A 53722-nucleotide genomic window follows, 5' to 3' on the forward strand; every position below is an offset into this window, starting at 1 on the left:
AATCTCTTGCTTTTCCCTGCCAAGCATCTCCCATTGCAGATAACCGGGATTCAAGCAGCATTTTGGAGCTTCTGACCTCTTCTGCGGCCGCACTGTACTTGTTTGCCAGCTCAATGACTTTATATGAGTCCAACTTTTGTCCCCTGCCTTTTCTAAATTCACGCACAATTGGATGTTTTATATAAATGATTATAAATAATTCGGCATGTATCCGAATCGTACAAAAGAACCTTTTCATAAGAACTGGAAGGGCGTATATTCACTTAAAATTCACAGTTGATGAGACTTTAAGATTACAAAAAAGGAAAAAAAACCAAATCTTACGGACGGAAGGTAAATGAGAAATTTCCCACTCTATGGGAAAAAACACTAAAATTGATCAAATGACCTAAGTGCGCCAAACGTGTTACGGGACGGGCTCTCCCATGGTATAAATGAAATTGTAAACGTTATCAAGGAGGTCGTCATATGAAGAAAAAATCATTCTCAATTGTAATAGCGGGCGGAGGAAGCACTTTCACTCCAGGGATCGTACTCATGCTCTTGGACCATTTGGAGGAGTTTCCGATCAGAAAGCTGAAGCTGTATGATAATGATAAGGAGAGACAGGATCGCATTGCAGGCGCCTGTGATGTTTTTATCAGAGAAAAAGCGCCGGATATTGAATTTGCAGCGACGACTGACCCGGAAGAAGCTTTTACAGATGTCGATTTTGTTATGGCGCACATCCGGGTAGGGAAATACGCAATGCGCGCGCTGGATGAACAAATTCCGTTAAGGTACGGAGTTGTCGGCCAGGAGACATGCGGGCCGGGCGGGATCGCGTACGGGATGCGTTCGATCGGCGGTGTGCTTGAAATATTAGATTACATGGAAAAATACTCGCCTGATGCGTGGATGCTCAATTATTCCAACCCTGCGGCCATTGTAGCTGAAGCTACGAGACGCCTTAGACCGAATTCTAAAATTCTCAATATCTGTGATATGCCGGTTGGAATCGAAGACCGGATGGCGCAAATTCTTGGCTTGTCCTCAAGAAAAGAAATGAAGGTCCGCTATTACGGATTGAATCACTTCGGCTGGTGGACGTCGATTCAGGATCAAGAGGGCAACGATTTAATGCCGAAGCTGAAGGAGCATGTATCTCAATACGGTTATATTCCGAAAACAGAGGCTGAAGCGGTGGAGGCAAGCTGGAATGACACGTTCGCCAAAGCGCGTGACGTGCAGGCCGCAGATCCTGACACACTGCCAAATACGTATTTGCAATATTATTTGTTCCCAGATGATATGGTGAAAAAATCAAATCCGAATCATACGCGGGCGAATGAAGTCATGGAAGGGCGCGAAGCTTTTATTTTCAGCCAATGTGACATGATCACACGTGAACAGTCCTCGGAAAACAGCGAAATTAAAATCGATGACCACGCATCGTATATCGTTGATCTTGCCCGGGCGATTGCCTACAACACAGGTGAAAGAATGCTGTTGATCGTTGAAAATAATGGCGCAATTGCGAACTTTGACCCCACTGCGATGGTTGAGGTGCCATGCATCGTCGGCTCAAATGGGCCTGAACCGATTACCGTCGGCACCATTCCGCAATTCCAGAAAGGGCTCATGGAGCAGCAGGTATCCGTTGAAAAGCTGACTGTTGAAGCGTGGGCGGAGAAATCCTTCCAAAAGCTGTGGCAGGCGCTGATCCTGTCAAAAACAGTGCCGAACGCGCGTGTGGCAAGACTCATTCTTGAGGATTTAGTGGAGGCCAACAAAGACTTCTGGCCTGAGCTTGATCAAAGCCCAACCCGCATATCATAAATGAAATTCCCCCATTTTCGAATCTGTAATTGTATATAATAGAAAGAAAATGGGGGGATCTGATATGCAGCTCGAAGAACTGATCAATCAGCACTACAGCAAATTGAATGACAATGACTTTCATATTTTAAAATATATATTGAATCATAAGCACACATGCTATCACCTTGGAATCGACGCGCTGGCCAAAGCTTGCAGTGTATCGCGTTCCTCAATTTTGCGACTTGCCCAAAAGCTCGGTTTCAGCGGCTACAGTGAATTTCGCGTCTTTTTAAAGTGGGAAGATCAGCCGGAAGAAGGCGAGAGTATGAGTTTTGAAAAGCTGCTTGATGATATTGAAGCAAATTTGAAGTTCTTACGGACAAAGGACATGACGGACATGTGCCAGCTGATTGATGAAGCGGACCGCATTTTCGTCTATGGTTCTGGAAATGCGCAAAAGATATGCGCCCGCGACCTGCAAAGAATGTTTATTCCGCGCCATCGCTATCTTATTTTGATTGAAGACACGAATGAATTTAATCTGATGCGCGGGGATTTTAAAGTGAACGATCTGTTTATCATCATTTCTCTTTCCGGAGAAACACCGGAGCTGATTCCTCAGGCAAGAATGCTTTCTGCAAAGGGTATTCCCTTTATTTCCATTACGAATTTAAAAAACAATGTCCTCGCCCAGCTGACTCCGCATAATCTTTATGCGACAAGCAAACCTGTGACATTAAGCGATAAAACGGAAATTGTCGCTTTTGCACCGTTTTTTCTCGTTGGCGAAGCATTGTTCCGCGCATATGTTGATTACAAAGAGGCAGAAAAAAATGACAATGAGTAGCAGGGGGTTTTGGTATGATGCAAAAAATTCAGCGCTTTGGAAGCGCGATGTTTGTGCCTGTTTTATTATTCGCGTTCGCCGGCATTATCGTCGGTATCAGCACGCTCTTTAAAAATAAAACCCTCATGGGATCGCTCGCCGATCCTGACGGTTTTTGGTATCAGTGCTGGTATATCATTGAGCAGGGCGGCTGGACTGTCTTTAACCAAATGCCGCTCTTATTCGCCATCGGTATCCCGGTTGCTTTGGCGAAGAAAGCTCAGGCACGCGCTTGTTTGGAAGCGCTTACTGTTTACCTGACCTTCAATTATTTTGTCAGCTCGATATTGACGGTATGGGGAGGAGCATTTGGTGTCGACATGAATCAAGAGGTCGGCGGAACGAGCGGATTAACAATGATTGCGGGCATAAAAACGCTCGATACCAACATTATCGGAGCCATCTTTATTTCTTCGATTGTCGTCTTTTTGCATAACCGCTATTTTGATAAAAAACTGCCCGATTTTCTCGGCATCTTTCAGGGTTCAACGTATATCGTGATGATTTCCTTCTTTATTATGATCCCGATTGCCCTGGCAGTGTCTTATATATGGCCGATGGTTCAATCTGGAATTGGCTCGCTTCAAAGCTTCCTGGTTGCTTCCGGGGCGGTGGGCGTTTGGATATACACGTTTTTGGAACGGATTTTAATTCCGACTGGCCTTCATCATTTTATTTACACGCCGTTTATTTATGGCCCGGCTGTAGCGGAAGGCGGGATCGTCACGTATTGGGCACAGCATCTCGGCGAATATTCGCAAAGCGCCAAACCGCTGAAGGAACTCTTCCCGCAAGGCGGATTCGCGCTTCACGGGAACTCGAAAATCTTCGGTATTCCGGGTATCGCTCTTGCTTTTTATGTGACAGCCAAAAAGGAAAAGAAAAAACTCGTCGCAGGGCTGCTGATTCCTGTCACACTGACAGCGATTGTCGCGGGAATTACAGAGCCGATTGAGTTTACTTTCTTATTCATTTCACCATTCTTATTTGCGGTTCACGCCGTGCTTGCCGCCACAATGTCGACAGTTATGTATATGGCCGGCGTCGTCGGAAACATGGGAGGCGGACTGATCGAAGCGGTGACCTTGAACTGGATTCCGCTCTTTGGCAGCCACGGCATGACATATGTATATCAAATTTTGATCGGACTCTCGTTTACAGCTATTTATTTTTTCGTCTTCAGATTTTTAATCCTCAAATTCAATATCGCTACACCAGGACGGGAAAAGGATGAACAGCAGGAAACAAAGCTGTATTCCAAAAAGGAATACAGAGAACGAAAAAACAAGGATGAAACGGCCTCCGCTGCTGAAACGGCGGATGACACCGCTTTTCTGTATATTGAAGCGCTGGGCGGAAAAGACAACGTCACTGAAGTCACAAACTGCGCCACCCGTCTCAGAGTCAGTGTCAAGGACGAAACAAAGGTTGAACCCGACAGCGTATTCCGGGCGCTTGGCGCACATGGCATCGTCAGAAACGGGAAGGCGTTTCAGGTGATTATCGGATTAAGCGTGCCGCAGATGCGGGAGCGTGTGGAAAAAATATTGAATCAATAAAGACAGCCCTCCTTTTCGGGAGGGTTTTCGTTTGCCGTCAAAAAGACCGCCATAGTAAAGTAAAGAAAGAGACAATCGAGTAAAAAGGGGTTTGGAGGCTTTTACATGCAAAAGGCTTTGTCGTTTTTAAAACCATATTCATTGCTGGCGGGAATTGCGCTGATTCTTATGCTGACGGAGCTTGTAGTTGAACTGATGCAGCCTTTATTGATTGCGAAAATCATCGACGATGGGATATTGAAGCAAGATCTGCGGCATGTATGGAAATGGGGCGCGGTTATGATCGGGCTGACCGTGCTATCCTTTGCGGCGGGGATGCTGAATTCCTTTTATGCCGCCCATGTCAGCCAAAGCTTTTCCTATGATACGAGAAAAGGGCTTTTTCAAAAAATCCAGTCCTTCTCCTATTCTACATTTGGACAGTTTTCATCCTCTTCTTATATTACAAGGCTGACAAACGACGTCACACAGGTTCAAAATATGATTTTTATGAGTTTGCGGTTTATGCTGCGGGCTCCTTTAATGATTGCAGGCGGCATTGTGCTGTCGCTTGCCGTTAATGTGAAGCTCGGCTTTTTTCTGCTTGTGGCGATTCCGATCCTGATCTTGTTTTTGCTATGGGTATTAAAGAAAGGCGGGGCGCTGTTCCGCTCAGTGCAGAAACGGCTTGATCAAGTGAACACCATCATGCAGGAAAACTTAACCGCAATCAAGCTGATCAAAGCGCTGCTTCGCGGCAGCCACGAGGTCAAAAAATTTATCAAAGCCAACACAAGGCTGATGGAAAAAACGGTTTCTGCCTTTCAGCTTGTGGAATTCACGATGCCTGTATTGATGCTTTTGATGAATCTCTGCATCCTGTTGATTTTGTGGGCGGGGGCCTACAGTATCACGAGCGGAAGCACTCAGGTCGGCGATGTTGTTGCGATTATCAACTATGCCACACGAATTACGGGCGCGCTTTCGATGTTTCCGTTTTTGATTATGATTTTCACAAGGGCGAAGGCTTCAGGAGATAGAATCGGCGAGGTGCTTGAAACAGAAGGCGACGAGCGGGAGGAGGGCATCATATCTGATCGTTTGGCGGGACGGATTGAGTTTCAGCATGTATCCTTCCGCTATCCTGAAATGGACAGGGAAGCGCTCAGAAATGTCTCATTTTCAACAAAGCCAAGAGAAACGATCGCGATTCTCGGTGCGACAGGCTCGGGCAAATCCACGCTTTTTCAGCTCATCCCACGGCTTTATCAGCCGGATGCAGGCCGCATTTACATAGATGAAAAGCCGGTTCAAGATTTTCCGGCTGAAGGGCTGCGCAGGCAAATTGGATATGTACCGCAGGAGGTTCTCTTGTTTTCGGGCACAGTCAAAGAAAATATCGCTTGGGGCAAAGAAAATGCTTCACTAAATGAAATAATGGATGCGGCCAAACACGCGCAAATTCATGAAACGATTTTGAAGCTCCCAAATGGATATGACACAGTTTTGGGGCAAAGAGGCGTCAATCTGTCCGGCGGCCAGAAACAGCGGATTTCCATTGCGCGGGCACTGATTCGAAAACCGGCTATCCTTCTATTAGATGACAGCACAAGCGCGCTTGATCTGCAAACGGAGGCGAAGCTGCTTGAAGCAATCAGCACATACGAGTGCACAACATTGATCATTACGCAAAAAATGACCACAGCAATGAAAGCTGATCAGATTTTGCTGCTTGAGGACGGCGAACTGATTGAAAAAGGCACTCACAGTGAGCTGCTTTCTGAATCTCAGTTATACAAGCGCATTTACGAGTCACAATTCGGAAGGGAGGGGAGCGAGTCATGCTAAAAGACATCCGCAAGCCTTTCCAATATCCCAAACTGCCAATTGACAAAAAAGAAAGCGCGAAAAAGCGGGCGAAAGCAAAGGATACAAAGGGTACACTGAGACGAATCTGGTCTTACTTGGCTGAACGAAAAGGACTTCTCGTACTTGTCATGCTGATGGTTGTCATCAGCGCGATATTCGGGCTCCTTGGCCCCTTTGTGATCGGAAAGGCCATTGACCATTTTATCGTTGGGAAAACGGTCAATGGCTTGATTCCTGTTTTGCTTCTTCTGCTCGCTATCTATATCATTCAGTCCCTATCGCTCTGGTTTCAAAACTATTGGATGATTACGATCTCGCAGGGCACGGTTTTCAGAATGAGAAGCGAATTGTTCACCCATCTGCATGAGCTGCCGATTCCGTTTTTTGATAAACAGCGGCACGGCGAGCTGATGAGCCGGGTGACGAATGACATCGAAAATGTCAGTTCTACCTTAAATACGTCAGTCATTCAAATTTTGTCAAGCGTGATCACCTTTGTCGGGACCGTTGCGGTGATGCTGTACATGAGCCCGCTCCTTACATTGATTACGCTGACCATTATTCCGGTAATGGCAGCGAGCCTGAAATGGATCACCAACCGAACGGGAAAGCTGTTTAAAGAACAGCAGAAAAATCTTGGTGATCTGAATGGGTATATTGAGGAATCTGTTTCCGGCGCAAAGGTCATCAAAGCCTATTCGCGTGAGAAGCAGATTACTGCTGAATTTCTCGAAAAAAACGCTGCTCTCAAGACGTCGGGCTTTTGGGCGCAGACGATTTCAGGGTTTATCCCGAAAGTCATGAACTCTTTGAATAACTTAAGCTTTACAATGATTGCGGCAATTGGCGGTCTGTTCGCGCTGAAAGGCTGGATCTCGATCGGCTCAATCGTCGTCTTTGCCGAGTATTCAAGACAATTTACACGTCCTTTAAACGATCTGGCCAACCAGTTTAATACAATGCTGTCCGCAATTGCCGGCGCTGAACGGGTATTTGACGTGCTTGATGAAAAAGAAGAGCGCGAGGATGAAAAGAACGCCGTGCATCAGCCTATCCAAACAGGAAGCATTGAATTTCGGGATGTGTCCTTCGGTTACGATAAAGGGCGACATACACTGAAGCATTTACAGTTTACCGTGCCTGCCGGGCAGTCCATTGCGTTTGTCGGGCCGACGGGAGCGGGAAAGACGACCGTCACCAACCTACTCGCCCGTTTTTACGAGCCTGACGAAGGAAAAATTTTAATCGACGGTACAGATATTAAAACCCTTACTAGAGCAAGCCTGAGAAAAAACATGGGATTTGTTCTTCAGGATTCGTTTTTGTTTCAAGGAACGATCAGAGAAAATATTCGCTACGGCAGGCTTGATGCTTCTGATCAGGAAGTAGAAGCAGCTGCAAAAACAGCAAATGCCCATAGTTTTATTGAAAGGCTGCCAAAAGGGTACGACACCGTGCTGACGCAAAACGGCTCGGGCATCAGTCAAGGACAGAAACAGTTGATTTCTATAGCGCGAGCGGTGCTTGCCGATCCGGTTCTTCTCATTTTGGATGAAGCAACAAGCAACATTGATACCGTAACGGAAGTCAACATTCAAGAAGCGCTTGCCCGTTTAATGGAAGGAAGAACAAGCGTCATCATTGCCCACAGGCTGAATACCATTCAAAGAGCGGATCAGATTGTGGTGCTGAAAGACGGCGAAATGATTGAAAAGGGCAGCCATGATGATCTGATCCGGCAAAAAGGATTTTACAGCAACTTATATGAAAGCCAATTTAAGAAATAGACCTTTGTCCTGCACAGAGGTCTTTTTTGTTACAGTTTTATAGTACTTTTATGTCATTTTCGTAAAATGTAACAAAATTACTTGACGTAAACAAGTTATGTATATATACTAGCTTACATTAAGTAAGTGATAACATTTATCAAGGAGGATCAAATGAATAAATCATTTGAAATTGGCACATTACTTTTAAGGGTTATTACAGGTATTATCTTTTTTGTCCACGGTTTGTCTAAGTTTCAGGGAATGGAGGGCACCATCCAATTTTTCGGCAGCATAGGCCTTCCAAGCTTTATGGCGTATGTCATCGCAGCGATTGAACTCATTGGCGGAGTGCTTGTCTTCTTCGGATTGGCTACACGTATTGTCGGTGTACTATTCGCGCTTACACTGATCGGCGCCATCATCACAGTTAAGCTGAAAGCGCCATTCATGGGCAATGCAGAATTTGATTACCTTCTGCTTTTGACATCCATCCACCTGGCGCTTACTGGAAGCCGATTCCTGGCACTGGACCCATTAGTGTTTAAAGGAAAAAAGAACACAAACGTATCAGCATAAGAAAAGAGGCATACAGCATGACCAGCATTCATGAGGATACACACATTGGCTATGCCAAACTCACAATCCGCAGTTTGGAGCGTTCCCTTCAGTTCTACTGTAACGTCATCGGTTTTCAAGTTTTAAAAAAGACGGATCATCGAGCTGAATTAACGGCTGACGGGAAGCGCGTTCTGCTTATTCTTGAAGAAAATCCAAGCGCCGTCGTCTTGCCTGAACGGTCTGTGACGGGTCTTTATCACTTTGCGATTCTTCTTCCGGACAGGAAGGAACTTGGGATCGCGCTCGCCCGCCTGATTGAACACGGCATTGCCATCGGACATGGGGACCATGCTGTCAGCGAAGCGCTCTACCTGTCTGATCCTGATGGCAACGGCATTGAAATGTACGCTGACCGCCCCCGCAGCACGTGGCAGCGTGACCGGGAAGGGAACTACGTCATGACGACAACCGCTGTTGACATTGAGGGCCTTTTGGAAGAGGCAGGAGATGAACGGAAAACTGCGCTTCCCAACGATACAATCATCGGACACATTCATCTGCATGTCAGTGATTTGAATGAAGCAAAAGCGTTTTATACAGATGTGCTTGGCTTTGACATTGTCGGAAACTATGCGGGCATGTCCGCTCTCTTCGTTTCAGCCGGAGGCTACCACCATCATATCGGCTTAAACATTTGGGCGGGAAGAAATGCGCCGCCCAAACCGACAAACGCCAGCGGACTAGACTATTACACGGTTGTCCTGCCTCATCAAGAGGAACTGGATCAAGTGGCTGACCGAGTCAAACGCGCCGGATATTCGATCGAAGAAACGGAAAACAGCTTCCGCGTGAAAGATCCTGTTTCCGGGGCCCATATTCTATTTGTGAATTGACTGCAATCCCCTTGCCGAAAAAACGGCAGGGGGATTTTTTATTTTCCAGAAACTCCTGTCAAAAATGCCCTGAGGAAGGTATGATAAGAAGGGAATTGGGTATCGGGAGTGATGAGCGTGAAGGCTCTTTTTTTTACGAGAATGTTCACCTTGATGGTGAGTTGTTTAATGTATTTGTCCATTGTCAAAGAGGATAACTGGTTTGGATATGTATTTATCGCAGCAGGTGCTTCCGTGTATGCAGCCAATCATGTTTTACTGACAAAAGAGACAAATGCCTTCTGGTTTTGTCTGATTGATATTGCGGTCGGCTTTTCGTTCGGATTTATCTTTCCCGGCACAGGTTTGTTCATTATTATGCTTTGTCCGGTTGCGGTCGCCTTTTTTCTGCGGGGGTTTTCTAAAAGAACAGCCTGGTCTGTCTTATGTCTTTGCTCTATTTTGTTTTTGGTCGTCCTCATCCGTACATATGCGATGTTCGGCAATGAATTTGTCATTGATCATTTGACCAGCATGACATTCGTTGTTTTTTGCGGTGTCGTCGGCAAATTAATCCGCAAGCTGTTGGATGCGCAGGAAACGGCAAAACAGCAGTACCGGGAACTGACAGAATCCCACTTGGCGCTGTCTGCTGCCCACGAGGAGCTGCATTTATATGCGAAGCAGGTTGAAGAGCTGACCGCCATTTATGAGCGGAACAGAATGGCAAGGGAAATCCATGATACAGTCGGACACAAAATGACAGCGCTCCTCGTTCAGCTGCAGCTTTTGCGTGAATGGCAAAAAAGAGACAGCCAAAAAGCGGATGAGACAGTCGGTGTCTGTGAAACGCTCGCTCGTGAAGCGCTTGATGATGTCCGCTTATCAGTACGCACCCTGCAAACGGAAAACGATCCTTCGCTAATCGAATCGCTGAAACAGCTGACAGAAGACTTTTACAAAAATGCAGGAGTCACAACCGAATTTGCGGTTAGCGGTGATCCTGCAATCATCCCGCTGTCTCTTCATCCGACCCTGATCAGAACGGTGCAGGAAGCACTGACCAATGCCAAACGGCACGGCGGCGCCACAGCCTGTTCGATACAGCTTGCCTGCACAACGGACAGCGTAAGCCTTGTCATTAAGGATGACGGCAAAGGAAATCCAGAAGCGGCACTTGGCTTTGGTCTCTTGAATATGAAAAAGCGGGCAGCGGAGCATGGCGGAATGATCCGCTTTGAGAGCGAACGGGATCAAGGGTTTACTGTAATCGCCGAATTTTCACTGGCTAATAAAAAATGGAGCTTCGGGCCCGCGCAGCAAAAGGAGAATTTATCATGATTAAGATCATCATTACCGACGATCAGGATATCGTCAGAGAAGGGCTGGCATCCCTGCTTCAGCTCCGAGAAGAGCTCGATGTGATCGCAACGGCGCGAAACGGACAGGAAGCCTTCGAAAAGGCGAAAGAGCTGGAGCCGGATATCGTGTTAATGGACATCCGCATGCCAATCTCCAATGGTGTCGAAGGAACAAAATTGATTACAAGCTCTTTGCCTGGCGTAAAGGTTTTGATGCTGACAACCTTCAAGGACTCAGAGCTGATTGCTGAAGCGCTTGAAGAAGGAGCGAGCGGATACCTGCTGAAGGACATGTCGGCAGATACGATTGTAAAAGCGGTCATGACTGTTCATTCTGGCGGAATGGTGCTTCCTCCGGAACTGACTGCTCAAATGCTGAATGAATGGAAGCGTGAAAAACAGCTGAAAGGAATAAGCGAGATAGAAAAACCTAAGGAGCTGCTCGACTTGACCGAGCGCGAAATCGAGGTTCTGGCTGAGCTGGGGTACGGGCTGAATAACAAAGAAATTGCTGAAAAGCTGTACATTACAGAAGGCACAGTCAAAAATCATGTTTCAAATATCATCAGCAAGCTGGCTGTCAGGGACAGAACCCAAGCCGCCATTTACTCGGTCAGATATGGTGTATCTGTCTTTTGACATATGACGTTTTGCATATGCATTTCTCTAAAAAGGCCTTTTACAGGCCTTTTTTTCATGCCTTACATTCTATCCGGCGCTACATGCCGCACGCCTTTCTTTTTTCTACAATGGCAATGGGATTAAAAAGGAGTGAAACAACGTGCTGCAAGCAGAAAACATCAAAAAGGCATATGGAAAAAAAACAATTGTGAAAGGCATTTCATTTTCCCTCCAAAAGGGGGAGTCATTCGGGCTGCTCGGGCCAAATGGTGCGGGAAAATCCACAACCATCTCGATGATTTCCGGCCTTGTGCCGCATGACAGCGGGAACATCACAGTCGGCGGCTGTGTCATCGGAAAAGAAACCGCCAAAGCGAAACAAAAAATCGGTGTTGTCCCGCAGGAAATTGCTTTATATCCGACGCTGACGGCTCATGAGAATCTTATGTTTTGGGGAAAAATGTACGGACTTACGCACGGTCAGGCCAAAAAAAGATCGGCAGAGGTTCTTGAATACGTCGGCCTGACTGAGCGTGCCAAAGATAAAATTGAAACATTCTCCGGAGGGATGAAGCGAAGAATCAACATCGGTGCGGCTTTAATGCATAAGCCCGAGCTGCTGATTATGGATGAACCGACTGTCGGTATTGACCCTCAGTCAAGAAATCATATTTTAGAAACGGTGAAACAGCTCAACGAATCGGGCATCACGGTGATCTATACGAGTCATTACATGGAAGAGGTTGAGTTTTTATGCGATCGGATCGGAATTATTGATCAGGGCGAAATGATTGCGATCGGTACAAAAACTGATTTGTGCAGCCGTCTTGGAGGCGATACCATCATTCAGTTCACAGTCAGCGGGATCGATGAAGCGTTTCTTTTTGCAATCCGTTCATTGGCTCATGTGAATGATGTAACAGTACATGATTCAGAGCTCAAGATTGAGATTGCTGCGGCTCATCATGAGAAAGTCGTCACCAGCCTGCTTGCTGAAGCCGCTGCCCATCATATAAACCTGCTGTCCCTCCAGGTGCAGGAACCGAATCTGGAACGCCTGTTTCTGAATCTGACTGGCCGCACGTTGCGGGATTAGGGGGGGACGGCTATGAAAAAAAGCATATGGATCGCATGGAAAGATGTCAAAATTAGAATCACAGACAGAAAAGGGTTTATGATGCTTATCCTAATGCCGCTGATCCTAACCTGTATTTTAGGAGCGGCGCTCGGATCAGTTGTTGACGGAGGCAGCGGGATTGATGAGATCAAAGTCGGCTACGTTCAACCAGATCAGTCAGATGCAGCGAACATGTTTACGAAAGATGTGCTCAAAAAAATGAAATCGATAAAGGCCACACAAGCAAACAGCGAAGACAAGATGAAGAAACTGCTTGATGAAAAGAAAATCGATGTAGGTATTGTCATTCCGAAACATTGGGAATCCGGCAAAACCTCAGCTGTAGTTTATGCCGCTCCTGATCAAACATTAAAAAGTTCCATCATCGAAACCGCTGCCAGCTCTTTTATAGACCAATATAAAGCGGTAAAAGAAGCCGCGTCAGCTTCAATGGATTACGTCAGCAAAACGGCAGCTGTCAAACAAGGAAAACTTGATCCTGCACAGTTTGCGGAAAAGCTGATAAAGACGCTTGAAAGAGAAACTGGTGACAAGCTTACTATTGCGGAAAAATCTGTCGGCAGCAAGGCAGTTACCAGTTTTCAATACTATTCGGCTGCAATGCTTTGCATGTTTATGCTGTTTCATATGACAGTCGGGGCGAAATCATTTTTACAGGAAAAGGATACGGAGACGCTTGCCAGAATGCTGATGACGCCCGCGCAAAAATCTGTCATTCTCTTCGGAAAGTGGCTTGGGACATATCTGTTTGCCATCATACAATTTTTCATATTTCTGATCGTCACAATCAATGTTTTTGGTGTGGACTGGGGCGGCAATCTGCTGTTTGTGAGTGTTCTCGGGCTTTCTTACGCCGCTGCTGTATCCGGCATTTCAATGCTGCTTGCGTCCTTCCTCAGCGATATGAAATCTGCGGATGCGATCGGCGGCTTCGGTATTCAATTGCTTGCAGTTCTCGGCGGGTCCATGCTGCCGCTGTACCAATTTCCGGACGTCTTGCAGTCTGTATCCAAAGCTGTGCCGAATCGCTGGGCGCTTGACGCCTTTCTTTCATTAATGGAAGGGGGAGGCTGGGCTGACCTTCAAAAGCCTGTGCTTCTTTTTGCGGGGATAGGGCTTTGCTCACTTGTAATTGGTATCAGACGGCTTCATACAAGATAAGGAGGTACACCAGGGTGAAAAAAATCATAGCCATTTGCGGCATTGAGCTTTCTCTCATTTTTAAGAAGCCGCAGAACTATTTAATCATGTTTGCTGCCCCGCTTTTGCTTACCTTTGTATTTGGGAGTATGCTCGGCGGAAATGATGAGAAAGTGCGGCTTGCAATCGTTGATCAGGACGACACGATTCTCTCACAGCACTATATTCGGCAGCTGAAGGCGCACGATAATATGTATACATTCGAAAGCATGTCTGAAAACAAAGCGTCAGAAAAGCTGAAACAAAAGAAAATTGTCGGGATCATCGTCATTTCCCACACGTTCCAGACACAGCTGGAAAAAGGCAAACATCCTGAGCTGATTTTCCGTCACGGCCCCGAGCTGTCGGAAGCGCCGATGGTCAAACAATATGCAGAAAGCACATTGGCAACGCTCAATATTCAGGTTACCGCGGCGAAAACGGCAGCTCAGACAGCGGGAGAGAGCTGGAAGGCGGCGTATAAAACAGTTTTCGCCAAAAAACATGAAGATTCAGCTCCGGCTGTAAAACGACAGACGCTCAGCGATAAAAAAGAGGGTGCGGAAGCGAGTGACACAGCTTCCAGAGCAGCAGGCTTTTCCATCCTATTTGTCATGCTGACCATGATGGGAGCGGCTGGAACCATTTTAGAAGCAAGAAAAAACGGCGTCTGGTCCAGATTGCTTACAGCCTCTGTCAGCCGAGTGGAAATCGGTGCTGGGTATGTGCTGTCCTTCTTTGTCATTAGCTGGATTCAATTTGGCATTTTGCTTCTTGCAACCCATTGGCTGTTTGGCATCAACTGGGGGAATCCGGCTGCGGTTATGGTGTTGGTCTCGCTTTTTCTGCTGACCGTTGTCGGCATTGGATTGATGATTGCGGCCAATGTCAGAACGCCAGAACAGCAGCTCGCGTTTGGAAACTTGTTCGTCATTGCAACGTGTATGGTGAGCGGAATGTATTGGCCGATCGACATTGAACCGAAATTTATGCAATCTATCGCTGAATTTCTTCCCCAAAAGTGGGCAATGAGCGGGCTGACTGAGATTATTGCTAACGGTGCCCGCGTCACAGATATTCTCGGGATCTGCGGCATTTTGCTTGCATTTGCGGCGATCACTTTCGCAGCGGGGCTGAAAGCGCTCCGAGCCTAAAAAAATCATCTGTCCCTCGGACAGATGATTTTTGCAATTATTTTGTTTCTTTTTCTGGCAGCTGCAGTCTCCGTTCCATATGCTGTTTTACGGATGGCCACTCACTGTCGATGATGCTGTAAAATACCGAATTTCGGAATGTTCCGTCTTTTCTGACCATTTGGTTTCGCAATATGCCTTCTTTAACTGCTCCCAGCCGTTCAATCGCCTTTTGTGATCTGATATTCCGCTCATCCGTTTTGAATTGCACCCGAATCGTGTTCAACTGTTCAAAGCAATACTGTAACAGCAAATATTTGCATTCAGAGTTGACCGAGGTGCCCCAGACAGAAGGATGAAACCATGTCCATCCGATCTCAAGGCTCCTTGAAGCAGATGACATATACAAAAATCGCGTCGTGCCGACGATTTTACCAGTTTCACGATGAATAATCACGAAAGGAAATTCTGTTCCGGATTCTTTCGTTTGCAGGGCTTCCTCGACAAAAGCTTCCATATCATGCAGCGTTGTAATGGTTTTCGGTAAATGGGCCCAAATGTTTTCATCTTTTGCAGCCTCATATAAACCTTGAATATGGCTCTTATCCATCGGTACCACTCGGATCAGTTCCCCTGTTAATTCACGCAATGTCACATTCATTGTCCGTCCCCCGTATTAAGTATTGGAGCGGCCTGAGGCCGCTCCCGGTTAATCCTTATCGATCATAGCTAAAATCGATTCCAGCCAAGAAACGTAATTTTTCTCTCTCTCCAGCGCTTTCGTCAGCACGAGGTAGTGGCCGAAGTCCGGTGAAGAAAACGACATCGGCTCTGCTGAAGCCATAAGCTTTTCATAGCTTTCCTGCAGGTCAGACAGCTTGGCCTTGCGTTTTAGAAGCTGGTCTGTAAACAATTCTGAAGCCTCCTGCCGTGATAGAGAAGAAATAAAGTATGCCTTCAGCATAAATTCATCCTTCACCGTCTCCGGTATCGGCTGATGGCGGATCAGCCAGTCATGCAGTTCCTGCTTTCCGCTGTTTGTCAGGGTGTACATCTTTTTCTCCAGCTTTGTGCCCTGAATCGTTGTCCGGAATGTGATAAATCCTTCATCCGTCAGCTTTTTGAGCTCAGGATAAATCTGGCTATGCTTGGCGCTCCAAAATTGGCCAAGCTCCTCTTTAAAATAACTCGTAATGTCGTATCCACTCAATTCGCCTTTTCGCAAAAGCCCTAATATGGCGTATTTTAATACTCTCATGCTATCCTCCGTGTCTATGGCTGTTTCGAAAAACAGATGAGCCGGTGCTCAACTGTGATTCTAACTGCCTATTCCCCTTATTATAGAAAAGGGAGGAGGGGAACACAACCGAGCCACTTGGGAAATGAAAATAAAAGGTATGTCAGACGTATCCGATTCATCTCCATTGATGTGATAAAAGAGATTTGCATTTAATTTTTAGAAAAATATAAACGATATTGTTTTTTTATGTATAATGGGGAATCCTCTCTTAATATGAGCCGCAATATCTATATCTCCATAAAACAACCTGCTGTCTCCGTTACAGCGGGTTTTTTCGTCTGAGAAAGCCATAGGGTCTTATGACCTTAGTCTATCATGCATACGTCACTATATGACATCAGGCACTTTTTCAAATAGAACAGACATGTTAAGGTACAACCATCGATTTCTGTCAATTTGAAATAAAAGGAGCGCTGTCATGCAAATTAAAGAAATTTTTATGATCCGCTGCATTTCGTGCTTAAGTGTCGTCCTGCTCCATATCATTTCAATGGTCCTGATGCTTCAGGCAGAAGCTCTTGCAGATGTTTCTCACACTGTTGATTCTTTCCGTACCCTCCTGATGTTCAGCACGCCCGCTTTTATTTTCATCTCTGAATTTTTACTGGCGCGTTCTTATCCTGACGGGGTGCCGGAAGGTTTTTTAAAGAAGCGGGGAAAAGTGATTTTTGTTCCTTTTTTATTTATCGCGGCCATTGATGCCCTGCTGATGACCAGTGCGATGGGGGGAGAGATAACCTTTCTCGCGTTTGTGCAAAAGTATCTGGCGAATGTATTCCTAGGAAACTTTATCGGGTACTTCATTCTCGTCATCTTTCAGTTTTACATTCTGCATATGATGTTTCATGAGTATTTGAAAAAAGCATCTCTGAAATGGGTGCTGTCTATCTCATTTGTGGTGACAGCCGCTTATTTAAGCTATTTCTCCGCAGTCAGCCCGGCTCCTGCTTCTGAAGAGGGCGGGTCATTTCCGTTCTTCTGGGTTCCGTTCGCAGGCTGGCTTTTCTACTTTTGTCTAGCCTACTATTGCGGAAAAGAGTACAAGCGTTTCTTAGCGCTGCTGAACCAATACCGCTGGGTCGTATACGGTTGCGCAATTGCTTCTGGTGCGCTGGTTGTCACTGTTTCTTATGTCGGCGAAATCGGCATGATCAGCTCGAAGCGGCCTGATATCATGCTGTATTCGACAAGCATGATTTTCCTGTGCTTTCACTTGTTTTCTAAAATGAAGCATGTGCCGAAAATCATGATGTTTATCAGCAACTATTCCTTTTCGATTTATCTGCTCCATGCCTATTTTATGATGATAGGCTACGTGTTGCTTTTGAATATGCCCGAAATTCCCGCCGTACCGGCTGTTCTCCTGTTGTTTGCCGTGTGTACAGTCGGCCCGATTCTGACCTCGTGGGCGCTGAATAAGTTCAAATACGGTTATTTATTTGTGGGGAAGGTTTATCAGCCAAAACAGAAGAAGGTAATAGTCGAAGTGCGTGATCACGCAGGGTAAAAAACAAGCGGCAGGGGGCTCCTGCCGCGTTTTTTTATTTCTCATCCGCTTGCAGAACTGTTTTTAAATATAGTTTTGCAGACTCAGCAAGTCCAGATACATCAGCCTTTTCTTCATCGAAATACAGGGCGTTTTGAATGATGCCGTCATTCATATTGAGGAAAAACTTGGCGATAGTCGCAAGAGGCTGAACCGGCTGAAACTCTCCCTGATCGATCCCTTTTTGCAATAGCTTTGAAAACCTTTCCACAAAAAGATCATACCGCTTCTCCAAGTACTGCCGTCGCTCTTCATTCCGCCAAGCTGTCACTAAATATTCAAATTGCACCGGCGCCAGCGTATCTGCTACATCACGCAGACCCTCAGTCAGTTCGTCCAAATAGATTGAAATGGCGGCCCAAACACTTTGGTGTTCAGCTGATTTATCAAGCTTTCGGAGTCCTTCATCCAGCCCTGTTTCAATAATGCGGCGAAACATCTCCTCAGTGCTTGAAAAATAAAGATAGACACCGCCTCGGCTGAAACCTGATTCTTCCACAACGTCCTTCATTGTCGTTAATTCGAATCCTTTTCGTTTAAAAACCGTTTTGGCAGCCTCTAAAATCTCTGCCTGCCGTTTATCCTTGTGCTCCTTTGTTACTTTCGGTGACAAGATATCGCCTGCTTTCTGAAACTTTCTTACCTATAAGTGTAATCAACCCAATCATGATCAGCAAGCAGCCACAGACAAGAAAAGCAAGTGAAACACCGATCCATTCCGCCAGCACGCCCCCGCCCGCCATGCCGAGGATGGAGGCGAGGGTTGTCGCGCTTTGAATGGCGCCGAACACCCTGCCGCTGTAATCGACAGGCACTGTTGTTTGCACGAGAATTTGAAATGGAATATGGACGAGGCCGAAAGCCGCCCCCATGATGAAAAAAGCAAATATAAAAAGAGCCATGCCGGCAATTCCCATACCGGTTAGAAATGGTGCACTCCCAGTCGCTAGTCCAAGAAGAAGGGTTCCAGTTGAGAAATAAAGCAAATAAGAAGTGATCTGCCGTCTGCCGGCAATGACCGCCGTAAGGAGCATTCCGGCGCCGCTTACGGCCATGCACCAGCCTGCAAGCTCGGGCGGAGCTCCTGAAAAGGAGCGGATAAGAATAATCGCTTGGGAATCACCAATCTGCAAAACAAAGAGAACGACACAAGCTGTGAGTAAGCCTGTTAAAAGCAGCGGCATCCGTTTCAAAAACTGAAGGCCTTCCTTGATAGAAGTAAGTGCTGATGTTTTTTCTTGAGGTGTATTGGCTTTTTGTAAAAAAGCATCTCTGGGGAGGAAAAACAAAATGACAGCGGAAAGAAAGAAGGCGCCGGCGTTTATATAAAAAACAGAATGTATCGAGAAAGCAGCGATCAGCGTGCCGCCGAGGGCAGGGCCGAAGATTTTTGAACTGTTATCAATGATGCTGCTGACGGAAACAGCCTGCTGGAGGTGTGCTTCCGGCGCCAATTCCTTAAGCTTTCCGTTTTTAGCAGGTGAAAAAAGTGAAGAAAAACAGCTCTGAACGCATAGCAATACGTAAAGCTGCCAAAGCTCACTGACATAAACGCTGCTGATAACGGTGAGGGCACGGCCGATTTCAGACAGAAACATAATCGTTTTTCTGTCAAAACGGTCGGCGAGTAGGCCCGATACAGGTCCAAGTACAATGACAGGCAAAGCAAATGACATCATTAAAAACGACATATCTAATGGTGAAGCATCCAGCTGAAAAGCGGCTAACGTTAGCACGGCCAAAATGTGAAGCCAGTCTCCAAGTGAAGAAATGGTTTGTGAGGCTAACAGTGTCATCAGCCCTTTTTGAGTGCGAAACAACGGTTTTTCCATGATTCATCCTCCTAAATAATAAAAATGACACTAGTGTCGTTTTTATTGTATGGGAAAAAGACGCAAGACACAATCTTTTTCTTGTAAAATAAAGGAGAAGAGTGAAAAGAAGGGGGAACATGCATGACAACAGACAACCTAAGCTACCCAATAGGAGAATACAAGCCGAGGGAATCCATATCGAAGGAGCAAAAAGATGAATGGATACAAGCCCTTGAAAAAGTGCCTGCCCAACTGAAGCAAGCCGTAGAAGGCATGACGGACAGCCAGCTTGACACACCGTACCGGGACGGTGGATGGACCGTTCGGCAAGTTGTTCATCATCTGGCTGACAGTCATATGAACAGCTATATTCGTTTTAAATTAAGCTTGACGGAAGAGACGCCGGCTATCCGTCCGTATGATGAAAAAGCATGGTCGGAGTTAAAAGACTCGAAAACGGCAGATCCGAGCGGTTCACTCGCCCTTTTGCAGGAGCTTCACGGAAGATGGACGGCTCTGCTCCGCACTCTGACGGATCAGCAATTTCAGCGCGGGTTTTATCACCCTGATACAAAGGAGGTTATTACCCTGGAGAACGCGCTCGGCCTGTATGTCTGGCACTCACATCACCATACCGCTCATATTACAGAGCTTTCCAAACGGATGGGGTGGTCTTAACGCTTTTGCCGGCGGAAAGCTGGAATACTGATAGCGGCAATCACTAGCAGTGAGATCACAGCAGCCGCTGCATATAAATGGTCATAGCCGCTGGCGACACTCGCATGAATGGCATCGCTTATCGCGGCTTTGACTTCAGGAACGGGAATGCGTTCAACTTGTTCTTGTAAAGTAGAAACATCAGAACTGTCGATCTCCGGAATCATCTGCCTCGCCTTTTCTGAATGCCCGCTGTCCGATAAGCGGCTCTTGATTTCATCACCGATTTGGTCGAACCCGGCTGTGATAAAACCTGCGTAAAGAGTAGGCGCCAAGGTCAGTCCAATTTGTCTTACTAATGAAAGCGTGCCAAGCGCTGTGCCCTTATTTGTTTTAGCCGCCTCTGATACAAGGACGTTCAGCGGAGCCCCTAAGAGAAAGCCAAAACCGATCCCAGCCACCACACTTGAAATCACAAACTCCCATTTTTCCGTCACCCAAAGCGGAAATAAAGCAAACCCCGCACATGAGATGATTCCCGAAAGAATAACGGTTTTTACAGGACCTTTTTTGTCGGTAAGCGCTCCGCCAAGCCAAGCGCCGATTCCGGAAGCCAACGCAAGAGGTGTCATCCAATAGCCTGCTTTTGCGGCAGGGACTCCTAAATACTGCTCGACATATGACGGGATAAAAATGACTGCCGCCAAGAGTCCCCCGGATAACAAACCGATGATAAGCGTGCGCTGAAACATGTTGTTTCGCAGCAGAGAATACGCTAAAATCGGATCGCCCCCGCGCATTTCAACTCTCTTTTCATACGTGATAAGCGCTGCAAAACAAAGAATGCCAAAAATAATACATCCATAAACCTCCGGATGTCCCAAGCTGTTTAAGAGATTTGCCCCGTCAAGGTTCGTCATGCCGTACATCACGGCTAAAATCGACAGGGACAGAAGAAAGATGCCAGCCGTATCGAGGCGTTTAGCCTCAGGCGCTTTTGTTTCCGCAATAAAACATGCGCCGAAAACAACCAATAGCACGGCAATCGGCAAATTAATCAAAAACAGCCAATGCCAAGACCCGGTCCAATCAAGCAGAAAGCTTCCGATATTTGGACCGAGCACAGCGGCCATGCCGTTCATTGCGCCAAGCAGCCCAAGCGCCTTTCCCTGCTTTTCCTTTGGAAGCGTAGCGAGAATGTGCGAGCTTCCGATGATGAAAATCCCGCCGCCGCCAAGCGCCTGAATCAGCCGCGATATCAGAAAGAGCGGGAAGCTTTGGCTCAAAGCAACAAGCAAAGAACCAAGTCCGAACAGGCAAACCTCAATGAGAAAGAGTTTTTTTCTGCCGTAGCGGTCGGAAAGCTTTCCGACGATTGGCACACTGACGCTAAGACCGAGCGTATAAAGGGTGATGCCCCATGATCCCCAAGAAGGAGAAACAGCAAACGACTCGTTTATCGTTGTTAAAGCAGCCGAAATAATTCCGTTATCTAAAGCAGCCATAAACACGCCAATCGTAAACAGGCTGATTGCCCACTCTTGGCTTTTCTGCTTTGTTAATGCTTCAGACATATTCATCACTCCTATTTAGTTCACTCAAAATATATTATTCATTTTAAGTGAACTAAATGTCAAATAAAAAAAGCCTGTTTCCGCAGTTTGCGGATGACAGACTTGCAGATCTATTCTTTTTTCGCTTTCTCTAATGCTCTTGAAAGGATAGACAGCCCTTCGGAAACAGCCTGCTTTTCTTCAGGGGACAGCAGCTCCAATGAACGCTTCAATTTCAGGTGGCCTTTTTCATACAAACCCCGGAAAATATTTTTTGCATTCTCTGTCAACTGAACAACCACTGAGCGGCGGTCCTCTTCAGAATGTGAGCGTTTGACAAATCCTGATTTTTCAAGCCGGTCAAGCAGCCCTGTTGTATTAGACAGGGAAGCTCCCATTTTTTCAGCAATGTCACTCACTTTCAGTGTTCCATGGTTGTTTAATAGCATCAGCACTTTCATTTGCGGCATACTCATATCCAGCTTCATCCATTCGGACACATCACCGAGCCCGGCAGAAGTTAAGACTTTCATATAGAGCACCCATATTTCCCGCTCCTCCGATGAAAGAATGTTTTCGTTTAGTACCGTTGTATCATGTAAATTATATTCCATTTCATCACTTCCTCATCATTCACTCCTCTTATCATATTACTCGATTTCTACTCCTGAAAGAAAGTGAGCAGAAACTGCATGCGGGACTTTGTCCGAGAAATAACGGTAGTGTATAATGAGTTGGAGATTATTGGGGGAGAGATTCGAACTAGAATATGATTGGAGAGACCATTGCTGATTAAAAAGAATGCTTTATCAATATTAAAAATCGTTTTTCCTATTGCTGTTTTGCTATTTGTTATTTATCAATCAAAAAAAGAACTGACAAATCTGTCTTTCAAACGTACGCTCATGGTCATCAACGGGCTGGAACGAACAGACTTATTCATACTTGTGTTTGTCGGCTTGCTGGCTGTAGCGGCCATGTCTCTGTATGATTACGTCCTGAAATACTCACTGCGCCTATCGATCACAAACGGAAAAGTATTCAGGGTTTCCTGGATCGCCAATTCATTTAATAATGTGCTGGGATTCGGCGGTTTAGCCGGAGTCGGGTTAAGAATGATGTTTTATAAGGAGCATACGAAAGACCATAAGGCTCTCGTGAAAGGAATCGCCTGGCTCACATCCTCTATGCTGCTCGGATTATCTGTTTTCAGCATTTTCGTCGTTGCACGAGTGCTGCCGGTGGATGAAGTCATTCATGAAAAGCCTTGGCTGTGGGCGGTCGTTATCGGTTTTGCGCTGATATTGCCGCTATCCTTGGCAGTGTCCAAAATAAAAGACCGCAAAGCTGGGGACGAAGAAAATGCGGATAAAGTGAAAAATCCGATTTTCGCATATATTGGAGCTTCCGTTGTTGAATGGCTCATGGCCGGGATCGTCATCTATTTTGCTTTGTTCGCTATGGGCGTTCATGCTGATATCAGGTATGTGTTCGGAGTGTTCGTCATTGCGGCGATCGGCGGGATGATCAGCCTCGTGCCGGGCGGCTTTGGTTCGTTTGACCTTTTGTTTTTGCTGGGGATGGAGCAGCTTGGCTATCATCAGGAGGCCATCGTTACTTCTATTGTGTTGTACAGGCTCGCCTATTCATTTATCCCATTCATTTTGGGACTATTCTTTGCCGCAGGCGACCTGACGGAAAATACAATGAAACGGCTCGAAACGAACCCGCGCATCGCACCGGCAATTGAGACGACAAACGTTCTGCTTGTTGTTCAGCGTGCGGTATTAGTGAGAATTCTGCAAGGCTCGCTTTCGCTTATTGTGTTCGTAGCAGGCCTGATTATCCTGGCCTCAGTTTCCTTGCCGATTGACAGGCTGACGGTTATACCGCACATTCCGCGCCCGGCTCTTTTGCTGTTTAACGGTCTGTCTTTAAGCTCAGCGCTCATTCTGCTGATATTGCCGATCGAGCTTTATAAACGGACAAAACGCTCCTATACGATGGCCATTACAGCACTTGTCGGCGGGTTTGTGTTCAGCTTTTTAAAAGGACTTAACATCAGTGCGATATTCATACTGCCGATGATTATCGTATTGCTTGTGCTATTGAAAAAACAATTTGTCCGCGAACAGGCATCTTATACACTGGGACAATTGATTTTCGCTGTAGCGCTGTTTACTGTGGCACTCTTTAACTACAATCTGATTGCGGGCTTTATTTGGGATCGGATGAAGAAGGTGCTGCGTCATGAATATTTCGTCCACAGCACCTCGCATATTACACATGCAACCATCATGGCAATCATCATTGTGCCGCTGTTCTTCTTTATATTTACAGTGGTCTATCATAAGAGAACGCGACCGATCGGAGAGAAAGCTGACCCTGAGCGTCTTGCTGCGTTTCTCAATGAAAAAGGCGGCAACGCGCTGAGCCATCTCGGCTTTCTTGGAGATAAGCGGTTTTATTTTTCAAGTGACGGGAATGCATTGCTTCTGTTTGGGAAAATCGCCAGAAGGCTGGTCGTGCTCGGCGACCCGTCTGGCCAAAGAGAATCATTCCCGCTCGTGCTGGAAGAGTTTCTGAACGAAGCGCATCAGAAGGGATTCAGTGTTTTGTTCTATCAAATTGAACGAGAGGACATGGCGCTGTATCACGATTTTGGCTACAACTTCTTTAAATTGGGCGAGGAAGCATATGTAGATTTACATACATTTACCTTGACTGGGAAGAAAAAAGCCGGCCTTCGGGCAATCAATAACCGCTTTGAGCGGGAGGAGTATACTTTCCATGTGGATCATCCCCCATTTTCTGATGCGTTTCTGGAGGAGCTGAAACAAATCTCAGACGAATGGCTAGGTTCGAAAAAGGAGAAGGGATTCTCGCTCGGATTTTTTGATCCTGCCTATTTACAGAAAGCGCCGATCGCCTATATGAAAAATGCAGAGGGAGAGATCGTTGCATTCGCAAATGTCATGCCGATGTACCAGGAAGGAGAGATATCGGTTGATCTGATGCGCTATCGCGGCGACGCTCCAAATGGCATTATGGACGCATTGTTCATCCGCATGTTTTTATGGGCAAAGGAAGAGGGCTGCACGTCATTTAATATGGGAATGGCACCCTTGTCCAATGTCGGCACTGCCTTTACATCCTTCTGGTCAGAAAGGTTTGCTGCTGTCATTTTTAACAATGTCAGATACATGTACAGCTTCAGCGGCCTAAGGGCCTTTAAAGAAAAATACAAACCGGAGTGGCGCGGGAAATACCTGGCGTATCGGAAAAACAGATCTCTTTCTGTCACCATGTTCCTCGTTACACGTCTGATTGGCAAAAGCAAAAAAGACTCCGTCTAACAAGACGGAGTCTTTTTTTATTTCGTTTTTAAGAAATTGGTTTCAATATCATCAAGCAGGTAGTTTGCGGCTTTAATTCCGCCTGCGGTTGTCCATACGACGTCATCGACTTCATGTGCGTTACCTGACTTCACGGCCTTTAGGTTTTTCCATAGTGAACTGCTTGTCCACTGATTGGCCCATTTTTCATTTTCCTTTGCATTATCGGCTTTATATGTGAAATAAAACAGCACATCGGCATCCATATCAGGAATGGACTCTTTACTGTCTGTTGAGAACGTAAATTGGTCCTTTTGCTTCTTGAACAGTTCTACTTGTTTTTCAGGGCGTTTGAAGCCAAGCTGGTCTAAAATAATTCCTGAGAATGAATCAGTATAATAGATTCTTGATTCACCGGATAAAAAGCGTACGACAGAAACTGTTTTGTTGGTCTGGTCGCCAAGCTTTTCTTTTAAATCGGCAGCGCGTTTATCAAAATCGGCAATGGCTTTCTTGCCTTTATCCGCCTTGTTCACCGCGTTGGCATATAAAGTCAGGTTATCCTTCCAATTCCCGGCCAAGGATTCAGCAAAAACAGTCGGTGCAATCGCATTTAGCTGATCATAAATTTTTTCCTGGCGTACTTTGTTTCCAATAATCAAATCAGGCTTTAATTCTGCGATGGCTTCCACATTCGGTTCTGTTTCAAGGCCGACGTTTTGAACACCTTTCATGTCATCCTTCAGATAGTCATACCACGGGTCGCCCTTCCATGACTTCACGGCGCCAACCGGCTTGATGCCAAGCGCTAAGAGCGCCTCTGTGCCTTCGTTTGTTAAAACAACAATCCGTTTTGGATTTGCGGGAATGTTGTCTGATGTTCCCATTGCATGTTTAACCGTTCTGGTTTTGCTGTTTGACTCCTCGCTGTTGCTTGAACTTTCTGAACTATTACAGGCAGAAAGTACGACAAGGGTCATTAAAAATACGAATAGCATGCTGATATGCTTTTTCATCTTTTTCCTCCCGATATTGAAATTCATTATCATTTAGATCATAATAAGCAGTGGTGAGAGTGTCAATCCCTAATTGAGGATTATTCTCAAAAACAAACAATACATAGTAAATCTGGGAGAATGAGATCATGATCTGCAAAAAGGCATCTTCAAAATGGATTACGTTATTATGTCTGATTTTCATTTTACTGGCAGCTGTCTGCGCAAGTGTTGTGTACGGTTATACAGGTACGTCATGGGGACAGGTCTATCAAGCGTTTCATTCCTTCAACGGTACAAATGAGCATGTCATCATCAAGGACGTCAGGCTTCCGCGTGCTTTGGTTGCCACAGTCGTCGGCGCCTCGCTTGCAGCCGCGGGAGCACTCATGCAGGCGCTCACAAAAAATCCGCTTGCGTCACCGGGAATTTTCGGAATAAACGCCGGTGCCGGCTTTTTTATTGTGGCCGGATCGTTTTTTCTGCATATTCAATCACCTCAGGCACTAGTATGGAGCTCGTTTCTCGGGGCAGCATTTACCGCTGCGATCGTCTACGCAGCAGGCTCGCTTGGGAGAGAAGGGCTGACACCAATCAAATTGACGCTGGCGGGCGCTGCCATGGCAGCCATGTTTTCTTCTCTGACGCAAGGCTTGCTGTCTGTCAACGAACTTGAGCTTGCCCAGGTGCTTTTTTGGCTGACTGGCTCTGTGCAGGGCAGGAGTCTGGATCTGCTGATGACGATGTTTCCATATGCAGCGGCAGCGCTGGTAATCTGCTTTTTTCTTGGCCAAAAAATAAATCTCCTTGTGATGGGAGAAGATGTGGCAAAAGGACTCGGCCAAAAAACGGGCCTGCTGAAATTCGTGATGGCGCTTTGTGTTGTCTTGCTAGCAGGATCTGCTGTCGCCATTGCCGGGCCGATTTCCTTTATCGGCATCATTATTCCGCATTTTTCCAGGTTCGTCGTCGGTAATGATTATCGCTGGGTTCTGCCGTTTTCCGCTGTTTTGGGTGCCATTCTGCTTGTTTCCGCGGACATCGGTGCGCGATATATCATTATGCCTCAGGAAGTTCCTGTCGGGGTCATGACCGCCATCATCGGAATGCCTGTGTTTGTGTACATCGCAAGAAGGGGGGCAAAGCTATGAAACTTCGTTTTGGAGTTACTGCGGCTGAAAAGAAAGCGTGGATCGTCTTTTTGGTTTTACTGGGATTAACAGCTGCTGTCCTCATCATAAGCGCCGGTCTTGGACAAAGGTTTATTCCTCCCTGGGATGTAGCAAAAACATTCTTTGGCGCAGGTTCCAAGCTGGATGAACTGATGATCATGTCGTTCCGCATGCCAAGAATTTTGACAGCTTTATGCGCCGGCGTTTGTTTGGCAGCGGCAGGCGCGATATTGCAGGGACTCGTCAGAAACCCTCTCGCATCTCCGGATATTATCGGAATAACGGGAGGAGCGGCAGTAGCTGTCGTACTTTTAATGATGTTCTTCTCAGACCGCAGCAGTTCACTGACGATCAGCCTGTCATGGCTTCCAGCGGCCGCATTTATCGGCGCCTCGGCTGTCGGTCTCATCGTCTATTTACTGGCATATAAAAATGGTGCCTCCACATTTCGGCTGGTGCTTATCGGAATCGGATTTTCTATGTCTGCGCAGGCGATGACGACCCTGCTGATGATCAAAGGTCCGATTTACCGGGCATCACAAGCCAATGTATATATCACTGGGTCAGTTTATGGGTCAAATTGGGAGCATGTAAAAATAGTTATTATCTTATCTGTCATTCTCTTATTCATTTGTTTTGTCGCGCTGAAAAATATGAATATACAGGTGCTGGGTGAAGATATTGCGGCGGGTGCGGGAAGCGCTGTGCAGCGAAATCGTTTTTTCTTGCTCCTTTTGAGTACGGCTCTTACGGGTTGTGCAGTTTCAGTTGCCGGCACAATCGGTTTTGTCGGGCTGATGGCGCCCCATATTGCAAGACGGCTTGTCGGCTCATCTTATGGCGCGCTGCTTCCGGCGTCGGCACTTATTGGGGCTCTGCTCGTCTTAACAGCTGATATTGTCGGCAGAACCTTATTTGCTCCGGTGGAAGTGCCAGCCGGCGTCTTTACAGCGGCTATCGGCGCCCCTTATTTTATTTATTTGCTCTATAAAACAAGAAACTCTTGATCGTTACGCCCATTTTCTTGAAGAAGAAAATGGGTTTTTTTATTAATAACTGAAGATTCGTAATTATTTTTGCTATACTGACAGAGACATTGATAAAGAAAGGGCGGCAGATGAATGAAAGAAGCAGAGGTATTAAAATATGAAGCATTTACAAGCAGTCCCGGAAAAGGAAACCCCGCAGGCGTCGTATTGCAGGGAGACGATTTTACTGAAAACGAGATGCAGATCATAGCCGAGCGTGCCGGGTATTCAGAAACCTCCTTTATCCGAAAAAGCGAGTCGGCCGATCTTGAACTCCGTTACTTTACCCCTGGACACGAAATGAATTTGTGCGGTCATGCTACAGTTGCTTCTCTTTACGCATTATGTGAGAAAGGGATGCTGGAGAGCGGTAAAACGTACAGCATCCAAACGAAAGCCGGAATCCTGCCTGTGAACATTTCTGAAAAAGATGGCCGCATTCATATTACGCTTGAACAGGCCTCCCCGCGATTCAAACCATTTACAGGCGATCGGGAAAAACTTGCGCACGCACTGGGAATCACCGAAGAAGATTTTCATGAAGATCTTCCGATTGTATTTGGCAGCACTGGCATATGGACAGCCATCGTACCGCTTAAATCATTAGAGGCTTCTAAAAAGATGGTGCCAGATAACAAACAATTTCCGGAAGTGTTAATTGATCTGCCAAAAGCTTCAGTCCATCCGTTTACCTTTGAAACCGTTCATCCTGACAGCGACCTGCACGGACGCCACTTTTCATCCCCGTATTCGGGAACAATTGAAGACCCAGTGACCGGCACAGCGTCAGGCGTGATGGGGGCTTATATGAAACATTATGGCAATGCCGAGCAGCATAAATTTATCATTGAACAAGGGCAGGAAATCGGAAAGGACGGAAAAGTCGAAATCGAAATGAATGAAGCGGACGGCCATGTGAAAGTGAAGATGACAGGAACGGCCGTTTACTCAGAAACGCGTATTTTTAACATCTAATACGGATGATGGTTTACAACAAGATGCACTTTCCGTTATCATTATGAAATGATAATCATTTTCAATTGGATAGGAAGGTGAAACGGTATGCCTCAAACCGAACAAATACATCAGCACTCAGAACTGCGGGACATCATACGCAGCAGAAGATCGATTCGAAAGTTTAAACAAGGGCCAGTACCTGCAGAAGTTATTCTTGACATGCTTGAAACGGCAAAATATGCGCCAAATCACAGAGTAACAGAGCCATGGAGATTTATTTACGTTTCCAGTGAGACAGGTAAAGCGAACCTCATCAATACATTTGCAGCGTTTTCTAAGAAATCCAAGCCGGATATGACAGAGGAAAAGCTTCAAAATTTCAAAAACACACTTGGGCGCGTTCCGGGTTTTCTGCTCGTCGTATTTCAGGAAGATGAAAACGAAAGAGCGCGAGACGATGATTTTGCGGCAACAAGCTCATTGATTCAAAACCTTCAGCTTCTTGCTTGGGAAAAAGGAATCGGCATGGTTTGGAAAAGCGGAAAAATCCTATACGACAAAGAAGTCCATCAGGCCTTTGGTTTACAGGATAATGAACGATTCGCCGCCATCATACAAACGGGTTATCCTGACGAGTCGCCGGAAGTGAAAAAACGCACACCGATCCGCGACCGGTTCACTGAAATGTAAAAAACCCCTTGTCTCAAACGGAGACAAGGGTTTTTTATTAACGAGATTTCTTTTTCGCTCTGTTGTCGGCTGCTTTCGCACGCTCTTGCGCTTCGCGGTCATTTGCATCAGCAAGCTCGCTTGAATATTCTTCGTAAACGCCGTCAGTTTCCCTTTTTAATGCATCGGGAACTTGTGGAAGCTTTTGTTTGTTTTTATCACGGTTTTTGTGGATATGATTTCTGCCCATATCAAATTCCCCCTAAAAAGTGATATCAAACAAAGATAGTATTTGGTTTTAAGGGGCTATGTATTCCTACTTCCGCTTAGCAGCTTTTTCCGCTTTTTTAAATTCGCCTGAATAAAGAACTTCCTGCATTTTCTTCAGGTTGGCGCCTTGCTGGTGCTTCTCCCTCTTTTTTTCCATAAAAAGGACCTCCTTCAACCATGTTATTCTTAAGGTTGACGCTTCCTGCTGTTTTTATACAGTCTTTCGGTCCGTTATCAGCTGTAAGAGTGCGAAGGCAAGATCCGAATATGTAAAACGAAATCCAGAGGTGATCGCTTTTTTAGGAAGAGCGCGCTGACCTTTCACAATCAAAAGACTCATCTCACCCAATGCTTTTGATAAAAAGAATTCCGGGACGGGGAGCCAGTGCGGGCGGTGCTTCACCCGTGCAATCGTTTTGCCGAATTGTTTCATTTCCACAGGATTGGGCGCGGTGACATTCATTGGGCCAGAGATGCCGGCGTTTTCCACCGCATATCGGATCATCTGGGCCGCGTCTTCAACATGAATCCATGACAGCCACTGTCTGCCTGTTCCGATCGTTCCGCCGGCCAGAAACTTATAGGGGAGAACCATAAGCGGGAGAGCGCCTTTTTCCCCAAGCATCACGCCAAATCTCGCATAAACCGTCCTGATGCCCATCGCCTCAATATTCTGTCCTTCCTTTTCCCACAGGTGCGCAGTATGGCTTAGAAAATCCTCATCTGACGTTGCAGAATCCTCTGTAAAGGTTTTCTCAAGGCTTGTGCCGTAAATACCCACGGCACTGGCTTGGATCAATGTCTTCGGCTTCTCCTTCTGTTTACGAATAAGCCGCTGCACTTCACGCGTCGCATTGATACGGCTGGAGAGAATGTCCTGCTTCGTTTTTTCTGTCCAGCGGCCAAAAATAGATTTTCCCGCAAGGTTTATCCAGACATCAATATGAGGAAGTTCCTGCTCCGGGGCGGCTCCTTCCGTCAGCCATTGGACATATGTCATATTTTTTTGTTCAGTTTCCCGTGCGTTTCTTGATAAAATATAAACATGGTGTCCTTGGCGGGTAAGAACGCCTGTCAGATGTTGGCCGAGAAAACCGGTGCCGCCCGTCATTGCGATATTCATGAACATCTCTCCTCATCGTTCTAATAAATATACTTTACCTCATTTTAATAAAAGAAAACTCGTTTCAGGCCTGAGAAGGGAGATTAAGATGCCGTTTATTACAAAAATATCAGCGCAAAAAAAGAATACGGAACGCTTCAATATTTTTCTGGATGATAAATACGCCTTCAGCGTGGACGCGGATGTGCTCGTGAAATATGAGCTCAAGAAGGGAAAAGAACTTGATGATCTTGACATCATTGAGATTCAATACGGCGATGAAGTGAAGAAAGGCTTCAACCGCGCGCTTGAATTTTTATCCTATCGAATGCGGTCAACGAAAGAGGTCGAGGACCACTTGAAGAAAAAAGAAACCTCGCCCCCCGTTATTGCGGAGGTCATCCATAAGCTCAACGATTACAAGTACTTAAACGACCAGGAATTTGCCGCAGCCTATGTCAGCACCCACAAAAAAACAAACGGAAAAGGACCTGATGTTTTGTTCAGAGAGCTGAGAGCGAAGGGAATTGATGACGATACAATTAAGGAGGCGCTAAGTTCTTTTTCCTTTGAAGATCAGACAAGAGAAGCGGTCAAGCATGTTGAAAAGCTTCTCAAAAAAGATAAAAAGCTTTCGACAAAAGAACTCAAACAGCGCGCCCAGATGCAGCTTCAGCGCAAGGGCTTCTCATTTGATGTCATCAGTGCGGCGCTAGAGCAGATTGAGTATGAAAATGATGAAGACACAGAGAAAGAAGCGCTGCGCATTCACGCGGAAAAAGCGCTTAGAAAATACCGCTATGACGGCTCCTATGAAAGCGCCATGAAGGTCAAACAATTTTTATTCCGCAAAGGATTCTCACTCGATTTAATCGAACAATTTCTGCACGAAGAGGAGTAGCTAAAAAAATGGAGAAACGATACAGTCAAATGACACCGCACGAACTCAATACTGAAATCGCATTACTTTCTGAAAAAGCAAGAAAAGCCGAACAGCATGGAATTATAAACGAACTGGCAGTGCTCGAACGGAAAATTACGATGGCAAAAGCATATTTGCTGAACCCGGAAGATTACTCACCGGGAGAAACGTACCGTGTTGAAGACACTGAGGACGAGTTTACCATCAGTTATTTAAATGGCGTTTTCGCATGGGGATACAGAACCTCTTCTCCTCAGCAAGAGGAAGCGCTGCCAATCTCAGTTTTGAAAGAAAAAGAATAAAGCGTAACAGGGAGGCTGATCATCAGCCTCTTTTTTTTGTGCAGCACATTTACACGATGTCTTAAAGAAAAAATCATTGAATTCACTTTAAAAATCTTTTAGTATGGAACTCGTTGTTTTTTAATATCAAAGGAGGCGATGACGTTGAGTATCAAAAACCCATCTGTAAAATTTATTATATTTGTTCTTATGATTTGTACATTTTCAATCGGTTATACAGAATACGCGGTGATGGGTATTTTGACGTCGATTGCCAATGACTTTCATATACAGGTTTCATCTGCAGGGCTTCTTGTCACGGCTTACGCGGCAAGCGTCTGTTTGACAGGACCGCTCGTCACCATCATTTCTGTCAAGCTCCCGAGAAAGCCTGTGCTTCTTGGGCTGATGGCGATTTTTATCCTTTCAAACCTGATGAGCGCACTGGCACCGAATTTTGCGGTACTGGCCGTCTCAAGAATTTTATCTGCGTCCATTCACGGCGCATTCTTCGCGATAGCCATGGTCTTCGCCAGTGAAATGGTTCCGCCGGAAAGGCGCGCTGCAGCCGCTGCTTCAATGAACGGCGGGCTGACAGTAGCTCTAATGCTGGGTGTTCCATTCGGTTCTTATCTCGGAGATGTCCTGAATTGGAGAGCGGTGTTTTCCATCATTACGGCACTTGGAGTCATCGGATTTTTAGGCCTTATGGCTGCCGTGCCAAACAGAAAACCAAAAGTGATCCCCATGCTTATGAATGAGTGGGGGGTTTTTAAGCACAAACAAGTGCTGTTTTCCTTCGCGATTACCATTTTAGGCTATTCCGGTGTCTTTATCGCCTACACCTTTATCGAACCGATCTTGAGACATTCAGCCGGATTCAGCACGGTTGGCATTACAGGCGCTCTCTTTGCGTATGGTTTGGGAGGCGTTGCAGGGAATTTCTTTGCGGGAAAAGTGCCGCTGCCTCTGCTGACTCGGACGATGATCGGCGTAATGATTGGTTTAATCGGTGTTCTGGCTGTATTTCCGTACATCGCCATTTACCCGGCTGCAGCTATTGTGGCCACGTTCCTATTCGGGGCATGCGCATTCGGCACGCCGCCTCTGCTGCAAACAAAGGTCATTTCCTCATCTGAGGGCGGCACAACCATTGCCGCAGCTGTCAGCGTATCAGCATTTAACCTTGCTAATGCCCTTGGTGCATGGATCGGCGGAATGATTTTAAGCGGAACTGGCTCTTATTCCTGGCTGTTTGCGGGCGGCGCGCTTATGACTGCATGCGGACTTGTGCTTTCTACCTTCGCACACTTATCAGAAAAGAAGAGCGTCTACGAATATCAAGTCAATAAAGGGTAAAAACAGCTGCAGTGTATGCAGCTGTTTTTCTTTACCGTTTGCCAGAGGCTCTCATTCTTTCTTGAGGATGCTGATTAATCGATCCATCAGCACGCTTTGAAGCATAGTCGTCCTTTGCTCTCGGTTCACCCTGAAATTTGTTTTCGTTTTCGTAAGGAAATCCTTTTTCTTTATTCCGGACCATGTCATATCCCCCTAGGTTCGAGATCAAAAAGTTGCGTCTTTCCAGATGAAGACGTAAGGTTAGTATATGGAGAACACCACGTAATAAAGCGTTATTTTTTTCCTGAAGAAAGGAGACTGCACACATGAATATGTACATTGAGAAACTGACGAATCTGCTTCTGGAAAAGAACGATATGATCAGCTATATACAGGCGAAAACATGGGTGGAGTTGCTATGGAGCGATTTCGAAGCAACCTATGCAAAAGCCGGACATGCCTATCAGGGTGAAAAAATGACCGAAAAAATCGTCACACAATGGATCGAAAACTACGGAGGCCAGCTCCACCTTTTTCAAAGCTCCCGTAACGACGTGAATGATTACTTACATCAAAGCAGAGGCCTTTTGCATTAAAAACCTGCCGTTAGCGACCGGCAGGTTTTTTCATTTTTTTCACATAAAACATGTTTCGCCAGCCTGTCAATCAGGGAATACCACTTATATCTTGTCAAATGCGAGGAGGAGCTTTAAATGAAAAAGAAACAAGTAATGCTCGCTTTAACAGCTGCCATAGGAATGGGCTTGACAGCACTTCACTCCGCTCCCGCAGCAAAAGCTGCGCCCCTTCACGACATATCTGTCAGCATGCCATCATCCGATACTTACATCATAAAAGCAGGAAAACTGAATGTCCGGACTGAGCCAAATCATGAAGGTGATATTCTCGGCACTGTATCATCAGAACAAAAGGTAACAGTCGATGGGTTCGTAAATGCCGATTGGGCTCAAATTCATTTCAAAGGAAAAAAAGCATATATTTCAACTCACTTTTTAATGAAAACCGCAAGCCAAGCGAAAACAACGAAACAGACAGCCTTCTATACACCGACACCCGAAAACGGAAAAGCTAAGCAGCTCTCATCTGGAACAAAGGTGACAATACTCGGGTGGGGATTTAGTGAAAACGGAGGATTTGACTTCACTTGGGCATTCGTGGATTATGGCGGTGTTATAGGCTATATTCACACAAAGGATTTACAAATGCGATAAAAGGCAGGCCGAGGCTTGTCTTTTTGTCTATGTGTGAAACATTTCTTCTTTCTGCACGTAACAATGAGAAAGGAGATGATAATATGGCTGGTTTAGTCAGCGGAGGACTTATGATCATTGCGGGCATACTGATCAAACAGTTTCCTCCCAAATCCATCAACAGTGTGTACGGATACAGAACAAGACGCTCAATGTCAGATCAAAGATTATGGAATGAAGCGAACCGTTACAGTGCATCATTAATGATCCTGTCAGGCTTGGTGATTGCGGGAATGGGATTTTTGCTGGGATCAAGCTTGATCATTCTTCAGCTAATCCTGCTGATTGCCGCTTGTGTCATCATATTTATGCTAACGGAAAAAAGACTGAAAACCATGATGCACAGTCAAGGAGGAGATAGAAGTGGACGGAGTTAAATGCCAGTTTGTCAATACAAACGGAATCACGCTCCATGTTGCAAGCGCAGGACCGGAAGACGGCCCGTTACTTGTCCTGCTTCATGGATTTCCTGAGTTTTGGTACGGCTGGAAAAATCAAATCAAACCGCTTGCTGATGCGGGTTACCGGGTCATTGCTCCTGATCAGCGGGGCTACAATCTAAGTGACAAACCGGAAGGAATTGATTCGTACCGGATTGATACATTAAGAGATGATATCATCGGACTTATTACGCAATTCACTGATGAAAAAGCAATTGTCATCGGGCATGACTGGGGAGGGGCTGTCGCATGGCATTTGGCTTCCACACGCCCGGAATATCTTGAAAAGCTGATCGCGATCAACATCCCGCACCCGCACGTCATGAAAACCGTAACGCCGTTTTATCCGCCGCAGTGGCTGAAAAGCTCGTATATCGCATTCTTTCAGCTGCCAGACATACCGGAGGCATCACTAAGGGAAAATGATTATGAAACATTAGACAAAGCGATTGGATTATCGGCCCGTCCGGAGATTTTTTCGTCCGATGATGTCAGCAGGTACAAAGAAGCGTGGAAACAGCCGGGTGCACTGACAGCTATGCTGAACTGGTACAGAGCCCTCAGAAAAGGAAGCCTTGCAGAGAAACCGCCTTATGAAACAGCACCCTACCGGATGATCTGGGGAATGGAAGACCGTTTTTTGAGCAGAAAGCTTGCGAAAGAGACGGAAAAGCAATGCCCGAATGGACATCTCATCTTTGTAGATGAAGCTTCCCATTGGATTAACCACGAAAAACCAGCAATCGTCAATCAGCTGATTTTGGAATACCTTAAGAACCAATAAGTTTGAACTTCTCTTCATTCGTCTGCCATAATGGCAGACTTTTTCTGTGCGTTTTTTTCATAGTCTGTTTTAAACATGACAAAATAACATTAAAAATCATGAATGTCACCATAAAATTGTAACAAAAAACAGGTTTAAACGACTTTTAAAAAAGGAATAGCCTTACTGAAGATTTGTGTAAAACTCCCCTAAGGCAATACTTAAAAAGAATAATAAAAAGAAGGTGCCTTAATGAAGCAAGGATTAATCTCGATTATTATCCCGTCTTACAATGAAGGGTATAATGTCAAACTCATTCATGAATCTTTAAAAAAGGAATTTAAAAACATTCATTATGACTATGAAATATTCTTCATAAATGACGGAAGCGTTGATGACACGCTTCAGCAGATCAAAGACTTGGCAGTGACGTGCAGCCGGGTGAAATATATATCTTTTTCTCGGAATTTTGGAAAAGAAGCCGCGATTTTGGCGGGCTTTGAGCATGTTCAGGGCGAGGCGGTAATTGTAATGGATGCCGATCTTCAGCATCCGACATATTTGCTGAAGGAATTTATCAAAGGCTACGAAGAAGGGTACGACCAGGTCATTGCCCAAAGGAACAGAAAAGGGGACGGGTTTGTCCGCTCACTCTTATCATCAATGTATTACAAGTTCATTAATAAAGCGGTGGAAGTCGATTTGCGTGATGGTGTGGGTGACTTCAGATTGTTAAGCCGCCAAGCTGTAAATGCTCTTTTGAAGCTGAGCGAAGGAAACCGCTTCTCAAAAGGCCTTTTTTGCTGGATCGGCTTTGATCAGAAAATTGTGTTTTATGAAAATGTCGAACGGAAAAACGGCACATCCAAATGGTCGTTCAGCAGTCTGTTTAATTACGGCATGGACGGCGTCGTTTCATTTAATCATAAACCGCTGAGATTATGTTTTTACACCGGCATTTTCATCTTGCTGCTTTCCATCATTTATATCATTGCCACATTCGTTAAAATTCTGACTAACGGTATTTCTGTGCCTGGGTACTTTACAATTATCTCAGCTGTGTTATTTCTCGGCGGAGTACAGCTGTTAAGCCTCGGGATCATAGGCGAATATATCGGCCGAATTTATTATGAAACAAAAAAACGCCCGCATTATTTGATCAAAGAAGCGAATATCCCAAACAAAGACCTGCCTGAAACGAACGAATTAAAAAGCGTGCGGCGTCTGACAAAAATGCACTGAAATCACCAAGCGTCATTGGCAGTGCTTTTTTTGCGTGTCTATCATCTTAAAAGCAAGACTGGAGAATGTATATGAAAAGAAAACATGTTATGATCTATGCGGCCAGTCTGCTGGTGTCCGTTCTGGCACACGCCTTTTTTGTGAAAGAATGGGCGGAAGGCAGGTATATGACAGGTCCGGGTGACGGACTTGCGCAAATGATCGTATTTAAAAAATTATTATTTGACCAATATACACACGGGAATTTTTTCTACAATTATTCATTCGGACTTGGCGGCGGCACATTCAGTCAGCTCGGCTATTATTTTTCTGCTTCTTTTCTATTTCTTGCTGTGTCCGCCGTTGTCTGGCTGCTTCAAGCCCTCCAGTTTATCGGAGAAGCGGATACGCTTTTTTGGGCAGAGTCAGCTGTTTTTATCAGTATTTTCAAATTGAGCTTGATCATCTTTACGTCCGCTTCTGTTTTTCACTATCTTCTCAAGCATAGAGCGGCATCGTTTACGGGAGCCGTGTTATACGGCGTCTCGATTATTTATTTCCGTCACGAAGCGTATTGGGAATTTTTTACTGATACAATGATTTGGCTTCCGCTGCTTGTGCTTGGCGCAGAAAAAATCATTAGAGAGCGGCGTCCGGCGTGGTTTATTGTTGCGTGTTCGCTGACGTTCATCAACAATTTTTACTTTGCATACATAAACCTTATATTCATCGGAATCTACGTGCTGTTCAGATGGCTGATCAGACTGGAACAGGATGAAGTGAAAAGATGGGTTCAATGCAGATTGTTTCTGGTTTCGGGACTCATTTCTTTTGGCATCAGTGCGGCGGTGTTTGTGCCGGTGGTATACGGTTATTTAAACAACCTGCGCCCCCCATACAGCCAGAAAATAGAGTGGCTCAATTTCGATGATAATATATTATTTTCGAGCCGGATTATTATTGTGCCGGCCGCTTTTCTGCTGTTTTTGTTTATGATGTCTTTTTACAAAAACCGTGTGTTTCGTCTTTTTGCCGGATTGAGCCTGCTGTTTATTCTTTTTCATTTCAGTCCGTATGCGGCAAGCGTTTTTAACGGCTTTTCCGCCCCGCAAAACCGCTTTGAATATGTTCTGGCCTTTACCATTGCGGGAGCAGCGGCGGCTGGTTTGTCACAGCTGTCTGAACTGAACCGGAAAGAACTGCTCCCGGCCATAGCTATCGTCCTGCTTCTTTACTTGTATCATATCCAAAGGTATAAGCTCGATATATGGAAGCCTGCGAATGAAAGCATTCTCTTGCTCTTACTCATGACAATCGCAGCCTTGTTTGCTGCAGCTTTTGCGAAAAAACGGGCAAAAATGGCTGTGTACGGTATCATCATTCTTTCTTCGCTGTTGGTCGCCAACTCCTATCAAAAATACGCACTCTCAGAAGGCGGCGATCTGGATAGTGTGACAAGAGAATATCTTACAAGTGAGGAATACAGAGGGCAAGAATCAACTGAGCTCATCAGACGTTTACAAAAGGAAGACAATGACCCGCTCATGAGAATCGACTGGATGAACGGTGTCCGCAATAATACGCCAATCATTTACGGATTTAATGGCTTCAGCGCCTATTCCAGCATTTTAAATAAAAATCTGCTGGCCTTCTATTGGAATGATTTAAGCATCGATATGGGCAGGGAAAGCGTCAGCCGTTATGCGTCATTGGGAGACAGGGCCAATTTATACAGCCTGCTTTACGGCAAATATTATATGACGGAAAAAACAAACGCAGCCAGCGTCCCGTACGGCTTCAAAAAGCATTTAGAAACAGTGCATTATGCGGTTTATGAGAATGAGTACATGCTTCCATTCGTCAAAACAGCGGATGCCATATACAGCGAAAGTGAGCTGGACCAATTGCCCGCTCTTGCGAAAGAACAGGCGATGCTGAAAGGAATCATATTAAAAGATCCATCTGGAAAAACCGAGCAGACACCAAAACCGGCCAATTTGATCACCAAGTCGGACATCACCGCAAAACAAGCCCATTATCAAAACGGACTGCTCACCGTAACTGGAGAAAACGGAGGAGAGCTGACCATCACTCCGAAACAGCCATCATCCGCTCCGGGAGACTACTATGTCAGCTTTTATTTGAAAAGCAAAGCAAAAGACAAAGGATTTACATTAAAGGTAAATGATTATGTCACAACAAGAAAATCGAACAAATCGATCTATAAAACCGGTGTAAATGATATTACGGTCAGAGTGCCTAAATCAGGCCATATCTCAATCCATCTTCCGAAAGGAACCTATGAGCTGAGAAATATAGCGCTCTATGAAGAGAATTATGAAACGCTGAAAAACGCTGTATTGCAACATAAAACAGAGAAAGCAGAGAAACTGAATTGGAACAAAAATCAATTGACCTTTGCATATCATCTGTCAAAAGACCAGTACATCATGCTTCCGATCCCATATGAAAAAGGCTGGGAGCTGAAAATCAACGGACACACACAGAAGATTGAAAAAGCGGATTATGCTTTTATAGGCTTCAAGGCGCAAAAGGGAGACAATCACATTGAGCTGACTTACTATCCGCCATACTTCAACATATCGGCGATCATATCTCTCGTCAGTCTGCTGCTTGCTGTTTTATATATAAGACGTAAAAAGCCCGGCTCTATATAGAGCCGAGCTTTAATTTTTTCTGAAGTTTTTCTTCGCTGAATATCCATCCCGTATAGGACGAACGAATCGTAAGATCATGGCCGATATGAACAATTGCCACAAAAGGATAATGGCCTTTACTCCGATAACGCAGGTCGATAAATCTCACCTCATAATGATCTTTAAACGTATCCACTTCCCACCGGTAAACCGGAGAAAAGGACAGAAACGCCGCGATGTTATCATCCTGCTTTGCCGCATGCATTACATCGGTTTCAGGAACAGGCACTCGATTAAATGTATCCAGAATCACGACGTGTCCTTCCATGCTTCTTCCTACATAGAAAGCATGTGCTGTTGTCACTGCGATTCGCCATTGCCTGAATTTCATCGTTGGAGAAATAATAATGCTTTCAATCTCATCATGAATCATCTCATGAAGCTTTCGTTTAATTCTCAGCTGCATGATCAGGCGCACCAAATAATAGCCTGCCAATATGATATATAAGCTGAGAAACGTGATGCCGGGACTGCCGCCTGCATACCAAATCGCAATAGCTGCCAGATGGCTGATAAAAATAAACGGATCAAACGTATTAATCAGCCCAAGCGCAACCCATTTTTTCGAAAACGGACGAATGGCTTGTGTCCCATAGGCGTTGAATATATCGACGAAGACATGCAGAACAACGGCCAGCAGCGTCCACAGCCACAGGTGCAGAAAATTGGCCTGAGGATAAAATAAATACAGAATCGCCGGGATGATGACAGACCAAAACAAAACGGCGGGAATTGAATGGGTAAATCCTCTGTGATTCCTTATATAAACAGCATTGTTTTTAAGCTTTAACACAGTATCAATATCCGGAGCCTGAGAGCCCGCAAGCGTTGCGATCATAACAGCGTGAGCCATTGCCGGATCTGATGCGACAACAGGATCAAGCGTCGCAATACCGCCCAGTGCGATGCCCATAACGACATGTGTGCCCGTATCCATAGGTGACCTCCTTGCAGGATGATCCTGCACATTCACTTTGTAAGAAATTCCCCATTTTCATATACCCAATTTTTAAACTGATTCAATCGTTCTCATATGTTTCCGCTTTTTCTTTACTATTATTTAATGTAACATATTATCGTACTGTGCCCTTAGTGTACAACAAAAAACAGTCTAAAGAAAAGCGGGGCGCGAAAGACTGGGGAGAAACACATATGAACGTACTTGAAGACAAATTAAAACAAAAAGACATACAGCAATTTCGCGATGATTTAATCACATGGTTTGAAAGAGAGCAGCGCGTTCTGCCGTGGAGAGAGGACCAAGATCCGTATAAAGTGTGGGTATCTGAAGTCATGCTGCAGCAAACGAGAGTAGAGACTGTGATTCCTTACTTTCTGCGATTTGTGGAACAATTCCCGACAGTGGAAGCGCTCGCTGATGCAGATGAAGAAAAGGTGCTGAAAGCATGGGAAGGACTCGGCTATTATTCGCGAGTCAGAAATCTGCAAAGCGCGGTAAAAGAAGTAAAACAGGAATACGGCGGCATTGTCCCTCCAAACGAGAAAGAATTTGGCGGGTTAAAAGGCGTCGGCCCTTATACAAAGGGAGCGGTGCTCAGTATAGCCTACAATAAACCCATTCCCGCGGTTGACGGAAATGTGATGCGTGTCATGTCCAGAATTCTTTCTATTTGGGATGATATTGCCAAACCAAAAACAAGAACGATCTTTGAAGACGCTATACGAGCTTTTATTTCCAAAGAAAAACCTTCAGAATTTAATCAGGGCTTGATGGAGCTTGGAGCCTTGATCTGTACGCCAAAATCACCTTCATGCCTGCTATGCCCGGTTCAGCAGCATTGCTCAGCATTTGAAGAAGGCACTGAACGGGAGCTTCCGGTCAAAAGCAAAAAGAAAAAGCCCGGGATCAAAACAATGGCTGCAATCGTACTGACCGATGAAGACGGACAAGTGTATATCCACAAACGGCCGTCTAAAGGTTTGCTCGCCAACCTATGGGAATTCCCTAATCTTGAAACCCAAAAAGGGATCAAAACTGAGCGTGAACAGCTCATTGCATTTCTAGAAAACGAATATGGGATACAAGCTGATATCAGTGATCTGCAAGGTGTAGTCGAGCACGTTTTCACCCACCTGGTATGGAATATTTCTGTGTTTTTCGGTAAAGTAAAACAAGTGTCGGATACTGCCGAGCTGAAAAAAGTAACGAAAGAAGAGCTCGAACAATTTGCGTTCCCGGTGTCACATCAAAAAATCTGGAAGATGGCAGTGGAAGCAGCCTCATATTCGGCTGCTCCGTAAACCATTCTTAATCGTAAGAAACGCGCGTGCCGTGGCTGTAGTCCGCTTCATTGCGCTTCATTCCGCCGCGCGCTTCAATTTCTTGCGTTAATTCCCGGTATTTTGATTGGCCTTCTTCGTTCAAGTAAGGCATAATTTGCTGAAAGGCATGATGAAAATAAGCGAGTTCACTGTTCTTCCAATCTTTTTTGGAAACCATGTTCAATTCGCTCATATCACGTCCGACATACATAACAGAAGACCCCCTTTAAAGTTCTTGCCATTATTGTTTGTGGAAATAAAAGAACTATACGCTACAAGGAGATGAGGAAAAATGGAACAAAATAAATGTGCACTCGTAACAGGAAGCAGCCGCGGTGTCGGAAAAGCGGCCGCGATCAGACTTGCTGAGAACGGCTATAACATCGTCATTAACTATGCCCGCAGCAAAAAAGCAGCACTAGAAACAGCAGAAGAAATCGAAAAGCTTGGTGTTAAAGTGCTTGTCGTAAAAGCAAACGTAGGACAGCCTGCAAAAATCAAAGAAATGTTTCAGCAAATTGATGAAACGTTCGGCAGACTTGATGTTTTTGTCAATAATGCTGCTTCAGGCGTTCTGAGACCTGTCATGGAACTAGAAGAAACACACTGGGACTGGACGATGAACATTAATGCGAAAGCATTGCTTTTCTGCGCTCAGGAAGCTGCCAAGCTAATGGAGAAGAACGGAGGCGGGCATATTGTCAGCATCAGTTCATTAGGCTCTATCCGCTATCTTGAAAACTACACCACGGTTGGTGTATCAAAAGCAGCGTTAGAGGCTCTAACACGTTATCTTGCGGTTGAGCTTTCACCAAAACAAATTATCGTCAATGCTGTTTCAGGCGGAGCGATCGACACAGATGCGCTGAAACACTTCCCGAATAGAGAAGATCTGCTTGAGGATGCGCGCCAAAACACACCGGCGGGCCGCATGGTCGAAATTAAAGACATGGTTGAAACCGTTGAGTTTCTAGTGTCTTCCAAGGCTGACATGATCCGCGGACAGACTATTATCGTTGACGGCGGACGCTCACTGCTCGTTTAAAAATTTTTAAAAAAGAGGAATAGCTATACGATCACCTGCACATTCTAATGACCGTGGAGGTGATAACAATGGCTAACTCAAATAATTTCAGCAAAACAAACGCTCAACAAGTTAGAAAACAAAACCAACAATCAGCTGCTGGTCAAGGTCAATTCGGCACTGAATTTGCTAGCGAAACAAACGCTCAGCAAGTTAGAAAACAAAACCAGCAATCAGCTGGCCAACAAGGTCAATTCGGCACTGAATTCGCTAGTGAAACTGACACACAGCAGGTAAGACAACAAAACCAATCTGCTGAACAAAACAAACAACAAAACAGCTAATCACTGAAACAGAAAAAAGCACTTCATCTTCGGGTGGAAGTGCTTTTTTCTGTTTGAAAAACGACAAAACTTGTGGAAGGTCTACAGAATGAGTCAAAGGGTTTGCTTTATGGAGATCGAAATGATTAAAGGAGGAAACGTTTATACTTTCACCAGGCTAAAGGAGGAACCGATGACGGAATTTGAAAAGCTGGTAAGTGAACAGATGAAAACGATGGATAAGCTTCTCGATCTCCAATCAGAGCTCGACCGCTGCAAACAAATTGAAGCGGAACTCAGGCATTTGGAAAGGGATGCAAGGCTGCGGGGGATTCAGGCTGAAATTGCGGTAAAACGGAAACACCTTGCCGATATACAAGATATGTTTCAAAAGCAGACAGAGCAGGTCATTCGTTCTTATCGCAGCTCAGAAAAGCCGTCTTCCTTTGTGTAGTGCAGGAATGTGCCATTCCCCGGCCGGAATGGCTCTTTTATTTTCATTTTTCAAATTGTAACGTTATAATAGGTAAAAGACGTTGTCGGTAAGCAAATTTGGACATACTAACTGTAGGGCTTTATAGAAAGTAGGGGAGAAATATGGGCTATCCCAAGGAAGGAGAAACCATTCAAATTCACAGCTATAAGCACAACGGGCTGATTCATAGAATTTGGAATGAGACAACAATCTTAAAAAGTACAGAAATGTGTGTCATCGGGGCCAATGACCGGACGATGGTAACCGAATCAGACGGCCGGACATGGATAACCAGAGAGCCCGCAATCTGTTATTTTCACGCAAGACAATGGTTTAATGTCATCGGGATGCTGAGGGAAGACGGGGTTCATTATTATTGCAACATCAGTTCTCCGTTTGCCTATGATGGCGAAGCAATTAAATATATCGATTATGACTTAGACGTTAAGGTTTTCCCTGACATGACCTACAATATTCTTGATGAAGACGAATATGATGATCACCGGAAAGCCATGAATTATCCAAAAGAAATCGACAGTATATTAAGAGACTACTTAAACACGCTGCTCCATTGGATTCACCAGCGTCAGGGACCGTTTGCGCCCGAGTTTGTTGATATGTGGTATGAACGGTATTTGCGCTATACAAAATAATGGTTACGTAAAAACCTGTTGCGGGGTACAACAGGTTTTTCACATGGGCTCACACACATCATGATCAAGAGAGAGGGGGAATCAACGTGGGGGTTATGAAACGCTACATGCAATTCGTCAAACCTTATAAGAAGCAAATTTTCGTTACAGTGTTAATCGGGATCGTAAAATTCTCCATTCCGCTTGCTCTCCCATTGCTTCTGAAGTACGTAGTTGACGACATTATTCAAGGAGGCGGCACGGCTAGTGACAAAACAACGTCATTGTTCACGATTATGGCGATCATGTTCGCCTTATTTTTAATTTTGCGCCCGCCTGTTGAATATTATCGGCAATATTTTGCCCAGTGGACGGCCAGCAAGGTGCTTTATGACATAAGAGCCAAGCTGTTTGACCATATACAGAAACTCAGCCTTCGTTTTTACGCGAATACAAGAACAGGGGAAGTCATTTCCCGAGTGATTAATGATGTAGAACAAACAAAGGATTTTGTCATCACAGGCCTGATGAATATTTGGCTAGATATGCTGACGATTTTGATCGTGATCTCTATCATGCTGACGCTGGACATAAAATTAACACTGATCTCTATCGTTTTATTCCCATTATACGGCATATCAGTGAAGTATTTTTACGGCCGTTTACGAAAGCTCACAAGGGAGCGCTCACAGGCGCTAGCTCAAGTACAGGGGCATTTGCACGAGCGCATTCAAGGCATGCCGGTCATCAGGAGCTTTGCAATAGAAGACCATGAACAGGCTCAATTTAATGAGAAAAATGGTCATTTCTTAGATAAGGCCATCAGCCACACGAATTGGAATGCCAAAACCTTTGCGGTCGTTAATACCATTACAGATTTGGCGCCGCTCATCGTCATTGCGTGCGCCGGCTATTTTGTCATTAATGGACCGCTGACAGTCGGAACAATGGTCGCGTTTGTCGGATATATTGACAGAATGTACAACCCAGTTAGAAGACTGATCAATTCCTCTACAACCTTGACACAGTCAATCGCATCAATGGACAGGGTGTTTGAATTTATCGACGAGCCCTATGAACTCACTGACAAACCAAATGCGATAAAGGCCGATAAGATTCGCGGAGGAGTGGAGTTTCAAAACGTTTCGTTTCAATATGAAAAGGAAAAAGATAACATTCTCCATGACGTCTCTTTAAAAGTAAATAGAGGGGAAACTGTAGCTCTCGTCGGCATGAGCGGAGGAGGAAAATCAACGCTCGTCAGCCTGATCCCGAGATTTTATGATGTTTCAAGCGGCAGACTGCTGATTGACGGGAAGGATATACGCGATTATGAAGCGCGAAGCCTTCGCAACCAGGTTGGCATGGTGCTTCAGGATACCTTTTTATTTAGTGAAACGATTCGGGAGAACATCGCAATCGGCAAACCTGATGCCACTCTTGAAGAAATTATTGAAGCCGCCAAAGCTGCAAATGCCCATGAATTTATCATGGGTTTTCCAGAAGGATATGAGACCCGGGTGGGAGAACGAGGCGTTAAGCTTTCAGGCGGACAAAAGCAGCGGATCTCAATTGCGCGGGTATTCCTGAAAAATCCGCCGCTCCTCATTTTAGATGAAGCGACATCGGCTCTGGATTTGGAAAGTGAGCATTACATTCAAGAAGCGATGGACAAACTGGCGAAGGATAGAACAACTTTTGTTGTCGCACACCGGTTATCGACGATCACACATGCGGATAAGATTGTCGTCATGGAAAACGGCACAATCATTGAAACCGGAACCCATGATGAACTCATGGACTATGACAGCCAGTACAAGCACTTATTTACCATTCAAAATTTGAACTAAAACATCAATCTTATATCCTTTTAACGAAGGATATAAGATTTTTTTGTATAAAAAAACCCGGCTGTTTAACCGGGTTACTCTTCTGTTTCTATTTCGCAGTCTTTCGGATGATACGTTTGAAAACTTGTGATGAGTGTTTCTAAATGTTCGAGCTGCTCACGGTATTCTACGGCGCTTGCCATAATATTGAGCATGTTGTAATCAATAAGCTCCTCATCCGTATTTTGCTGATTTTTTAAAAAGGACTTTGTTAAAAGCTGCTTATATCGAATGCCTTCTTCATCCGCGTCATCATGCGGCTTGATTTTGCCGACAAACCTCATTAAAATCAGTTCATGCCAGTAAAGCAGGTAATCAAGCTCTTCAGTCAGTGTTTCCTGAAACTCTTCCGGCATATGATAGATCTCGTTTTCCAGACGATGCAGCTTCTTCAATGTATCAAGCGCCCGGTTTGCAGTAATAATGGCCTGTCTGAACAGGACAAGCTTTCTTGATTTCACATAAGTCGTTTTCTTAAAGTAACTTCTTTCTTCTTTATATAGAAGATATGTCTGATCAAGCTTGATCATTTTTTCTTTCAGTTTTTCAATATCCTCTTTCAAAATCGAATGCTCTGTCGACTGCCGCATGGACAATCTGATCCACTTCATAATTTCTTCGGTGTTTTCGACGGTATTATGAATCAGCTTTGTTTCGTACTTAGGAGGCAAAAACACAAGGTTGACAATAAAAGAAGAAAGCACCCCTAAAATGACTGTGCTTGTTCTGATCAGCGCGAACATTAAAAAGTCGTCACCGGCAGATTCTAATATCGCAATGACTGTTACAAGAGCAATTGAAATTGTATGTTCAATTTTAAGTTTCAGCATGATTGTAATGACAATAACTGCTGTTAACCCGATCATAATCGGGCTGGGTCCGAAAATAAGGCCGAACACTGTGGCAATCACAGCTCCGATGATATTTGCCTGAACCTGGTCAATAATAATGAGAAAAGAGCGGTAAATCGACGGCTGAATCGCAAATATCGCTGCAATTCCAGCGAAAATCGGCGCGGGAAGCCCGATCCACGAAGCCAAATAAAGGGCAAGTGTAATCGCAATCCCGGTTTTGAAAATGCGGGCACCAAGTTTCATTGGTTTGTGCGTGCATTCCTTTCTATAGTAAATTGTGTGACATAGCAAATGGGCTAATCCTTAAAATTCCCGGTTAGTTTATTTGCTAAACAATTAAGTAATATACAGGGATCGATACAAATATTCAAGCTATTTTTCTAGAAAAAGACCAAAATCTTACACGTTATATGAATCCATAAAAAAACAGGAGCTCAATGCTCCTGTCCAAGGTGTCAAATTCTAGTTTTTAAGATGTTTAAAAGCATCCTCGACCGCCTCAAGCGTGTCTTTAATATCCTGCTCTGTATGTGCTGTCGTGATAAACCAGGCTTCATACTTAGAAGGTGCTAAATTAACTCCGCGTTCCAGCATCAGTTTGAAAAACGCAGCGAATGTTTCTCCGTCACTACGTTCAGCCTGCTCATAATTTTCGACTTTCTCATCAGAGAAATAAACCGTGAGTGCGCCTTTTAAGCGATTGACAGTAATTGTGATGCCGTGTGTTTCTGCGTGCTGTAAAATGCCTTCTTCCAGCATTGCGCCAAGGTGATCAAGCTTTTCATACACGCCTTCCTCTTTGAGCACTTCCAGACAAGCGATGCCTGATAGGATGGAAGCGGGGTTCCCTGCCATTGTTCCAGCCTGATAAGCAGGCCCTAGCGGAGCTACCTGCTCCATGATTTCTTTTTTGCCGCCATAGGCGCCAATCGGAAGTCCGCCGCCGATAATTTTTCCGAGCGCTGTTAAATCCGGTTTCACCTGTAAGAGATCCTGCGCGCCGCCATACATAAAGCGGAAAGCCGTAATGACTTCATCGTAAATAACGAGAGCGCCTGCATTGTGCGTCAATTCATTTACTTTTTCTAAGAAACCTTCTTTTGGCTCAACGATACCGAAGTTGCCGACAATCGGTTCAACGAGAACTGCCGCGATTTCACTGCCCCATTTATCAAGAGCCTCTTTATAGCTTTCGATATCATTAAATGGAACAGTGATCACTTCGTTTGCAATGCTTTTTGGTACACCGGCTGAGTCCGGAGTGCCGAGAGTGGACGGGCCGGAGCCTGCAGCGACAAGCACAAGGTCCGAATGCCCGTGATAGCAGCCTGCAAATTTAATGATTTTTGTCCGGCCTGTATATGCGCGGGCCACGCGGATGGTCGTCATAACGGCTTCTGTTCCCGAATTGACGAATCTTACTTTGTCCATAGCGGGAATAGCTTCTTTGAGCATCTTTGCAAATGTAACCTCATGTTTCGTCGGTGTTCCATACAATACACCGTTCTCTGCCGCTTTTTTAATCGCTTCTGTAATATGCGGGTGGGCATGTCCTGTAATAATCGGACCATACGCCGCTAAATAATCGATGTATTTGTTGCCGTCCACATCCCAAAAATAAGCGCCGCTTGCTTTCTCCATTGCAACGGGAGAACCGCCGCCGACTGCTTTATATGATCTAGACGGGCTGTTTACACCGCCGACAATGTGCTCTAATGCCTCATTGTGAAGTTCAATTGATTTTGTATGCAAGAATAAAAACCTCCTATATCTCCATGCGTCCTTTCTATTGTAGCATGCTTCCGAACAAGAACAATGGCTTTGGGCTTCTGCAGCTGAGATGGTTGTAATCTGGACAAGAATTGGATACGCTTAATAAAAAAACATCCGGAGGTAACGTAATGACTATAGAAATCGGACAAAAAGCACCTGATCTTGAGTTAAAAGGCGATCATGGGGAAACAGTAAAATTATCGGATTATAAAGGAAAGTATATCGTGCTTTATTTTTATCCAAAGGACATGACACCGGGGTGTACAACGGAAGCCTGCGATTTTCGGGACAATCACGAAAGCTTCAGTGAACTGGATGCCGTCATTATCGGTGTCAGCCCGGACAGCCAGGAAAAACACGGAAAATTTAAAGAGAAGCATGATCTTCCATTTCTGCTTCTTGTTGATGATGAGCATAAGCTGGCGGAAGCGTTTGATGTGTGGAAGCTGAAGAAAAACTTCGGAAAAGAATATATGGGAATCGAGCGCTCCACTTTTTTAATTGATAAAGAAGGCCGTCTCGTTAAAGAATGGAGAAAGGTAAAAGTGAAAGACCATGTAGCCGAAGCGCTTCAAACCCTCAAGGATATGTCGGAAAAGTAAATTCGTCTATCAGCCTCAAATGATATGCTTACTTTTACCCTGATATCAATTGACAAATTATCGTAGAAAGAGTTACACTAATTATAAACATTACAATGTAAGAATTTTTTTTAGAAGAGAGGTGCATGACGGATGGCTGCACATGAACTAAAAGAAGCCTTAGAAACGTTGAAGGAAACCGGAGTTCGCATTACTCCTCAACGTCATGCGATTCTGGAATATCTCGTTAACTCTATGGCTCATCCAACAGCGGACGATATATATAAAGCTCTGGAAGGGAAATTTCCTAACATGAGCGTAGCGACGGTATATAACAATTTGCGTGTGTTCCGAGAATCAGGTTTGGTAAAAGAGCTCACATACGGTGATGCTTCCAGCAGATTCGATTTTGTCACATCCGATCACTATCACGCGATTTGTGAAAACTGCGGGAAAATTGTGGACTTCCATTACCCGGGCCTTGACGAAGTTGAGCAGCTTGCTGCCCACGTCACTGGTTTCAAGGTAAGCCACCACCGTTTAGAAATTTACGGCGTCTGCCAAGAGTGTTCGAAAAAAGAAAATCATTAAAAATAAGCTGACCGCACGAAACGGTCAGCTTATTTTATTTCGACATTTTCTTTTTATTATAAGACTCATCAAATTCTTTTCCTTCTAATCCCTTATCTAAAGTCAGCGGCTCTCGGCAATGCATGCACATATCGACTCTTCCTAAAACCTTTGTCTCTTTATCACAGCCTGGACAAATGACGCGAACCGCTTTAGTCGAAAGCATTCCAATCCAAAAGTAAACAACCGTGCTGAGACCGATCGATAAAAGCCCAAGTATCATAAACAAACTAGAAAGCAAAACTGACTCTTTGAAAAAAATCCCGATGTACATAATGATAAACCCAACGAAAACCAAACTTAACGCGAATGTTCTGATTTTATTAATTTTGCTGGAGTATTTCGCCATGTCCATCCCCCTCTGATTTAACTATAGCACAAACCCGATGGGATTTTCTTCATGTTTTCGGTTGAACTGGAATTTACTTATGGAGACTTGCTGTGAAATTGTTTATAATAGTTCAATGTGTTTAGAAAAAAGGAATTTCGTTTTAACCATAGAATTGAATCAAATAGAGAATAAAAAAATTTGAACAATTGCATTGGAGGAATAGTGATGGAAAATCTTCTCCGCCCAATTTACCAAGAAAGAGCAAGTCACCCCAATACATTAGCTGTCATTATGATTGAGAGAAGAAACAAAACATCTTCCTTAACAGATAACTTTGACGCAGCTTTGCTGGTGATTGTAAAGGATGCTGATGAGCCAGTTTTTATAAAGCACTATGAATTCGATCATCAAACAGCTTCTTTGCATGTGGTAACAGATTCTCAGATTCAAGAATGGATTTTGCTTGGAACAAATAGAAGAATCATAGATTGGATTGTAAATGGCAGAATCTTGTTTGACCGTAATGAATACGTTGCTGAACTGATTGACAGGCTGAATACATTTCCGTTTGCCGAACGTAAACTGAAGATCGGACTCGAATACGGCAAATTAATCAGAAGGTATGTTGAAGGAAAAGCTTTTTTTGAAGCCAATCAATTTTTAGATGCCTACAACGCCGTTGTTCATGCGTTGCATCATTTAGCACGTATTGAAGTAATCGACAGAGGATTTCATCCCGAAACCACGGTGTGGAGCCAAGTGCGCCAGATGGAGCCCCAAGTGTACAAATTATATTCCGAGCTGATTGAAAGTCACGAGAGCTTGGAAAAAAGACTAGAATTATTATTCTTAGCAAATGATTTTCTTATCCATTCTAAAGCAGAGATCGGTTCGGCGCATCTTTTCGAAGTAATGAAAGAAAAAGACATTTGGCAATTCGGTGAGCTTCTTCAACATCATGACCTAAAGCACTTTACACAGGATCTTGGCGTTATGCTTGATTACTTGACAGAAAAGGGACTTATCAACGTCAGCCAAATAGAAACGAAAGGACAGGCTGTCTATCACCGAGGATATTCTTTTAAAAAAGGTGTTGACTCTGTTTCTTGACCGTGTTATATTATTAAACGTCGCTGATGCGCTTCTGAGAAAATAAGCTCACAGCGGCGGGGAAATAAATCAAAAAAACATTTGACAAAAGAAAGTCAAAATGTTATATTGATAAAGTCGCTTCAACAAGAAGTGAAAATGATCTTTGAAAACTAAACAAGACAAAACGTACCTGTTAATTCATTTTTATAAATCGCACAGTGATGTGCGTAGTCAGTCAAACTAGGGCCTGCATGACGCAGGTCACACAGGTGTCGCCGCAGGATGCGGTGAACTTAACCTGTGATCCATTTATCGGAGAGTTTGATCCTGGCTCAGGACGAACGCTGGCGGCGTGCCTAATACATGCAAGTCGAGCGGACAGATGGGAGCTTGCTCCCTGATGTTAGCGGCGGACGGGTGAGTAACACGTGGGTAACCTGCCTGTAAGACTGGGATAACTCCGGGAAACCGGGGCTAATACCGGATGCTTGTTTGAACCGCATGGTTCAAACATAAAAGGTGGCTTCGGCTACCACTTACAGATGGACCCGCGGCGCATTAGCTAGTTGGTGAGGTAATGGCTCACCAAGGCAACGATGCGTAGCCGACCTGAGAGGGTGATCGGCCACACTGGGACTGAGACACGGCCCAGACTCCTACGGGAGGCAGCAGTAGGGAATCTTCCGCAATGGACGAAAGTCTGACGGAGCAACGCCGCGTGAGTGATGAAGGTTTTCGGATCGTAAAGCTCTGTTGTTAGGGAAGAACAAGTACCGTTCGAATAGGGCGGTACCTTGACGGTACCTAACCAGAAAGCCACGGCTAACTACGTGCCAGCAGCCGCGGTAATACGTAGGTGGCAAGCGTTGTCCGGAATTATTGGGCGTAAAGGGCTCGCAGGCGGTTTCTTAAGTCTGATGTGAAAGCCCCCGGCTCAACCGGGGAGGGTCATTGGAAACTGGGGAACTTGAGTGCAGAAGAGGAGAGTGGAATTCCACGTGTAGCGGTGAAATGCGTAGAGATGTGGAGGAACACCAGTGGCGAAGGCGACTCTCTGGTCTGTAACTGACGCTGAGGAGCGAAAGCGTGGGGAGCGAACAGGATTAGATACCCTGGTAGTCCACGCCGTAAACGATGAGTGCTAAGTGTTAGGGGGTTTCCGCCCCTTAGTGCTGCAGCTAACGCATTAAGCACTCCGCCTGGGGAGTACGGTCGCAAGACTGAAACTCAAAGGAATTGACGGGGGCCCGCACAAGCGGTGGAGCATGTGGTTTAATTCGAAGCAACGCGAAGAACCTTACCAGGTCTTGACATCCTCTGACAATCCTAGAGATAGGACGTCCCCTTCGGGGGCAGAGTGACAGGTGGTGCATGGTTGTCGTCAGCTCGTGTCGTGAGATGTTGGGTTAAGTCCCGCAACGAGCGCAACCCTTGATCTTAGTTGCCAGCATTCAGTTGGGCACTCTAAGGTGACTGCCGGTGACAAACCGGAGGAAGGTGGGGATGACGTCAAATCATCATGCCCCTTATGACCTGGGCTACACACGTGCTACAATGGACAGAACAAAGGGCAGCGAAACCGCGAGGTTAAGCCAATCCCACAAATCTGTTCTCAGTTCGGATCGCAGTCTGCAACTCGACTGCGTGAAGCTGGAATCGCTAGTAATCGCGGATCAGCATGCCGCGGTGAATACGTTCCCGGGCCTTGTACACACCGCCCGTCACACCACGAGAGTTTGTAACACCCGAAGTCGGTG

At 45.2% G+C, this 53722-nt stretch carries 54 protein-coding genes and 1 rRNA gene (2 of these 55 only partly in view); 38 read left to right on the plus strand and 17 right to left on the minus strand.

Translation table 11 applies throughout. From position 1 onward, the window contains the following. Window positions 1-133: the 5' end (the start) of a WXG100 family type VII secretion target gene (locus CDO84_RS03515; RefSeq protein WP_029317469.1), read on the minus strand. The gene continues 182 nt to the left of window position 1, outside the view; the window shows 133 of its 315 coding nt (coding positions 1-133); it begins with the start codon at window positions 131-133; its stop codon lies off the left edge, out of view. 335 nt (window positions 134-468) lie between these two features. Here CDO84_RS03515 and glvA point away from each other — a divergent pair, with 335 nt between their 5' ends. The 12 genes from glvA (at window position 469) to lnrN (ending at window position 14745) form a co-directional block, all read left to right on the plus strand. Continuing rightward, window positions 469-1818 carry a maltose-6'-phosphate glucosidase gene (gene glvA / locus CDO84_RS03520; protein ID WP_040083710.1) on the plus strand — a complete coding sequence of 450 codons (1350 nt, stop codon included), beginning with the start codon at window positions 469-471 and terminating at the stop codon, window positions 1816-1818. Between the two features lie 64 nt (window positions 1819-1882). Continuing rightward, window positions 1883-2647, plus strand: a complete 765-nt coding sequence (gene glvR, locus CDO84_RS03525; protein ID WP_014476181.1) for a MurR/RpiR family transcriptional regulator GlvR — start codon at window positions 1883-1885, stop codon at window positions 2645-2647. Between the two features lie 14 nt (window positions 2648-2661). After that, entirely contained in the window at window positions 2662-4245 is a 1584-nt protein-coding gene (gene malP / locus CDO84_RS03530; RefSeq protein ID WP_040083709.1) for a PTS maltose transporter subunit IIBC, read from the plus strand. 105 nt (window positions 4246-4350) lie between these two features. Next, window positions 4351-6072 carry an ABC transporter ATP-binding protein gene (locus CDO84_RS03535; RefSeq protein ID WP_040083708.1) on the plus strand — a complete coding sequence of 574 codons (1722 nt, stop codon included), beginning with the start codon at window positions 4351-4353 and terminating at the stop codon, window positions 6070-6072. Beyond that, window positions 6066-7880, plus strand: a complete 1815-nt coding sequence (locus tag CDO84_RS03540) for an ABC transporter ATP-binding protein (protein ID WP_040083707.1) — start codon at window positions 6066-6068, stop codon at window positions 7878-7880. The genes CDO84_RS03535 and CDO84_RS03540 overlap by 7 nt, the downstream gene beginning before the upstream one ends. 153 nt (window positions 7881-8033) lie before the next feature. Next, window positions 8034-8438: a DoxX family oxidoreductase CatD gene (gene catD / locus CDO84_RS03545; protein WP_014663239.1), complete on the plus strand. Its 405-nt coding sequence runs from the start codon at window positions 8034-8036 to the stop codon at window positions 8436-8438. Window positions 8439-8455: 17 nt separating this feature from the next. Next, on the plus strand, window positions 8456-9313 hold the full coding sequence (gene catE / locus CDO84_RS03550) for a catechol 2,3-dioxygenase (protein WP_040083706.1): 858 nt from the start codon (window positions 8456-8458) through the stop codon (window positions 9311-9313). 117 nt (window positions 9314-9430) lie between these two features. Beyond that, window positions 9431-10633, plus strand: coding sequence for a two-component system sensor histidine kinase LnrJ (lnrJ, locus tag CDO84_RS03555; RefSeq protein ID WP_040083705.1), 1203 nt, complete (start codon window positions 9431-9433; stop codon window positions 10631-10633). Beyond that, window positions 10630-11292 (plus strand): two-component system response regulator LnrK, encoded by a 663-nt coding sequence (lnrK, locus tag CDO84_RS03560; RefSeq protein ID WP_040083704.1) that lies wholly within the window; start codon window positions 10630-10632, stop codon window positions 11290-11292. Before lnrJ ends, lnrK begins: the two co-directional genes overlap by 4 nt. Window positions 11293-11434: 142 nt before the next feature. Further along, complete coding sequence (gene lnrL, locus CDO84_RS03570; protein WP_040083703.1) at window positions 11435-12370, plus strand: linearmycin resistance ATP-binding protein LnrL; 936 nt, start codon at window positions 11435-11437, stop codon at window positions 12368-12370. Window positions 12371-12382: 12 nt separating this feature from the next. Next, a complete protein-coding gene (locus tag CDO84_RS03575; RefSeq protein ID WP_040083701.1) occupies window positions 12383-13573 on the plus strand; it encodes a linearmycin resistance permease LnrM in 1191 nt (396 codons plus the stop codon). A 14-nt stretch (window positions 13574-13587) separates the two neighbouring features. Beyond that, the gene (gene lnrN / locus CDO84_RS03580; RefSeq protein ID WP_040083700.1) at window positions 13588-14745 is read left to right on the plus strand and encodes a linearmycin resistance permease LnrN; all 1158 of its coding nucleotides are present in this window, start codon (window positions 13588-13590) and stop codon (window positions 14743-14745) included. A gap of 37 nt (window positions 14746-14782) precedes the next feature. On the opposite strand, the gene CDO84_RS03585 is transcribed toward lnrN, so the two are convergent. After that, window positions 14783-15385, minus strand: coding sequence for a GNAT family N-acetyltransferase (locus CDO84_RS03585; RefSeq protein WP_040083698.1), 603 nt, complete (start codon window positions 15383-15385; stop codon window positions 14783-14785). A 48-nt stretch (window positions 15386-15433) separates the two neighbouring features. Continuing rightward, window positions 15434-15982 carry a transcriptional regulator PadR gene (gene padR / locus CDO84_RS03590; RefSeq protein ID WP_040083696.1) on the minus strand — a complete coding sequence of 183 codons (549 nt, stop codon included), beginning with the start codon at window positions 15980-15982 and terminating at the stop codon, window positions 15434-15436. Between the two features lie 460 nt (window positions 15983-16442). Here padR and CDO84_RS03595 point away from each other — a divergent pair, with 460 nt between their 5' ends. After that, complete coding sequence (locus CDO84_RS03595) at window positions 16443-17531, plus strand: acyltransferase family protein (RefSeq protein WP_040083695.1); 1089 nt, start codon at window positions 16443-16445, stop codon at window positions 17529-17531. Between the two features lie 34 nt (window positions 17532-17565). Here the strand turns inward: CDO84_RS03595 and CDO84_RS03600 are convergent, their stop codons facing one another. Together CDO84_RS03600 and CDO84_RS03605 are read right to left on the minus strand one after the other, a co-directional pair. Beyond that, a complete protein-coding gene (locus CDO84_RS03600; protein ID WP_040083693.1) occupies window positions 17566-18183 on the minus strand; it encodes a TetR/AcrR family transcriptional regulator in 618 nt (205 codons plus the stop codon). Further along, window positions 18149-19402, minus strand: a complete 1254-nt coding sequence (locus CDO84_RS03605; protein WP_040083691.1) for an MFS transporter — start codon at window positions 19400-19402, stop codon at window positions 18149-18151. The genes CDO84_RS03600 and CDO84_RS03605 overlap by 35 nt, the downstream gene beginning before the upstream one ends. A gap of 123 nt (window positions 19403-19525) precedes the next feature. On the opposite strand from CDO84_RS03605, the gene bstA reads away from it, so the two are divergent. Then, window positions 19526-20062, plus strand: a complete 537-nt coding sequence (gene bstA, locus CDO84_RS03610) for a bacillithiol transferase BstA (protein WP_040083690.1) — start codon at window positions 19526-19528, stop codon at window positions 20060-20062. Here the strand turns inward: bstA and CDO84_RS03615 are convergent. Together CDO84_RS03615 and CDO84_RS03620 are read right to left on the minus strand one after the other, a co-directional pair. After that, a complete protein-coding gene (locus tag CDO84_RS03615) occupies window positions 20059-21615 on the minus strand; it encodes an MFS transporter (protein ID WP_040083688.1) in 1557 nt (518 codons plus the stop codon). The genes bstA and CDO84_RS03615 overlap by 4 nt on opposite strands. Window positions 21616-21725: 110 nt before the next feature. Continuing rightward, on the minus strand, window positions 21726-22208 hold the full coding sequence (locus CDO84_RS03620) for a MarR family transcriptional regulator (protein WP_014663255.1): 483 nt from the start codon (window positions 22206-22208) through the stop codon (window positions 21726-21728). Window positions 22209-22379: 171 nt separating this feature from the next. Here CDO84_RS03620 and mprF point away from each other — a divergent pair, with 171 nt between their 5' ends. Next, entirely contained in the window at window positions 22380-24950 is a 2571-nt protein-coding gene (gene mprF / locus CDO84_RS03625; RefSeq protein WP_040083687.1) for a bifunctional lysylphosphatidylglycerol flippase/synthetase MprF, read from the plus strand. 17 nt (window positions 24951-24967) lie between these two features. Here mprF and CDO84_RS03630 read toward each other — a convergent pair whose 3' ends face one another. After that, window positions 24968-25945 carry an ABC transporter substrate-binding protein gene (locus tag CDO84_RS03630; RefSeq protein ID WP_040083685.1) on the minus strand — a complete coding sequence of 326 codons (978 nt, stop codon included), beginning with the start codon at window positions 25943-25945 and terminating at the stop codon, window positions 24968-24970. A gap of 128 nt (window positions 25946-26073) precedes the next feature. Here CDO84_RS03630 and CDO84_RS03640 point away from each other — a divergent pair, with 128 nt between their 5' ends. The 4 genes from CDO84_RS03640 to CDO84_RS03655 all read left to right on the plus strand — a co-directional run bounded on the left by CDO84_RS03640 (window position 26074) and on the right by CDO84_RS03655 (window position 29771). Continuing rightward, window positions 26074-27075 carry a FecCD family ABC transporter permease gene (locus CDO84_RS03640; RefSeq protein WP_040083683.1) on the plus strand — a complete coding sequence of 334 codons (1002 nt, stop codon included), beginning with the start codon at window positions 26074-26076 and terminating at the stop codon, window positions 27073-27075. After that, window positions 27072-28103 (plus strand): FecCD family ABC transporter permease, encoded by a 1032-nt coding sequence (locus tag CDO84_RS03645; RefSeq protein WP_040083681.1) that lies wholly within the window; start codon window positions 27072-27074, stop codon window positions 28101-28103. Before CDO84_RS03640 ends, CDO84_RS03645 begins: the two co-directional genes overlap by 4 nt. Window positions 28104-28217: 114 nt before the next feature. Beyond that, window positions 28218-29099, plus strand: a complete 882-nt coding sequence (locus CDO84_RS03650; RefSeq protein WP_040083680.1) for a PhzF family phenazine biosynthesis isomerase — start codon at window positions 28218-28220, stop codon at window positions 29097-29099. An 87-nt stretch (window positions 29100-29186) separates the two neighbouring features. Beyond that, the gene (locus CDO84_RS03655) at window positions 29187-29771 is read left to right on the plus strand and encodes a nitroreductase family protein (RefSeq protein ID WP_014663261.1); all 585 of its coding nucleotides are present in this window, start codon (window positions 29187-29189) and stop codon (window positions 29769-29771) included. A gap of 37 nt (window positions 29772-29808) precedes the next feature. Here the strand turns inward: CDO84_RS03655 and CDO84_RS03660 are convergent, their stop codons facing one another. The 3 genes from CDO84_RS03660 to CDO84_RS03670 form a co-directional block, all read right to left on the minus strand. Beyond that, window positions 29809-30000 carry a YfhD family protein gene (locus tag CDO84_RS03660; protein WP_014663262.1) on the minus strand — a complete coding sequence of 64 codons (192 nt, stop codon included), beginning with the start codon at window positions 29998-30000 and terminating at the stop codon, window positions 29809-29811. 66 nt (window positions 30001-30066) lie between these two features. Next, window positions 30067-30177 carry a YfhE family protein gene (locus CDO84_RS03665; RefSeq protein WP_003223230.1) on the minus strand — a complete coding sequence of 37 codons (111 nt, stop codon included), beginning with the start codon at window positions 30175-30177 and terminating at the stop codon, window positions 30067-30069. 54 nt (window positions 30178-30231) lie between these two features. Then, window positions 30232-31143 (minus strand): TIGR01777 family oxidoreductase, encoded by a 912-nt coding sequence (locus CDO84_RS03670; protein ID WP_040083679.1) that lies wholly within the window; start codon window positions 31141-31143, stop codon window positions 30232-30234. A gap of 88 nt (window positions 31144-31231) precedes the next feature. Here CDO84_RS03670 and recX point away from each other — a divergent pair, with 88 nt between their 5' ends. The 3 genes from recX to CDO84_RS03685 all read left to right on the plus strand — a co-directional run bounded on the left by recX (window position 31232) and on the right by CDO84_RS03685 (window position 33684). Next, window positions 31232-32023: a recombination regulator RecX gene (recX, locus tag CDO84_RS03675; protein ID WP_040083678.1), complete on the plus strand. Its 792-nt coding sequence runs from the start codon at window positions 31232-31234 to the stop codon at window positions 32021-32023. Window positions 32024-32031: 8 nt separating this feature from the next. After that, a complete protein-coding gene (locus tag CDO84_RS03680) occupies window positions 32032-32346 on the plus strand; it encodes a YfhH family protein (RefSeq protein WP_014476208.1) in 315 nt (104 codons plus the stop codon). Between the two features lie 144 nt (window positions 32347-32490). After that, window positions 32491-33684: an MFS transporter gene (locus tag CDO84_RS03685; protein ID WP_014663266.1), complete on the plus strand. Its 1194-nt coding sequence runs from the start codon at window positions 32491-32493 to the stop codon at window positions 33682-33684. A 31-nt stretch (window positions 33685-33715) separates the two neighbouring features. Here the strand turns inward: CDO84_RS03685 and CDO84_RS03690 are convergent, their stop codons facing one another. Then, entirely contained in the window at window positions 33716-33868 is a 153-nt protein-coding gene (locus CDO84_RS03690) for a small, acid-soluble spore protein K (protein ID WP_003223241.1), read from the minus strand. A 124-nt stretch (window positions 33869-33992) separates the two neighbouring features. Between CDO84_RS03690 and CDO84_RS03695 the strand changes: the two genes are divergently transcribed. From CDO84_RS03695 to CDO84_RS03720, 6 genes are all read left to right on the plus strand, one after another. After that, entirely contained in the window at window positions 33993-34262 is a 270-nt protein-coding gene (locus CDO84_RS03695; RefSeq protein ID WP_014663267.1) for a YfhJ family protein, read from the plus strand. A gap of 117 nt (window positions 34263-34379) precedes the next feature. Then, entirely contained in the window at window positions 34380-34898 is a 519-nt protein-coding gene (locus CDO84_RS03700; protein WP_040083674.1) for an SH3 domain-containing protein, read from the plus strand. An 83-nt stretch (window positions 34899-34981) separates the two neighbouring features. Next, on the plus strand, window positions 34982-35314 hold the full coding sequence (locus tag CDO84_RS03705; RefSeq protein ID WP_040083673.1) for an SdpI family protein: 333 nt from the start codon (window positions 34982-34984) through the stop codon (window positions 35312-35314). Continuing rightward, window positions 35301-36161, plus strand: a complete 861-nt coding sequence (gene ephM / locus CDO84_RS03710) for an epoxide hydrolase EphM (RefSeq protein ID WP_040083671.1) — start codon at window positions 35301-35303, stop codon at window positions 36159-36161. The genes CDO84_RS03705 and ephM overlap by 14 nt, the downstream gene beginning before the upstream one ends. Before the next feature lie 231 nt (window positions 36162-36392). Continuing rightward, window positions 36393-37382 carry a glycosyltransferase family 2 protein gene (locus CDO84_RS03715; RefSeq protein WP_014663272.1) on the plus strand — a complete coding sequence of 330 codons (990 nt, stop codon included), beginning with the start codon at window positions 36393-36395 and terminating at the stop codon, window positions 37380-37382. 71 nt (window positions 37383-37453) lie between these two features. Next, a complete protein-coding gene (locus CDO84_RS03720) occupies window positions 37454-40039 on the plus strand; it encodes a YfhO family protein (RefSeq protein WP_040083670.1) in 2586 nt (861 codons plus the stop codon). Here the strand turns inward: CDO84_RS03720 and CDO84_RS03725 are convergent. Then, the gene (locus CDO84_RS03725; protein ID WP_014663274.1) at window positions 40032-41015 is read right to left on the minus strand and encodes a metal-dependent hydrolase; all 984 of its coding nucleotides are present in this window, start codon (window positions 41013-41015) and stop codon (window positions 40032-40034) included. The two genes, CDO84_RS03720 and CDO84_RS03725, sit on opposite strands and share 8 nt — an antisense overlap. A gap of 215 nt (window positions 41016-41230) precedes the next feature. Between CDO84_RS03725 and mutY the strand changes: the two genes are divergently transcribed. After that, complete coding sequence (mutY, locus tag CDO84_RS03730; RefSeq protein ID WP_040083669.1) at window positions 41231-42340, plus strand: A/G-specific adenine glycosylase; 1110 nt, start codon at window positions 41231-41233, stop codon at window positions 42338-42340. A gap of 7 nt (window positions 42341-42347) precedes the next feature. Here mutY and CDO84_RS03735 read toward each other — a convergent pair whose 3' ends face one another. After that, on the minus strand, window positions 42348-42572 hold the full coding sequence (locus CDO84_RS03735; RefSeq protein ID WP_003233542.1) for a hypothetical protein: 225 nt from the start codon (window positions 42570-42572) through the stop codon (window positions 42348-42350). Window positions 42573-42653: 81 nt separating this feature from the next. Between CDO84_RS03735 and fabL the strand changes: the two genes are divergently transcribed. From fabL to CDO84_RS03760, 5 genes are all read left to right on the plus strand, one after another. Further along, the gene (gene fabL, locus CDO84_RS03740) at window positions 42654-43406 is read left to right on the plus strand and encodes an enoyl-[acyl-carrier-protein] reductase FabL (RefSeq protein WP_040083667.1); all 753 of its coding nucleotides are present in this window, start codon (window positions 42654-42656) and stop codon (window positions 43404-43406) included. A 68-nt stretch (window positions 43407-43474) separates the two neighbouring features. Beyond that, window positions 43475-43729: a gamma type acid-soluble spore protein SspE gene (sspE, locus tag CDO84_RS03745; RefSeq protein WP_014663277.1), complete on the plus strand. Its 255-nt coding sequence runs from the start codon at window positions 43475-43477 to the stop codon at window positions 43727-43729. A 172-nt stretch (window positions 43730-43901) separates the two neighbouring features. Further along, window positions 43902-44162 (plus strand): YgaB family protein, encoded by a 261-nt coding sequence (locus CDO84_RS03750; RefSeq protein ID WP_003242708.1) that lies wholly within the window; start codon window positions 43902-43904, stop codon window positions 44160-44162. A 143-nt stretch (window positions 44163-44305) separates the two neighbouring features. Beyond that, window positions 44306-44836 (plus strand): nucleoside tri-diphosphate phosphatase, encoded by a 531-nt coding sequence (gene ntdP, locus CDO84_RS03755; RefSeq protein ID WP_003223272.1) that lies wholly within the window; start codon window positions 44306-44308, stop codon window positions 44834-44836. A gap of 86 nt (window positions 44837-44922) precedes the next feature. Beyond that, window positions 44923-46665 (plus strand): ABC transporter ATP-binding protein, encoded by a 1743-nt coding sequence (locus CDO84_RS03760; RefSeq protein WP_040083665.1) that lies wholly within the window; start codon window positions 44923-44925, stop codon window positions 46663-46665. Between the two features lie 74 nt (window positions 46666-46739). Here the strand turns inward: CDO84_RS03760 and CDO84_RS03765 are convergent, their stop codons facing one another. Next, entirely contained in the window at window positions 46740-47801 is a 1062-nt protein-coding gene (locus CDO84_RS03765) for an aromatic acid exporter family protein (protein ID WP_014663280.1), read from the minus strand. 219 nt (window positions 47802-48020) lie between these two features. Then, a complete protein-coding gene (locus CDO84_RS03770; RefSeq protein WP_040083664.1) occupies window positions 48021-49310 on the minus strand; it encodes a glutamate-1-semialdehyde 2,1-aminomutase in 1290 nt (429 codons plus the stop codon). A gap of 149 nt (window positions 49311-49459) precedes the next feature. Here CDO84_RS03770 and bcp point away from each other — a divergent pair, with 149 nt between their 5' ends. Both bcp and perR read left to right on the plus strand, forming a co-directional pair. After that, complete coding sequence (bcp, locus tag CDO84_RS03775; RefSeq protein WP_014663282.1) at window positions 49460-49933, plus strand: thioredoxin-dependent thiol peroxidase; 474 nt, start codon at window positions 49460-49462, stop codon at window positions 49931-49933. Between the two features lie 132 nt (window positions 49934-50065). After that, window positions 50066-50503, plus strand: coding sequence for a peroxide-responsive transcriptional repressor PerR (gene perR, locus CDO84_RS03780; RefSeq protein WP_003223285.1), 438 nt, complete (start codon window positions 50066-50068; stop codon window positions 50501-50503). Between the two features lie 34 nt (window positions 50504-50537). On the opposite strand, the gene CDO84_RS03785 is transcribed toward perR, so the two are convergent. After that, window positions 50538-50891, minus strand: a complete 354-nt coding sequence (locus tag CDO84_RS03785; RefSeq protein WP_014479226.1) for a YgzB family protein — start codon at window positions 50889-50891, stop codon at window positions 50538-50540. Between the two features lie 207 nt (window positions 50892-51098). Here CDO84_RS03785 and CDO84_RS03790 point away from each other — a divergent pair, with 207 nt between their 5' ends. Together CDO84_RS03790 and CDO84_RS03795 are read left to right on the plus strand one after the other, a co-directional pair. Next, the gene (locus CDO84_RS03790; protein WP_014663283.1) at window positions 51099-51983 is read left to right on the plus strand and encodes a nucleotidyltransferase-like protein; all 885 of its coding nucleotides are present in this window, start codon (window positions 51099-51101) and stop codon (window positions 51981-51983) included. A gap of 291 nt (window positions 51984-52274) precedes the next feature. Further along, window positions 52275-53722 (plus strand): 16S ribosomal RNA (locus CDO84_RS03795) (it continues 102 nt past the right edge of the window).

It is taken from the genome of Bacillus sp. MD-5 (assembly GCF_002201875.1).
GTDB lineage: Bacteria > Bacillota > Bacilli > Bacillales > Bacillaceae > Bacillus > Bacillus stercoris.

Bases quoted from the DNA above. Each gene is read 5' to 3' on its own strand.
- glvA (WP_040083710.1), top strand. From the start codon at position 469: ATGAAGAAAAAATCATTCTCAATTGTAATAGCGGGCGGAGGAAGCACT.
- glvR (WP_014476181.1), top strand. From the start codon at position 1,883: ATGCAGCTCGAAGAACTGATCAATCAGCACTACAGCAAATTGAATGAC.
- malP (WP_040083709.1), top strand. From the start codon at position 2,662: ATGATGCAAAAAATTCAGCGCTTTGGAAGCGCGATGTTTGTGCCTGTT.
- CDO84_RS03535 (WP_040083708.1), top strand. From the start codon at position 4,351: ATGCAAAAGGCTTTGTCGTTTTTAAAACCATATTCATTGCTGGCGGGA.
- CDO84_RS03540 (WP_040083707.1), top strand. From the start codon at position 6,066: ATGCTAAAAGACATCCGCAAGCCTTTCCAATATCCCAAACTGCCAATT.
- catD (WP_014663239.1), top strand. From the start codon at position 8,034: ATGAATAAATCATTTGAAATTGGCACATTACTTTTAAGGGTTATTACA.
- catE (WP_040083706.1), top strand. From the start codon at position 8,456: ATGACCAGCATTCATGAGGATACACACATTGGCTATGCCAAACTCACA.
- lnrK (WP_040083704.1), top strand. From the start codon at position 10,630: ATGATTAAGATCATCATTACCGACGATCAGGATATCGTCAGAGAAGGG.
- CDO84_RS03575 (WP_040083701.1), top strand. From the start codon at position 12,383: ATGAAAAAAAGCATATGGATCGCATGGAAAGATGTCAAAATTAGAATC.
- CDO84_RS03585 (WP_040083698.1), bottom strand. From the start codon at position 15,385: ATGAATGTGACATTGCGTGAATTAACAGGGGAACTGATCCGAGTGGTA.
- padR (WP_040083696.1), bottom strand. From the start codon at position 15,982: ATGAGAGTATTAAAATACGCCATATTAGGGCTTTTGCGAAAAGGCGAA.
- CDO84_RS03595 (WP_040083695.1), top strand. From the start codon at position 16,443: ATGCAAATTAAAGAAATTTTTATGATCCGCTGCATTTCGTGCTTAAGT.
- CDO84_RS03605 (WP_040083691.1), bottom strand. From the start codon at position 19,402: ATGGAAAAACCGTTGTTTCGCACTCAAAAAGGGCTGATGACACTGTTA.
- bstA (WP_040083690.1), top strand. From the start codon at position 19,526: ATGACAACAGACAACCTAAGCTACCCAATAGGAGAATACAAGCCGAGG.
- CDO84_RS03615 (WP_040083688.1), bottom strand. From the start codon at position 21,615: ATGTCTGAAGCATTAACAAAGCAGAAAAGCCAAGAGTGGGCAATCAGC.
- CDO84_RS03620 (WP_014663255.1), bottom strand. From the start codon at position 22,208: ATGGAATATAATTTACATGATACAACGGTACTAAACGAAAACATTCTT.
- CDO84_RS03630 (WP_040083685.1), bottom strand. From the start codon at position 25,945: ATGAAAAAGCATATCAGCATGCTATTCGTATTTTTAATGACCCTTGTC.
- CDO84_RS03640 (WP_040083683.1), top strand. From the start codon at position 26,074: ATGATCTGCAAAAAGGCATCTTCAAAATGGATTACGTTATTATGTCTG.
- CDO84_RS03645 (WP_040083681.1), top strand. From the start codon at position 27,072: ATGAAACTTCGTTTTGGAGTTACTGCGGCTGAAAAGAAAGCGTGGATC.
- CDO84_RS03650 (WP_040083680.1), top strand. From the start codon at position 28,218: ATGAAAGAAGCAGAGGTATTAAAATATGAAGCATTTACAAGCAGTCCC.
- CDO84_RS03655 (WP_014663261.1), top strand. From the start codon at position 29,187: ATGCCTCAAACCGAACAAATACATCAGCACTCAGAACTGCGGGACATC.
- CDO84_RS03660 (WP_014663262.1), bottom strand. From the start codon at position 30,000: ATGGGCAGAAATCATATCCACAAAAACCGTGATAAAAACAAACAAAAG.
- CDO84_RS03665 (WP_003223230.1), bottom strand. From the start codon at position 30,177: ATGGAAAAAAAGAGGGAGAAGCACCAGCAAGGCGCCAACCTGAAGAAA.
- CDO84_RS03670 (WP_040083679.1), bottom strand. From the start codon at position 31,143: ATGAATATCGCAATGACGGGCGGCACCGGTTTTCTCGGCCAACATCTG.
- recX (WP_040083678.1), top strand. From the start codon at position 31,232: ATGCCGTTTATTACAAAAATATCAGCGCAAAAAAAGAATACGGAACGC.
- CDO84_RS03680 (WP_014476208.1), top strand. From the start codon at position 32,032: ATGGAGAAACGATACAGTCAAATGACACCGCACGAACTCAATACTGAA.
- CDO84_RS03690 (WP_003223241.1), bottom strand. From the start codon at position 33,868: ATGGTCCGGAATAAAGAAAAAGGATTTCCTTACGAAAACGAAAACAAA.
- CDO84_RS03695 (WP_014663267.1), top strand. From the start codon at position 33,993: ATGAATATGTACATTGAGAAACTGACGAATCTGCTTCTGGAAAAGAAC.
- CDO84_RS03700 (WP_040083674.1), top strand. From the start codon at position 34,380: ATGAAAAAGAAACAAGTAATGCTCGCTTTAACAGCTGCCATAGGAATG.
- CDO84_RS03705 (WP_040083673.1), top strand. From the start codon at position 34,982: ATGGCTGGTTTAGTCAGCGGAGGACTTATGATCATTGCGGGCATACTG.
- CDO84_RS03715 (WP_014663272.1), top strand. From the start codon at position 36,393: ATGAAGCAAGGATTAATCTCGATTATTATCCCGTCTTACAATGAAGGG.
- CDO84_RS03720 (WP_040083670.1), top strand. From the start codon at position 37,454: ATGAAAAGAAAACATGTTATGATCTATGCGGCCAGTCTGCTGGTGTCC.
- CDO84_RS03725 (WP_014663274.1), bottom strand. From the start codon at position 41,015: ATGGATACGGGCACACATGTCGTTATGGGCATCGCACTGGGCGGTATT.
- mutY (WP_040083669.1), top strand. From the start codon at position 41,231: ATGAACGTACTTGAAGACAAATTAAAACAAAAAGACATACAGCAATTT.
- CDO84_RS03735 (WP_003233542.1), bottom strand. From the start codon at position 42,572: ATGTATGTCGGACGTGATATGAGCGAATTGAACATGGTTTCCAAAAAA.
- fabL (WP_040083667.1), top strand. From the start codon at position 42,654: ATGGAACAAAATAAATGTGCACTCGTAACAGGAAGCAGCCGCGGTGTC.
- sspE (WP_014663277.1), top strand. From the start codon at position 43,475: ATGGCTAACTCAAATAATTTCAGCAAAACAAACGCTCAACAAGTTAGA.
- CDO84_RS03750 (WP_003242708.1), top strand. From the start codon at position 43,902: ATGACGGAATTTGAAAAGCTGGTAAGTGAACAGATGAAAACGATGGAT.
- ntdP (WP_003223272.1), top strand. From the start codon at position 44,306: ATGGGCTATCCCAAGGAAGGAGAAACCATTCAAATTCACAGCTATAAG.
- CDO84_RS03765 (WP_014663280.1), bottom strand. From the start codon at position 47,801: ATGAAACTTGGTGCCCGCATTTTCAAAACCGGGATTGCGATTACACTT.
- bcp (WP_014663282.1), top strand. From the start codon at position 49,460: ATGACTATAGAAATCGGACAAAAAGCACCTGATCTTGAGTTAAAAGGC.
- perR (WP_003223285.1), top strand. From the start codon at position 50,066: ATGGCTGCACATGAACTAAAAGAAGCCTTAGAAACGTTGAAGGAAACC.
- CDO84_RS03785 (WP_014479226.1), bottom strand. From the start codon at position 50,891: ATGGCGAAATACTCCAGCAAAATTAATAAAATCAGAACATTCGCGTTA.
- CDO84_RS03790 (WP_014663283.1), top strand. From the start codon at position 51,099: ATGGAAAATCTTCTCCGCCCAATTTACCAAGAAAGAGCAAGTCACCCC.